The following is a 56,768-nucleotide window of genomic DNA, read 5'->3' as shown; positions in this document are numbered from 1 at the left end:
GCTATCGTTTCTGGCAGATCCAGATTGTACCAGGTGATTTTACCATTATCCATGCGATAAAATCTCGTATCCAGACCACAGGCAATATTAACCACCGTACAATCAGGATTTTTCTCTATAAAATTCTTTACTAATTCATCAAAAACTATCGTTCTAGCAATTACCCCTTTCCCCATCGTAGAATCCCTAGCCGCTGTAGAAAAATCATAATCAATTCTGTCGACTAATTCTACCGCCTTTGCATCATAGAATTTATTATGCTTACTTTTGGAATATTGGGCTCTGGCATAAAAGCTCTGGAGCATTGTCTCAGCACTGCCACTGATAGTAGGTTTTATTCTTTCACTCATACATTTACCTTTTTTGCAATATAATTAGTTTCGACTAACTTGATTGTAACACATTTTATGAAAATAAACAATTCAATTTGACGTGTCTTGGAGACAGTCCCCATAAACTTCTTAAACTGGAATTTATATAATTATCTCTCTAACTTTCCCCATTTTATAGGCTTTCCCGCCTGTCCATTAGTGAAATGATATGTAGTTTCCCTTATTTTTGCCCTTATGAGATAATCACAAGGGAAATAAGGGAAATTTTTTAGTCATTGCCTACCACTTTATCAAGAAGCCGAACCGATTTTCGTTTCGCATCTCTTGTGGAGTGAGCATAGACGTTCATTGTGGTACTGACATCTGAGTGTCCTAACAATTCCTGCACATCTTTTGGGGCAGCTCCATTTGCTAAAAGGTTGCTTGCATAGGTGTGACGTAACTGGTGGAAATGAAAGCCTTCAAATCCCTCTAATGTTTTTGCTACCTTTCTGCATACCGTTCCCAAAGTAGTCGGAAGTTCCAGACAGCCATCAGGTCTTAAGCAGACGAAAGAAATTTCTTTATAATCTGCCGGGACTTCCTCTGTTCTGTCTAAGCAATAATACTCGTAGTACACTCTGTTTTTCTCTTTGACCTCTTTGTAGTAGTTCGTGTGATAAAGTTCTCCATACTGCATTCGATTTTTTAACTGCTCTTTCCGGGCATTACGGAAAATCTCTACCAGCGTATCTCCAAAATCAACAATCCTCACTTTTTTCCGCTTGGTTGGTCCGATGATATATTTGCGTTTTGAGCCATCATATCGGATGCTGCGTCTTATGGTAAGGCATTGTTCTTCCAGATTTACGTCCTGCCATGCCAAACCACAGGCTTCTCCAATACGAAGCCCGGCATAATAGGCTATCTGGATTGGAAGTATTGCGGCTGGGTTCTTTTTTTGAAGATACGTAAGCAGTCTTTCATAATCTTCTCGTGAAATTGGTTGGATATTTCCGTCCATGTCCTCATCCGAAAACAAATCAACTTCGTCCGTCTGATACCGCAGTTTAATATACTGCATGGGATTGAACGTAATATACTGTTTTGGAAATACTGCAAAGCGGAAGGACTGCTGCATGACTGCGGAAAAAGAATGGATGTAATCTTTGCTGTAACCCTTTTTCTCTTTTCCATCGGGATGAACTCCCCCAAAGGAAAGCAAATCAAAGAAGGATTGCAAATGCTCAGAGGTTACATTTTTTAATTTCCGTTCTGCCAATGGGTGTTTCTTGATATTTCGGATTGTTCCGAGGTAATTCTCCACAGTACCATTGCTGAGCGTACCTGTTTTTAATTCCTCCTCTGCCCACACATCCAGAAGTTGTCCGACTGTGAGATTTTCCGCTTTGGCAACAAATTTCTTTTTTTCATAATCATCCATTGCCTGACGGAGCAGCTTTTCAGTTTCACTTTTGCTTTCTGTTCCAACGCATTCTTTTTGAACAAGATTGCCGCTTGCGTCCTCTACATAGAAGCGGTAGTACCATTTCTTTCCTTTTTTTCTTACAGATCCTTTTGCCATAATCGTATATCTCCTTTCGATATTAGACAATCGGAACTGATGAAATGCTTCGTGCGTGTAAGTATATCATAACTCCGGTTGTCTTACTATACCGATTCGGAATCTTCGTATAAGACTTCTGATAAAAGATTTGCAAGCCTTTGTTCTGCTGTTTTTGGTTTCTTGGAATAGAGCCTTACAACGTCTGCCATCTCATTAAGAGCATTGATGGTAGGAGTGATTTCCCTTAAGAACATAATCTCATTATATTCCTCATTCGATTCAAACCCTATTGTTTTGGCAATATCCGTCTGACCAGCATTCCCCTTGAAATTTTTGCAGGCGAACTGGAAGGAATCCAAAAACAGACCATATTGTTTTAACATCAGCAGTAATAAATCTTTTGAAAAAGCATCTTCTTCTTTGGTAAGGGCAAGCGGTAACTGTTCCAGAATATCTCCCATCGCATCACGAATCTGTAACTCTCTCTTATCCGTAATGTCGGTTTCATATTCATCTGTTTCCCCTTTGAGCCATTCCACAGATACATGGAGTGCTTCCGAAAGACCTTCCAGCACCATTTTTTTCGTATTGTCAATCGAACCATTCTCATAACGCAGGATTGTAGAAGCGGTAACCCCCATCTTTTCTGCGACATAAGGCTGTGTCAGATTCAATTCCAGACGGCGCTGTTTTACTCTGCTGCCTATCAGCTTGCGTAGTTCTTTATCTTTCATGCTGACTGCCTCCTTTTTCGGTATGTATGAATTATAGCATTGTTTTTCCAAAATTGCAATATGCAACATAAAGTTTGTTTTTGATATTTCGTAACGCTTGACAAAAAGATATGAAAAGGATATACTTACATCACAAGAATTGCATAATGCAATTTATAAGGAGGTGATTATATGACGCAAAGAAAAATTGCATTATCCATCGAAGAAGCTGCTGACTATACGGGAATCGGCAGAAATACCTTAAGACAGCTTGTAGAATGGAAGAAACTTCCAGTATTAAAGGTTGGTCGCAAAGTCCTGATTAAAACCGATATTCTGGAAATGTTTATGGAAGCTAATGAAGGTCGTGATTTGAGGGATAGAGGAAATGTAAAAGCCGTAACAAGAACTGCGGCAAATTAAAAAGGCGGCTTCCGAAGAAACCGCCAAAGGTTCTATCAGACCGAAGCCATGATATACCTACACGCAAGAAGATTATACCATGTGCTTCTTCTGATACGCAACCGAGAACTTATGTTTGTGAAGGAAAGGAGAATGTAAGAATGGCAAAATCAACAAAAAGTTATGAAGAACGAATGCTTGAAATGGAAAAGAAGGAACAGGAAAGCCTTGAAAAAGCAAAACGATATGCAGCACAGAAGAAAGAACTTCTAAAACGAAAGAAAGCCGAAGAAAGTAAAAAACGAACCCATAGGCTCTGTCAGGTTGGCGGTGCGGTGGAATCCGTTCTTGGTGCGACTATTGAGGAGGAAGACATCCCAAAGCTGATTGGTTTTCTGAAAAAGCAGGAAGCCAATGGGAAATTTTTCTCAAAGGCAATGCAGAAAGAAACAAATACCGATATGGAGGAAGTGTAATGGCGGATGGGATGAGTTTTTCATTCCCTTCATTGCTTTTTCATGAAGGGCGCACTTATGGACAACCAGAGGTCGTCCCAATAAGTTTGCCACAAGTGGCAACCGGTCTGCGCTCACGCTTGCCGGGCTCGTTCCGTCGGCGGGGCTTTCAGCCAGACCTGCTCATGCCACAGGAGGCACTCTTCGCCAGAGAGGCGCATTCCATGCAGGCTGCTATGCGCAGGGCACTCTTACGCAGAGGGCGTTCTGGCAATGCTGCTTTTTCTAAAATCGAAAGCAATGTTGCCGGAAATCTATACCGGATGTGCAGAAAGGAGGAATCCAGATATGGCGATTTTTCATTACACAATCAAAATAGTCGGACGAAGTAAAGGGAAATCTGTTATCTCCGCTTCCGCATATCTCAATGGGGATGTGATGAAAAACGAGGAAACCGGGAGAATCAGTTATTACACTTCTAAAAAAGAAGTGGTCTACACCAGTCTGATGATGTGTGAAAACGCACCTCCTGAATGGCAGATAGTACCAGAAGAAAATATAAAACGCTTTCAAAAATCTGTCCGCTACAAAAGGTCAGAAGATAAAGAAGCTGCTTTAGAAAAATTCAAAATCACATTTCAGAAACAAAGATTATGGAATGAGGTATTGAAGATTGAAAAAAGTGCGGATGCCCAACTTGGCAGGTCATTTGAATTTGCCCTCCCAAAAGAATGGAGCAGACAGGAACAGATTCAATATACATCCGACTATATCCAAAAAACATTTGTGGATAAGGGAATGTGTGCTGATTGGAGTATCCACGACAAAGGGGATGGCAACCCCCATGTCCACCTGCTTCTGACGATGCGACCTTTTAACCCGGACCATTCTTGGGGAAAGAAAGAAGTCAAGGATTGGGATTTTGTCAGAGATAAAAGCGGAAATATCGTGATTGACGAATCCCACCCGGACTGGTGGCAGGATAAGAAAAACCCTGACCGTCATGGAATCCGTATCCCTGTATTAGACGAAAACGGAATCCAGAAGATTGGTGCAAGAAACCGCCTGCAATGGAAACGGGTGCTGACCGATGCTACTGGATGGAACAATCCCAAAAATTGTGAGCTGTGGCGGAGTGAGTGGGCAAAGGTGTGTAATGAACATCTTCCTTTGCATAATCAGGTTGATCACCGTTCTTATGAAAAACAGGGAAAACTCCAGATTCCTACCATCCATGAAGGCGCTGACGCAAGAAAGATTGAACAAAAGTTTCTTGCCGGGCAGGAAATAAAAGGTTCGTGGAAAGTAGCGGAAAATCAAATCATAAAACAACAAAACACGTTATTGCAAAAGATACTGGACACCTTTGGAAAAGTATCGGGTGCATTATCATTATGGAAGGAGCGATTAAATGACATTAGAAGAAAGCCGGGAAATTATACCCTTAATGGAATCCATGATTGGGCAAATCGAAGAACAGCAGACCTTAATGGCAGAAATGATTCTGGAAATGCAGAATCGGGACACCCAACTCTCTCTTATGCAGGAACAGAATCAGAAATTGCAAAAATTAAACAGCGAGTTATCCGAGCTGCTCAACATTTTGCCAAATACCGAGGAACTGCTTTCCAAGATGGAAGAACAGAAAACGAAGATAGAACTTTTGGAAAACGAAAATCAGCAATGGCAGAAATTGGTACAGAAGCTGAACAGCGAAAACAGTTTATTACTGAAACAGAACACCGAATTGCTGAACTGGAACAGCAGATAGAGAAAGGACGTGATATAGATGAACGAATCCAGAGAATCAAAGAACGCCGAACAGTTGGAAGAACTTCTCCTCTTGACCGAGGAGATACAAGAAGAACTGGAACAGAAAGACCAGCTTATCGTGGAACTAAAGACGCAGCTCAACGAATCTCTGACCTTGAACGAGAAATTAAACAAAGAGAACAGAGCCGGGAATATTCAAGCATTAAAGAACGACTTGAAGCTAGCAGACAGAGCATTGCGGAACGAGAAAGAGAAGCTGCGAAGCGCAAACGTCACGATAGGGGAATGTCAAGATAAAATACGATGCTTAACACAACAACGGGATTATGCCCGGACACATCAGAAAATCGTAGAGATACCGGTAGAAAAGCCGGTACCCTATGAAAAATGTGAAGCCTGTGACCGGACAGCCTATCAGAATGAAAAAGCGAAATACGAAACACAAAAAGAGCGACTTGCAGGACAGTATAAAGCAAAAACGGTAATGTTCCAAACAACCTTGTTCCTTCTTGCATGGTATTCGCTGACAACCACTCTTTTTCAGGCAGTACAGTCAGATGTGTTTCTTTCCGATTGCAAATCATTCTTCCATGATGCAGCGTCATTCATACAAACTTTTATCGGTTGGACGATTGAGGTCGGGCAATCTGTGGCACAGATTAGCACAAAAATTCCAAATCCTTTTATAGCCGGAATGGTATATTGGATATTGCTAATATTGATTGTAGGAATATGTGTGGCAGGAACAGGGATACTGGCGATACTGATAGAAATAAAGGTTATAGAATTATATAGGGAAAAGTGTTGGGATGTCATTACTCTACTGATGATACTGACAAGTGCTGCTGTCATCATTTATTTTGGAGAAGCAATCAAAAAAGCACTGTCAGTAAATCTTCTATTGCTTTTTGTACTTTTGCAGGGCGCATATGTTGGACTTAGGTGTTATTTAGAATCGTACCTTGAGAAAAGAAACTATTAAGCATTTTTTACAAAGCTATGTACAAAATCATTCTAAAATTCCCATTCAATAATACGATTGAGAAAACCTCTCTGATACAGTATAATAAAGTGTTAGGGAGGTATCTCTATGAAGGAAAAAATACTAATCATTGAAGATGATTTTACGATACAAACACAGCTTAAAACTCTTTTGTATGGGAATGGATATGAAGTATTTGCAGTTACGGATTTTTCCCAAACAATAGAGCAGTTAAAAGAAGCTGCACCACATCTGGTTATTCTGGATATAAAACTTCCGGGGAATAACGGTTTTGAAATATGTTCTCAAATTCGCACTTTTTCAGATATTCCGATTGTATTTGTAACAAGCAGCAATACAGATATGGACGAACTAAACAGCATTATGCTGGGTGGAGATGCGTTTATCACAAAGCCTTATAATCCTGCTATTCTTCTTGCTAAAATTGCTGCATTGTTAAAGAAAGCCTACCGTTCCTCTCAAACAGAAATTTATATGTGGAAAGAAGCTACCCTGCATTTGGAGAGTAGTATGATAGAGTACAAAGGACAGAAAGCAGAATTGACAAAGAATGAATTGAAAATCCTCTACTACCTTTTTAAGAACGCTGGAAAAATCTGTTCCAGAAATGATATTGTGGATTTTCTTTGGGATAATCAGCTTTATGTTGATGATAATGCCCTAAGTGTCAATATTACCCGTATTCGTGACAAACTGGCAACAATCGGACTTGTAGATTTCATTAAAACAAAACACAGGCAAGGATATACATTATGAATGGAAAACAATATTTGAAAAATCAACTCCCCGTTATTTTAATCAATCTGCTGGGTATGCTTGCCTTTGCCTTGTTCCTGATTGCAAGCGATAATCCTATCCAAACAGTCCTGTTTATTCTTGCGGTCTGGTCGATTGTCCTTGTTTTATCTTTGCTGACTTTTTATTTCTCACGAAAAAAGTATCTGAATAAATTGCTCAATATGACGGAGCAATTAGAAGAACGATATTTATTGCCGGAAATCATGCAAGTGCCGGAAAGGGCTGATGAACAGGTTTTTTACCAGATTATGAAAATGGCTGAAAAATCCATGTTGGAACGGATTGGCGAAGTACAGAGGGAACGCAGGGAATATAAAGAATACATTGAACAATGGATACACGAAGTAAAAACACCAATTACAGCTATGAAGCTGCTGTGTGAGAATAACCGTTCTCCCTTTTCCAGAGAGGTATTGGCAGAGTTAGAGAATATCAATCAATATACAGAACAGGCACTTTACTATGCCAGAAGTGAACACGCTGAAAAAGACTATTCTGTCCGTGAAGTCAATTTATGCGATGTTGTGAATAGTGCAATCGCAGATAATAAGTATCTTTTGCGTCAAAGTAATATGTCAATTCAGATAGACGATATAGAAACAATGGTTTACACTGATGAAAAATGGGTGCGGTTCATCTTAAATCAGATTATCGGTAATGCAATCAAATACCATGCAGAGCAGCCTATTTTGCACTTTGGGGCAACAAAAACGAATGACAAGATTGTGCTATCTATCAGCGATAATGGGATAGGTATTCCTAAAAGTGATTTACCCCGTATTTTTGAAAAAGGATTTACAGGTCAGAATGGGCGAACCGGGAAAAATTCTACTGGAATTGGCTTATATCTTTGCAAGCGTCTATGTGATAAACTGGGAATAGGACTTACTGCTTATTCCGAAAACAGAGGAACAACGATTTCACTTATCTTTCAAATGAATGATTTTATTATCGGAGTGCAGGGCTGACAGGTTCTGCACTTCTTACATTTTTGTAAGAACTGTGTAAGAAAACTTGATACAAAAAATGAGATACTCCATTTACAATATGGGTATGGAACAGTTAAGGAGGTTTATCCGATGAATACAATTTTGAAGCTGGAGCATATCCAGAAATATTATGGCAATGAGGGGAATATTACCAAAGCCATTAAAGATATTAGTTTTTCTGTGGAAGCCGGAGAATTTCTCGGAATTATGGGTGCGTCCGGTTCTGGAAAGACAACGCTGCTAAACTGTATTTCTACGATTGATACCGTAAGTGCAGGGCATATTTTTTTAGAGGGAACAGATATAACGGAAATCAAACCAAAATTCCTTGCCCGCTTTCGCAGAGAGAATTTAGGTTTTGTATTTCAAGACTTCAATTTGCTGGATACATTGACAATTTCAGAAAACATTGCACTGGCATTAGCAATCAATAAAGTCCCTGCAGGGATTGTAGAACCCCGCATTTTGGATATAGCCGGAAAGCTGAATATCAGCGATATTCTAAACAAATATCCTTATCAGGTATCGGGCGGTCAAAAACAGCGTTGTGCCTGTGCAAGAGCAATTATCAACAATCCGAAACTCTTATTGGCAGATGAACCGACAGGAGCATTAGACAGCCATTCCTCACAAATGCTGCTGTCTACCATTCAAAGTATCAATGAACAGCTTAGGGCGACAATTCTTATGGTAACTCATGACGCTTTTACCGCCAGCTATGCCAACCGTATTCTTTTTTTGAAAGACGGAGAAATCTTTATGGAACTGCGCAAGGGCAACGACAGCAGAAGTGCTTTTTTTGATAAAATTCTGAATGTCCTTACCATGATTGGAGGGGGACAGAGCCATGTATGCTAAACTTGTTTTCAGAAATGCAAAACGGTCTGTAAAAGACTATCTGGTCTACATTGTCACAATGACAATCTGTGTTACCTTGTTTTATGCGTTCTTGTCTATTTCCAGTAGTTATTATAGCCCGGATATAGGCAGCGAGTATGATTTTACTCTGTTAAGTGACGGAATGAAAATTGCAATCTGCATGATAACATTGCTGTTGTTATTTTTGATACGGTTCGTCAATCATTATATGCTAAGACGGAAGCAAAAAGAGTTTGCTGTCCAGTCCATTATGGGAATGGAACAAAAAACTATTGGCAGGATTTTCTTTGCAGAAACACTGATTATGGGTATGTTTTCCATTTTGATTGGTATTTTTTGCGGTGTATTTTGTTCTCAATTCATTACCGCAATGCTCCTTACTGCTTATGGAAAGCCTTATGAAATCTCATGGACATTATTCCCGGATACCGTTTTGTTGACAGTGGTATTTTTTGTGGCAAGTTTTTTTGTGGTAGGAATTTTCAATACCCGTACCATTCAGAAAACAAAAATTATTGATATGCTTTCCGCAGAGAAAGAGAACGAACCAGAGCTAAAAAAGAGCCGCTTCATTTCTGTTGTAGTAGTCCTCTTTGAAGTATTTACCGTATGGGGATTGATTGCAGGAATACAAAAGGTCTGGTTTTATTATGACACCCGCTTTGCGTTTCCGGTGCAGCTTATGTTTTGGGGAAATATTCTTTTTCCGCTGCTTACTTTGCTGTGGTCGATATTTTGCATAATCAGAAAGAAAAAAAGAGAATGTTTCATTGCTGGTTTGCTGATATGTTCTGTATTGAATGCTTTTACAGCAGCCAGCGTTGCAGCATTAACAAATAAATATTATCTGCCTTTAGGTGGTGGAACGCTCAATCAATATCTGCTTTTTGTTGTGATTGACTTACTTTTCTTCATTTGTGCCTTCATTTATCTTACCAGTGGTTTGATTGTAGCATGGAAAGAAAAATCGCCAGAACACCGATACCATGAGGAAGCACTTTTCTTTTTCGGACAGATTACCTCAAAGCTGAATACGACCAGCAAGACTATGGCAGTCATTTGTATCACTTTGGTATTAGCAATTTTCATGTTCGTTGCAGCCCCTATTTTGACGGGCTGGTCGTCTGGTTATTTGGATATACGCTCTATGTATGATGTGCAGGTATATTCGAGATACAATGATGTTTATGAAGAAGAAAATCTGCCACAGGACAGTTATGAAATCATTACTGATTTTCTGGCAGAACATAAAATAGATACAGACTATGATTGCACTTTCAATCTATATCTGCCAGAGAAAGACGATTTTCACAACAGACAGAAATATGATTTTCCGATTGTGGCAATTTCTTTAAGTGATTATAACACCATAAGGAAAATGTTGGGTTATGAACAGATTTCTCTGGGGGAAGATGAATTTACGACACAATGGGCGGCAATCGCCACCGAGGAAGAACGGGATAGCTTTTTGAAAGAGCATACCAGTATTTTGACAGACGCAGGAGAATTGACTCTTTCCGAGCAGTCCTATTATGAGGAAGCAATCGGAGAAACAGCGTACAATTCCTATACAGATATACTCTATGTACTTCCAGACAGTATTTGTGAAAAGCTGTTGCCGGTAATAAAAAACCGCTATATCACAACAGAAGAAAACATCTCCTATGAAAATGCAAGGGAACTGGAAAAATTTTTTACAGAGGAATACCCAGAGCAAGCAGAAAGCGGTGTTATGTATGGAATACGGTTCAGTACATTACAGAGGAACAGTACAATAGCAAATAATTTTGTTTTACAGGCTGCAATGCTTTATGGTGCTGTTGTATTGATGATTATATGTCTTACCGTACTTTCCTTGCAACAACTCTTAGACGCAGGACAATATAAATATCGCTTCTCTGTACTCCGAAAATTGGGGGTGGAAGAAAAGCATATCGGAAAACTTATCTTGCAACAATTAAGTGTTTGGTTTGGGCTTCCAATTATCACAGCAATCATTGTAGCTGCTGTTGTAATAGCTTACTTTATCCAAACCATATCAGCAGAAATTTCAGCCTATATCGGGTTTGGTGCATTGATGTTACAAATAGGGGCAACAATGGGCATTTTGGCAATTTTATTGATTTGTTATTTCATAAGTACATGGATTATTTTTAGGCATTCTGTTAATCCATAGAAAATATGTAATTATTGCATTTCGCACATTCTTTAAAGAGGGATAGCACTCTTAATGAACACTATCCCTCTTTCACTTAATAAAATTCTAATGAATCTTCTGCATCCACCCACATCTGTAAATTGCCCTCAAGATATAATCTTGCATATTCCAAAGGCTCATCCACAGCTAATGAAGTAAGTGCACATTCTGATCCATATGTGGTTTTTAAATCTTTTTCAGCTTCCCAGCAGTCAATGCGAAGCATATATCCAGCACTTGTGTAAACATCAATACTATCGTGATTTATGTTGTATTCTGCATAAATTGTTCTCATCGTATCTTATCTCCATTTTCTTTTGATAATCAGTAATAGAGTTAAATATCGAAAACATTTCAATCAGTTCACCATGTCGTTATTGTTATATGTTATACTGTGTTATGAAATTTTCTTTCCCTTAATTTTTCCCATATTAAGGTTCATGAAAGCTAATGGGAGAATGTAACACAAGGGAAAGAGTAAGGGAAAGTACACTTGCTACAAACTTAGTATTTTCAAGGGTTTGCGAAGAATTTGATAATCAAATATAACAGTTATTAAATTTCCTAAAATATGTGAAATATCAACTGGGATTTATCAGCCTGTATAAGCATCATTTGCCGTGTTCTCAAAATTCTGCTTTTTCAACCATTGCTTTTCTTCTTCGCTTTCCGGAATATCAATCCGCTCTATTTTGAAGATAACAGGGCGTGTGCCGTCATTGCAGCAGGCGATCATCATTCTGTCGTCATTTGTCCACTTACGCATAATGGAGCCACCCTGCAGCGCCGCATAGACATATCGGCTGATGGCATCCCATGCCTCGCCGCAGAATTTGCCGTTCATTAGATGGTAAAAGTCATCCTGCTCCGGCGTTCTTTTCAGAAGGAATGTATCTCCCGCCTTGAAGCAGGGACACGGACCTGATTTCGGATCAGCTAAATACTTTTCCTGCAATTCCGGAAATACCTTTGTCTCCAATACCGTTATTTTGCATTCATGTTGCATTCGTCAACACCTCCAGATTTCGATTGTTCGGGCTTTTCAAATACTAACGTACTTAATTCTGTTCAATAAGTGATTTATAGTAGTTACCAAAGTCAGCAAGTGAATTAACAATTGGAAGCATTTTTGTTCCGAGTTCCGTTAATCCGTATTCGACTCTCGGTGGCTGCTCATGGTAATCGTGGCGATATGCCAGTCCATCACTCATCATTTGTCTTAAACTATCTGTCAAAACCTTTTGTGAAATACCATCTATACTTCGTTGTAGCTCATTGAATCTCCATGGGCGCTCTTTCAAGTTACGCAAAATCAGCAGTTTCCATTTTCCTCCGATGAGAGATACCGCTGTTGCAACTGGGCATTCCGGTAATTCTTCTTTTGCTCGCATAATTCTCACCTCCGAGTCTATTGTAACACATTCAATTTTGAGTGTACAGTTACAAAAAGGTGCGTACTTGTTTTTGTATGTGTCTCACACTATACTAATACCAAGCAACCAGAAACTACAAATCAACTATGGAGGTATTATTATGACAAATTACACAAAAACAACTATTGGAAAGGAAAACCGAATTGAACTGCATGAAAAGTTGTCTTTAACAGGTGCAGAAATCAGTTTAAACGAACTACCTGCAGGAGCAAATGTCCCATTTGTTCATTCTCATAAAGAAAATGAAGAAATCTATGGAATTCTTTCAGGTAACGGCAAAGCCGTAATTGATGGAGAAGAAATCAGCCTTTCAACTGGAGACTGGCTAAAAATCGCACCTGCTGCAAAGCGTCAGTTTTTTGCATCCGATATTTCCGGAATTACTTATATCTGCATACAGGTAAAAGAAAATTCTCTGGAACATTTTACAGCAGAGGATGCCGTAATCGGCTAATTAAAAGTATTTATTTAATCGAGTAGGAGGGAAATCTGAGTGATTTCCCGACCTCTCACACCACCGTGCGTACCGTTCGGTACACGGCGGTTCAGTCAACTTAACAAGTAACACACCTTTCGGTGTAGTAATCTAACATTGAGATTAATCCAAAACGGGTTAGTCTTTCTTTTGTAACGGCTACATTCATGGCACCGCCTTGACAGCAGTGTGCGATTCTCGCACCATTATAAGCCGTTGAGTACGCTAGTTTCTTATATACCCCTAGCTTTATTAAGTTCTTCGCGCGATTCTGTGGAGTTTTCCAATGTTTCCATATACACATGCGCAATCGAAATCTTATGCTTTGGTCGAGCGTGGCACATAACACCTTCATACTACCTATTTTAAAGTAGTTAATCCACCCTCTGATAAGCTGATTAAGTTTCTCAACCTTATAGCTGTTACTAACGCCCCAGCTACGACAAGTGAGTTCTTTCATTCGCCTCTTGAACTTTGCTACTGATTTTGCATGTGGTTTTGCCTTAAATTGGTGTGCTCTTGAATCAAAGTAGAATCCGAAACCCAGATATTTCAATCCTCTTGGTCTATCTACTTTGCTCTTGGTCATGTTAACTTTGAGTCCTAGTTTCTCTTCAATAAAACGAGATATGTTTCTCATTACACGATTGGCAGACATTTCGCTTCCGACCATAATAATACAGTCATCCGCGTATCGTACAAAGTTAAGCCCTCTCTTTTCCATTTCCTTATCAAGTTCATTCAGCATGATATTTGCCAGTAATGGTGAAAGATTTCCTCCTTGTGGTGTTCCCACAATAGAATCCTCATACTCATCATCAATCATGATTCCACTGACAAGATATTTCCTAATGATAGAGATAACATCTCCATCTTTTATAGTTCTGCCTATGATGGTCATAAGCTTGTCATGGTTTACTGTGTCAAAGAACTTTTCCAAGTCAATGTCTACAATCCAGTCGTTGCCCTCGTTCATCATATCAAGTGCTGTCAGGATTGCCTGTTGTGCACATCTGTTCGGTCTGAATCCATAACTATGATCATGGAACTGCTCCTCATAGATTGGTGTTAAGACCTGTGCAATAGCTTGTTGTATAAATCTGTCTGTTACTGTTGGCACTCCCAGGTTTCTGAAACCGCCATCGGGTTTTGGTATCTCCACTCTCCGTACTGGCTGAGGTTTATACTTTCTTGTCCTCAGCTGCTCCTTAATGATTTCGCCGTTCTTTGCAAGATGTTCCTTAAGTTCTGTGCACTTCATTCCGTCCACTCCCTCTGCACCTTTGTTTCGTACGACCTGCAGATATGCTCTGTTGAGGTTATCGCTAGATAATATCTGCTCCATTAGACTACTTGTGTCCATGCGTTCTTTCCTTTCCGTCTCGCTTGATTTGACCATCTTTTACCCGATTGGTTACGGCAGATGTTATCTCTTCTGCAATACGAGACATACTCAAACTTATTGATTGTTCGCCCCTTTGCTCCATCTCTATTACAGAGACTTCTTCACTACTATGGGCTCGGCTGACTTCTCACAGTTCGTTGTTACTAGGCTAATGAAACCCCTGTGAGACCTCCACGCTTAAGGTGCACGCTCTTTCCTCTCATCTATCCGCCACATTTACTCGTACTTCCAGCAACTTTAGGACTTCATCTCTTTTGGCAGACTTATCCGTATTTCCGAGCCTTATATGTGATTTCTGTCCGTCGGACCAAGAGTTTGCTTACAGCTTCCTTCAGATTCCACCTCACGATGGACACCCTTGCTGTTCTGCTATACACTTCCTCGTTGCCTAGGCGTGTTCGGGACTTTCACCCATTAGAGCGCGCCCATGGCGCGCAAACCAAAAATGCACAGTTCCCGATAAGCTAAGAACTGTGCATCTTTTTTCTTCAATTTTACAATTTCTCTATTTTTCAAACAAGAACTTCTCGATTTCAAATGGCGATAAATAAATCTCTCCACCATCATCAGTTTAATTTTCGTTTAGATTAACGATTTCTTATTCCTGTATTCTCTGTCCCTCGGATTTCCTCATGATAGAAATAATCTACGATCACCGGATGTCCCTGCGGGACTCTGCCATAAGGCATTTCATTATCCACAAAGGGACAATCATACTTCTTAGCCATTTCCTCAACTTTTACTTCAAGTGCTTCAAAGTAGCTGCGGTTATGCTTGTTATAGATCTCGTCGTAAAGTGGTACAAGATCAGGATATTTTCCGGCGATATAATCCATAATTGTCTTTTTGAAACCGCCTCGAAGATTGAGATTTTCGAGCCAGAACAGATCGCACTGATCCTTTACCCGCTCAAAGATTGCTTCAAAATCCGTGATACCGGGGAATACCGGGGATACGAAACAGACTGTACGGATATCTGCTTCATATACCTGCTTCATAGCAGCGATACGGCGCTCAATGCTAGAAGCAGAGTCCATATCGTTCTTGAAATTTTCATCTAGTGTGTTGATCGACCATGAAACGGTTACTCGTCCAAGCTTCTTCAGCAGATCAATATCTCGTACCACAAGATCCGACTTTGTGCAGATCAGAATATCTGCGTCACTGCCGATCAGCTGCTCCAGAAGTTTTCTGGTATTCCCGAATTGCTCCTCCTGTGGATTGTAGCCATCTGTCACAGAACCGATGACCACCCGCTGTCCGGCATATTTCTTCGGATTCTTAATTTCCGGCCAATGCTTCACATCAAGGAAAGTGCCCCATTCCTCCTTGTGTCCGGTAAAGCGCTTCATAAAAGAAGCATAGCAATACTTGCAGGCGTGTGTACAGCCTACATATGGATTGACCGAGTAACCGCCTACAGGCAGACTGGACTTGGTCATGATGTTCTTTGTTTCCGCCTCATTAATGAGGATTCCATTTATTACTTCTGCCATGATTTCTGTACCTCCAACACTTTATTGAATTCATCTGGCATTTCCTGAATCATATTTTCATTCCCTATGATAGGGACAAGATCTTCCTTCATAAATACCGGAATGTCAAGCACATGCGCCTGATCTGTCAGAGACCATGCCCACTCCGGCTCCGTATGAACCTTCCTGCTCTGAACTCCAGTCATGGTGCCGACAACGATCCAGTTGATCCCGGAAAGATCAACTGAACCTGGATTGTCGAATAGCGGCTCAAAGGTAACATGATAGTGTTTTGCTCTGACATTTTCCCGTAGTGCGTCAATACGCCACAGTTCTGCTTTTCTCGTCACCGTAACACCAAACCATGCGTTTTCCAAATCTGTATCAAAATCCAGCAGATCTGGTCGCTTTGTAAGGAACAGGAACTGATGCTGTGGATTTTCACGGATTTTTTCAAATACCTCGTCTCTCCATTCTGACTTCCAGCCGGAAAGATCGCTCATGCCGGTAAGAAGAAAGTTCTGCGGACGTTTCTTTTCCATCATCTTGAGTTTACCCGGAAAGAATTCAGGGTCAGCAAAGTCATCAATCATATGCCAGCGTTTCACATTATTGCGGGCATAGCAATATGCACACCCCACTGTACATCCGATGACGATATTCATGTTTTGAATCTGATCTTTGATACAAATACTCATGATTTCTGCCACTCCTCAAGATTCTTTCTGATACGGTCGAGGCATTCCTCAAACTGGGTAATTTCTTCCTCCGAAAAACCTTTGTAGTAAATACTGCCCATTTTATCAGATACAGAATCGTATTCGTCCTTTAAGGCATGTGCTTTTTCAGTCAGAAACAGGAGTGTTTTCCTTTTGTCCGTTTCAGACTGAACACGTCTTATCAGCCCTTGATTTTCCATTCTTTCCAGCATCGTAGTAAGAGAAGTTATCGCTAATCCACACTTAATCGAGAGTGACCTGATTGAGATTCCATCCTCCTGCCACAGTACATAAAGAATACGCCCTTGGGCTCCGTTAAACGCATCAATATTCTTTTCGCTGAGAATCTTCTCAAAGATTCGATCTCCAAGTTGTTTTATTTTGGTAACAAGAAATCCTCCATTCATTTTTACACAAAAACTCCTATATAGTATTTTATCAAATAATACTATATAGGAGTTTTACTGTCAACAGTTTGTATGTCTAAGTAGAAGTAAATTCCGATTTCTCAGTTTCAAAAACTGGAAGTTATAAATATCTTTGCAAATATACCATATCTATTAACTGTACACCACACTCATAAATTGGGTGGTCATAATTGTCCGTAAAGAAATTCGGAATATTGTGAGATCGGACAAATCCGCATTTTTCATAAAACGGTACGGTCAACGGGCTGTCACCTGTTCCAACCTGCAAAATAGAATATTCATCTGCATATTTACTTACAAGGAAGTCAATCAATGCTTTCCCATAGCCCTGTCCTTGATTCTGAGGATCAACTGCAATATTTTTAATTTCAAGTATTCCATTATCTTCATCAGTAACGACACATTCAGCTTTTACATTACCATCTTCAAGTACATACATAGTACCTTTTTCAAGATAGTGATCAATCATATTTTCCTGCTCATCAGCTAATAACAATAATGCTATAAATTGCTTTTTATTCTCATTCACTTCTCGGATTTTCATATCTATTACTCCGTCAAACTAGAATTTGTTTATTTCTTCTTTTTCGGTTTTGGAGCTGGCAGTTCGTCATACATAGCACCAAACAAACCTGCCAAAAATTCCTTATTATCAACTTCATCTACCAACAACATCTCTTTTGCTCCCTCATAGGGGAATTCATATGAAGCTGTCGGCATATAACTAATTGCTGATTTTACTGGTTTAACAAGTAATCTATCATCATAGATACCACCTACCACCTACCATCTTTCCTCGATAATAAACAATAAATTCTCCCATCATAGCTCGATAAGTAATTTCTTCTAACTCAGATAGCTGCCCTAAAATAAACTCTAAATATTCTTTGCTTGACGCCATAATTTCACCTCAACTTATAATTTACTTAATAATATGTGCTGTAATAATTGTATAACTATATGAATTGATAGTGATTTTGACATTTCCAATTTCGCAATACCAATTTTTACCTTGTTTGTATATATGGCAATTTTCATCCAACACCTTATTTTTGCAATACTCAACAACATCTACTATATCTATTTTTAGATTTCTTTTAATTCTATCAACTCCCAGTTCAGTTGTATGAATTTTGTTAATATTATCGAGTAATATTTTTTTATCTTCCATTCTTCTTTTCCTCAAATTCCGATTGAGAAAACGATAACGACGGAATGTAAACGTATGGAGCGTTTACGAACTTTAAACAATAATATTTAAATATATTATAATAAAAATCCATGTTCCTTAAATTGGAACATGGATTTTGTGGTAATGGGGTAATTAATAATTTATATTTCACATGCCACATCATATGCTGATTTAATAGCATGATCAATATTACTTGGACGTTCTCCAGCACAATCACCAATATAGTGAAGTGGAAGAGGACAATCAGAAAGCTCTGGAAGGTTCTTTCTTGCACCAACAGCCATTACAACAAAGTCTGAAGCAATTTCTTCTGTTGATGTATTGTCGTCTATTGTTTTTTCAACAACTACAGAATCATCTTTGATTTCTGATAATTTTGCAGATGTTACTATTTGAACATTATAATGCTCTAATTCACTCATTAGAGTAGGTAGAACAGTGTTGCTTTCTTCTTTTGCAATCTGGTCCATCATTTCAATAATTGTAACCTTACATCCACGTGAAGCCAGATATTCAGCTGTCTCAACACCTACAAGACCACCACCGATTACAGAAACATTACCGAATACGATTTCTTTCTTGGCAAGCACATCCCATGCACTTGTAACAGTTGGAAGATCTTTGCCAGGAACAGGGATTATTGCGTTGTTTGCACCTGTTGCCACAATTACTTCATCGAATGAATTATAATCCTGTGATGTGAATTCCTGACCAAGTCTGAAAGTAACATCTAATTCAGGAAGTACATTTGTATAATAATTAATGCTTCTCATCATTTCTTCTTTTCTTGGAGGTACACTAGCAATAAGTAACTGACCACCAATCTGAAGTGATTTCTCAAAAATGGTTACACTATGACCTCTTAATGCAGCAACACGTGCAGCTTCAAGTCCAGCAATACCAGCACCAATAATAGCTATTTTCTTTGATGATGCTGCAGGAGTTATATGTCGTGTTGCTTCGTAACCGTTTTCAGCATTAAGTACACAACTTAAGAAAGCACGATTCTGAATATTATCTGTACATCCCTTATTGCACATCATACATGTTCTGACATTACAGCAATGTCCATCTGCGCATTTGTTTGCAAAGTCAGGGTCTGTGAGAAGAGAACGACCTAATCCAATGATATCAGCAGAACCATTTGCAATAACTGCTTCGGCAGCTTCTGGTGTAACGATACGGCCTACTACAGATACAGGAATAGATACAAGCTCTTTTATTTTTTTAGAATAAGAAACCATAAATCCGTATGGCTGTGTTCCCATGGCAGGGATTGTATCACCCATATTTCCTGTATGGTTAGCCTGTGCAACATGTAATGTGTCAACACCGCAAGCTTCTAATTCTTTTGCAAAAATGCAAGCCTCATCTAATGGAAGACCACCTTTTCCTCTAAAACTATTTTCTCCAAGAGGAGTAACTATAGGAAGCTTGTAGTCGATAACCATGTCAGGTACGATTGTTTTTAATCTTTTTACAAGTGTTAATGCAAAACGTGTACGATTAGCCAGGTCACCGCCATATTCATCAGTTCTATGATTTAAAATAGGAGAGCAGAGAGAACCAACAAGACGGTCTCCATGTACTTCAATACAATCAACACCAACTTCGTGTGCTAAGATAGCACAGTTTTCCATATGCTTTATTATTTCATCAAGTTCTTCTGCAGTTACTTCATTTACAAAGTGCTGCATATCATGGTGAAGTTTAGCTCTTGCTTCCTGCATTTTGCCCTGATGGAACATATCGTTTAAAGCTTTAACATTGTAGTCAGGATGGAATAACTGAATTCCAAGCTTTGCACCATTTTCATGACATGCGTCAGCAAGTTTTTTGAAGCTTTGAACCTGCTCAGGTGAATAAAGCTTTGGTGTAGGAGAGAATGTTGGAAGTGGTGCAACATCTCCAATTACTATATATCCGACACCGCCTTTTGCGAGACGCTCGTAAAAACGAAAACTTTGTTCTCCAATAGAACCATCTTTTTCCTCATATCCTGTTGTAAGTGGTGGGAACATAATACGGTTTTTAAACTCAATATTTCCAACTTTTATAGGCTCTAATAATTTCATTGTTCATACTTCCTTTCAAAGTGAATATACTATTTAAGTGGTGTTAAAAACTCTAACATTAATTTGTCTAATTCTGCTCTTGCAAAAGCACTGGCAAAATTGTGGTTAGCGCCTTCAATCGTTTTATAATTGCATTTTCCATTGTAAAGTGACTCATATCTATGGCATGTTGCATCATCTACCAAATCATCTGCAGTTCCTCTTATAAGGAGGACTGGTCCGTTGTATCCTTCTGCTGACGAGAATGGCTCATAATTAAATAAATCATGATTAAAGGATGTTGGGAAAGTGAGTCCTTCAATATCGGCTTTGGTGATTCCCTGAGCTTCCATGGCTTCAGCACGATCCTTACATCCAAACCACATTCCAGCACCTGGACACATAAGCATGAGAGCATAAGGATTAACAATAGGAGCTGCAGTAGCAGCTGCGTATCCTCCCATACTCTGACCAGATAAGATAATCTTATCTGGATTGGCAAAATCTTGTGTTTTAGTCCAGTTTATAATATCCTCGATATCGTGTAGGATACCTGTAAAGGTCATGTTCTCGAATTCACCATCACTTTCACCATTTCCGTATAAATCAAAACGGACACTGGCAAATCCATGTTCAGCTAAGAATCTGGCTGTGTGAGTATAAATACTTTTGTAACCGCTTTTATTTCCTGTAAAGCCATGTACATTTACAATAGCAGGAAATCTTGTGCCATCTTCTGGAATGTTAACTATTCCACGTAAGATGTGTCCATCACGGTTTGTAATTTCTACTTGTTTTGTCAATTTAAAATACCTCTGTTTCTAATTTTATTCTGCAGTAGCAGCTTTTCTCTTGTCTGATAAATCCTGTAACATTTTAGCTGTTTTCTCTTTTGTTAGAGGGTATACAAATTTTAATACCAGAACAGCTAATAAATATCCTACAACGTATAAACCTGTATATGTTTTCCAAAGACGTCCTGAGAATGCTTCACTCTGGACAGCTTCATTAACCTGGAATCCAGCAATTGCAAGTGCAAAACTACTCATACTTCCTGATACAGCATTAGCAAGTTTACGGAAGAATGTATATGCTGAGTATACAATTCCTTCATTACGTTTTCCTGTCTGAAGTTCCTGATAATCAATTGCATCATTTACAAGTGCCCAAACTAATACCTGGAAACCACTTACTCCAAGATAGCAGATTCCGTTGATGATAATAAAGAGCATAGGATTTTCAAGTGGGAAGAAGAATAAAATAGCATAAACAACAACTGAGAAAGATGCACTGTACATAATCCATTCTTTCTTTCCAAATTTCTTAGCAACAAATTTTGTGCCTACGAATGCAATAAGTGACCAGAGTACACTTAACATACCTGAAACTGCCATGATGGCAACATTTCCAAAATAATCGCGGAATAAATAAGTATTTAATCCGTTAATCATACCGGCTCCAACAATACCGATAAAGCTTGATAACATAACTCCGAGTAATGCTTTGTTTTTAGTAATATCCTTAATTACCTTGAAGTAGTTAAGCTTTTCTTTTTTCTCAACAACTGGCTCTGTAATAATACGCTCTTTACACCAATGAGATGTAAACATAAGACAGATTAATCCAATAACTGCACAGATTGCTGACATAATAAGGAAATGGCTAGGTACTGGCTGGTTATCTTTATATAAGAATAATGGTCCAGCAATAACGATAACTGTCATAAAAATTGTACCGCCAAGACTTCTGAAACGAGAAAGGTCAGTACGTTGGTTAACATCATCAGTCATTACACTTGAAAGACTACCAAATGGAACGCTGACACATGTGTACATAATTTCGTAAACAATATATGTAATGAACATATAAGCAATACGTGCACCATAAGCGAAATTGCTTACGTTAACAAATCCTAATATACAGAGTACTGCAGTTGGAAAAGCAAAGAATTTAATCCAAGGAATGAATTTTCCTTTTCCTTTGTTTTTGTGGCTATCAACAAGTGCACCAATTAAAGGGTCATTTATAGCATCCCAAAGCTTTGTAATAAGCATAAGGATTCCTACGTGTACTGGATTAACTTTTAATACCAGTGTATAAAAAATAGCAAGATACATGGCACGGAACTGCTCAGTACAGCAACATCCCAAATCGCCAAGAGTGTAACCAATTTTGTCCTTCATGGAAAAAGGTCTTGTTTCTTTCATGATCATTTACCTCTCAAATTTATATTGTTTTGGTAGCTACAATCTTATTATATTGTGGTTATGCTGATATCCATATACAAATATTGCTTGCAAACTACGAAAAATTGATATATTGTATATTTTGACAAAATAAACAAAAAATATAATAGGAAAGTGTGCAAAATAGACATATGAAAAAGCAAGGCTACAAAATGGAATATTTGAAAATATTGGATAGTACCCAGCGAAGCTTTGGGCAAAAGAAGAGCTATACAATTGTATTTATAACTGGTGGGATAGGGTATATGCACCAGGAGGATGATAATATTGTATGTACTATGGAGGATTTGATATTTATTAAGCCAGGTAATAAAGTAAAGCTTGAATATCGTAAAAATAAGTATCCTCTTGAAGTTTATGTTCTTTATATAGGTGGAGAACTTTTAAGGAAATTGTCAGATGAAGAAACAAGACTTGATGAAGCGTTTGATTTTGTTCCGTATCAAGTTAAGATTGTTCATTCTGAGAGTGAATCGGCTATGCTTATAAAGAATATATCCAAAAAGCTCTATTCGATGAATAATGAGCCGCCTAAATTTGCCCGCTCATTATACGAGAAAAGCCTATTAACTATGATTCTTGTACTTGCACTTCGCTCATCTGTTCAGGAGGATGTACAGATTAAGACGAATAAGAAAAAACACGTTGTAATGGATGATATTTTTATTTATATCAGAGAACATTTGACAGAAGATATCTCGTTGGAGCGCTTGGAAAATGAATTTTATGTAAGCCGTTATCATATAGTAAGAGAGTTTAAAAAAATGACAGGTGAGACACCTCATTCATACATTGTAAAGAGCAGACTTGATTTATGCCGCCATTATATAGAGCAGGGGAAAAGTATTCGTGAGGTATATGCGCTTGGTGGATTTGGAGGGTATAATCATTTTTTTAGAGCATTTAAGAAAGAATATGGTGTTACTCCAATGCAATATTACAATAATTTACAGATTGACAGGAATGAAAAGTAATGATTGTGTTTGTAGAATAAAGCAAATAAGCCCGCAATTAAGCGGGCTTAAAATATGAACGAACACATAGGTGGTTTCTAGTATTTCATCCTTTAATTAACTCGACTTTTTGACAGGCAGTGTATCAACAATGATTTCTTCCGATACATCAATATCATCGAGATTATATTTTCAATGGAACACAATCGGCTCTTCGTTTATTTCTGCAAAATATCTGTAGATACGATTAGTAAGTTCCTCCTTAGATTTAACACGGATACCTCTGAGCATCTGACGAGTCATCTTGCTAAAGAAACCTTCAACCATATTGAGCCATGATCCATGTTTGGGAGTGAATACAAATTCGAATCTTCCCGGTACAGTTGCCAGGTATTTTCTGGTCGCCTCTGATGTATGAACTTTAAGATTATCGAGTACGATGCGAAGCTTGTCTCCCTTTGGGTACTTATCATCTAACAGCTTCAAAAATTCAATGTATTCCGTGCTGCTGTGCTTGTCTCTTACAAGAGGAATCGCTTCTCCTGTTTGAAGATCAATTGCAGCTAATAATGAAAGAGTCCCCAAACGTTTATATTCGTAATCTCTATTGATGGTCGGATGCTTTTCGTTCGGCATTAAATCATCTGATGTTGTTGCAATAGCCTGTATGCCTTATACGTTATCCTTTATTTGGTTCGCTTCGTTCTATTAGCCAAAATCAATATTTTTTCATTTTTGGCTAATAGTTGTAGTGGTATTGACGAGAACTTTTCTTTCAGACTTTTTACTAATAGGAATACTCCGTTTAATCCGCAGGATGTCATCTCTGTTTGAGAAATAAAGCCGTCTGGCAGTATTGTCAGCGGCTGGGCGCATCTGCCAGGAATAGTCACAGCAGAAATTTCGTTCCATTGATGCCGGTAGTGCGATGTTCCAGGTAATGTTACTACCTGACAAATTACAACCTAATACGCGAATAATTTGACTTTTAGCAGTGTAAATTGATTAAAAACTGGTGAAAAGATTTCGTCTCCATTCAAACGGCGCCCTCTTTTCCACTCTCCATCTTGAAAACTTCCCTCCTCCATATATAAAAAATCACAATTGCCCTTTTGATCGTTTCTGGAAAAAGGATTTATCTTACATCCGTTTATAATGAGGAAAAAGGTATCTTTTTCTTCTTCCAAGACTAAACAAACTCCATCTTCTCTCGTGACTTCATCACAAAACATATCTATTTCAAATCCATATTCCTCAAAACTAAGTTTTATTGGTCCGTTCATGTTTTCGGAAATCACCGCCTGAAGTCTGTTTGTGCCGTATCTTTCTACCAAAAGTTCCATCATGCTTTTAAGCGTTTTTGCACAAAACCGATACTCATCAATGTTCTGCGGTTTGAATCGTCAACCTTCAATTCGATTATGTTTTCATCTCCAAACACATTTTTTCATCCAATGCAATGTTATATTAAATGAAAAAATCATTTGATATCATAACAAAAGTTATATTATTCTCTTCTTATATGTGCATTTAATCCCAACTATAATGATAGTTATGTAATAAAGAATAGTACGAGCATTTTTAATTTTATCAGCCATCATAATTCTGTATGCCTCCTTCTTCCATGAGATTACAGCAAATGTAGTAGTAATGTCTATCAATTGCGGTCTATTTAGCTTGTTTCCTGACTACTCAGGAAAAATATTTCTACCCTCGCCCCACCTGTATTTTCAGAATTTGAAAGTTTAATACCTCCACCATATTTTTCAGCCACAGTTTTTGCAAAAAATAGTCCCATCCCATAATGGGCTTCGCCATTTCTACTTGTGTCATCCATAAAAAACTGCTCTGTGCCATGCAATAATGCTTCTTTTGTAAATCCTGATCCGCTATCCTCCACAATGAATGTCAGCCGGCCATCCTGCTCCTTTGCGTCAATATAAATGATTCCATTTTCTTTTGTATGCTCCACTGCATTCTGAATCATATTCATTACGGCCCGGAACATTGGATCATAAGCAATCGTTACCTTTTTATCACTTTGTCCCGCCTTCCAATCTATTTTCTGGTGATAGATTTCTACTAGTCCGAGTGCCTGTTCCTTTATATCTGCGAAAAAATCTTCTAACCTCACCGTTGTATAGGTAACATCACTGCAATTCCATGATTTTGTGACATCTATCAACTGTTTTACATAACTTTGTATCTGTGTTGTGCCGTTCAAAACATAAGTGATATTATTCTTCTGTTCTGTGGTCAGTTCAGTCTCTGAAAGTAGTTCTGCATTTCCCCGTACAATCGTAAGAGGTGTTTTAATATCATGCGCCAAAGCAGACATCTGTTGTTTCTTTTCCTGCTCTGTTTTCCACTGCTTTTCTAAAGATTCTCGCAATGCATCTCGCATATCATCGATTGCCGATAAACAGTCATCAAACTCTTTGATACCGGAACAGGATGTCTCATATTCCAGATTTTGATCCTTTATTTGTCTGATTGCGTCTAATACAGGCTGCATCTGCTTTTTGATTCTTTTTCCAAAACGTATGGACGGAATGATGATAATCGCTACCGCTCCAATCACTGACATAATACTCATCACATTCTGTGGTCCTATAAAATGCTCCCTCAAAAAAGCTGAATGATATTGAGGTGTCAGGCGATATTGCAATACAACATATTCATTTTCCCTTACAATTACTTTATAAAAATATTTCCCGGATGCGTTTCCGTACTTTGCAACATTCCATGCTATCTGTTCGTATTGTTCTGACAGATCTCCACCTATTTTCTCTCCATTCTCTGAAAATATTACATAATCACAAAGTGCAGGAATCATCTCAGCAGTTACTTTATCCGCACGTAAAATCGTATCATATGCTTCATTAATCTTTTGCTCTGCATAATTCGCCGGATAGATACAGCCCACACTAATCAAAAGGTACAGCAGCAACCAAGCAACAATCACCAAACCTACTAATGATCCAAGCATGACCAGTACATATCTCATAAAAATCCAGCTGAGTGCATTGCTTCTCTTTACTCTTCCCATTTATATCCAATCCCCCAGACTGTTTTTATCGGTGTATAATCATAATCCGCAAATTTTGCTCTTATATTTTTGATATGCGTGATAATGGTACTGTCATTACTCTCACTGTCAAAACCAAAGACCTCTTCTAAAATCTGTTCTTTCGAGAAAACCTGTCCCCTGTTTTTAGCCAGGAATTCACAAATTTCGTACTCCGCTTTCGTAAGAGGAAGTTCCTTATCATCAACCAATAGTTTCTTTTGAGATATTTGAATACAGACCCTCCCTAAAACCATCCGGACAGAATGTTCCCTGTGCTCTCTTCTAAGATGTGCATTGATCCTTGCCCGAAGTTCCATCACTCCAAATGGCTTTGAAATATAATCATCTGCTCCCAACGAAAGTCCGTTTACCAGACTGTTTTCCTCCGTTTTTGCCGTAAGAAACAAAATCGGACAATCCACAAGTATCCTAATTCTTTTGCATAATTCGAAGCCATCAATTCCAGGCATCATAATGTCCAGTAAAATCAGGTCATAACGATGTAATTCTTCCATATTAATTTTTAGTGGATTACTTACTTTGGTAACCAGATGTCCATCCTTATTCAAAATGCTTTCTATCATTTCCAAAATTGCCGGTTCATCATCAACTGCCAGTATTTTTGCCATAGTTTCCCTCGATTCTATTCCGATATTCTGTTTCCTTCCCAGTGGTTTACCCACCAAAAATAGTATACCATACTAATCCCTGTAAATATTAAGCAACCTGGTATGAATGACAACCATTCACCTACACTAGTTTCTCCCAATATAGATTGCAGATAAGTATATGGTACTCTACCCGTCCAGCAGACAAATACATATTTCCACACATAATCTCCAAGTCCGGTAAGCATCAATGCACTAATTAGTCCTGATATAATCCCTGCTCCAATGGATACCCCTTTTCCAAACTGAAAAGCCAGAATCAGCTGCCACAGATAAAGTGGAACACTGCTTCCCCACAGCAGCAATGCTGCAAATATACATCCTTTCATGATTTCGATATCGCTTGATGCGATTCTTCCAAATCCAATTCCGAATATGATTGCTGTCAATAGGATAGAGCACAGACACAAAACCAGTAGCATCAACAGTTTCGATAAAAATGCTGCAGGTTTATCCGGTAAAGACAACAGATTTTGAAAATCACCTGCATTTTGTTCCTGTTCCATCACACTTGCTGTAAAAATTCCAATAAGTACCGGAAGTCCTGCTCCTATTGCCTGATAAAATGCAATCACTTTCATATTTTCATTCCATGGTGAAAAAAAGTAATATATTAAAAATATAACGCTGGTTATAATCGGAATCAGTAAGTGTGCCAGAATCACAGATGTTCCTTTCATCTTTCGCAAGTCTGCATTAAGAGATCTTCCAATCATCTTATTTCACCTCTCTTCTCTCAAACCATTTCAAAAACAGAACCGTTACAAAAACAAACCAGATGATTGAGAGACACATTCCCGGAACAATGACTCCCGTATCCAAAAGAGGATTCCCTGCTTCTGCGGCAAGTCCATTTGGTAAAACATGAAGCAACGGGCACATCATTCGCATAGGGATTGCAGAAACAAGTACATACCAGATTCTGGTTTGTGATATTACCACACCGCTGACGGTAATAAACAAGCAGACGAACAGGTTTACAATCATTCCAAATCGTTCACTTAAAAATAAAGCTACCGGAATCTCCCATAACTCAGAAACCGTCAGAAACAATACTGCAATCAACGCTCCTCCAACTGGAACATGTGTCGTTAGAAGAAAGCCTCCAAGCGTTGCTCCTGCAAACACAATCACATTAGAAAACAAAATCATGTACCCAATATAAATAATTTTCCCCAGTAACAATTTTCTTCTGTCTGTGGGAATAGTCATTAAATGATAGTATTTTATCTTTTTCTCCTGCGCCACAGAAAGATAACAAAATAGAGCAATCATCCCCGGCAGCAAAAGTGTATACCACCAGTTCCAAACACTTTCTGCATAAGCATTTGTCATCCCAAGAGTAAATATAAATGCCATGACAAATGTAAGAAGAGGAAATCCCCAGATAAACTTTTTTCGCATGGTTCTTTTGGCTTTTTGATGTTCTGCTTTTATAATATTAACCATGGATTTCACCTGCTTTCTGGTTTTTTCTTACCACATTCATAAACAAATCTTCAAGATTATCTCCCTGCTTTAATGCTCCTTCGTATCCTAAGATTCCACCTGAAATAATCCCGACTTTATCTGCAAGTAACTGTACCTCTGAGAGAATATGACTGGAGAGAATTACAGTGATTCCCTGTTCCGGAAAAGACCGGATCAGCTCTCGTAATTCCTCGATGCCTATTGGATCTAATCCATTCGTAGGTTCATCCAATATCAAAAGTTCCGGTTCTCCAAGCAATGCCATTGCAATGCCTAGTCTTTGCTTCATTCCCAAAGAAAACTGTCCTGCTTTCTTCTTTCCGGTGTTTGTAAGTGATACAATCTGCAAGACCTCATCAATTCTGTTTTCATCTGTACCAAGCAATAATTGTCTTACCTTCAAATTCTCTCTGGCGGAAAGATTTTCATAAATAGGCGGATTTTCAATTAACGCTCCTATTTTTGATAAATCTTTCCTATCCAAAAGTTTTCCATCAAAGTAAATCTTTCCTGCAGTTGGTTTCATCATACCAGTCAACATTTTCAATGTGGTAGATTTTCCCGCACCATTCGGTCCAAGCAGTCCATAAATCTGTTTCTTTTCTATATTAAGTGAAACATTATTTACCGCTTTCTGCTTTCTAAAATATTTACACAAATTTTGTGTCTGCAACATCATTTCCATCTTTACTATCCTTCCTTCCATATTTCATTTCTTACTGAAATATAACCTAACAGAAAAAAATAAAGATTTGATGAAGATTGCTAAATAATTCGTCTACTCTATTTTTAACAACATAATCCCAACCATCTCCATCACACTTATCACATCTGTCTTTTCGCTTTGCAAATGGGTCGAGTCGCCTTACGGTATAGTCTGGATTGTGAATGTAATCATTCAGGCACTTCGGACATAGACAGCGAATATTTTCTTTCCCCTCCGGCTTGTAAACCCAAAGTCCAAAAGTCTTTTTCAAAGTTGCATTTATTTGTCTGAAAAGTTTATCGTCATCTACCGTACCTATGTAGTCACGCAAATCCTCTCTATTGACTGTCCGTATCTGTTCCAGAAGAACCATTGACGGTTTCTTCAGTCCAAACTCCTCGCCGAGAATAATGTGCGATGGTAAATATCTTTTCTTGATTACACTTGTAACCGCTGCAACAATAATCGTCGGAGCATTCTGGTTATAATCGTCCGCCTGAACAACAAGCACTGGACGCTCTCCGCTTTGTACTGAACCACTGTTATCTCCAAAGTCATAGTAGAATAAATCCCCACGACAAATCATTTTTTCTTTCATATACATAACCTCACAAGAATCTAATTTTTAAAGTGTCATTCGTATCCGGAATGAAATAACCCCTTCACTCATTTGGACAAAGGGTGCTGAAATGCACACCCAAAATCAGAGATTTTCATAAAATTTGATAAAGTTTTTCTTTGCCGCAGCAATAGACTTATCCACGGAGCTATAATATACGCCCTCCTGCTTTGCAATTGCTCTGGAACTCAGACCGCAGCACACATTCTTCATAAGGCGTTCCCTTTGAAGTGGCTGCAACATTGAAAAGAAGGGATTTTTATGGCGGTTACCAATAATATCAGAGAAATCCGGGAACAGCGTGGCATTTACCAGGATGACCTTGCCGCTGCTATCGGATACAGCACTAAAACTGTCGGCAGGATAGAGCGTGGGGACAGTACCCCATCTGCCGAATTTATGCTGCGGATATCAAAGTACTTTAATATGCTGGTGGAAGATGTATTCCATGTGGAAGATTGAGCTGGGTATTTTATCCAGCTCAATCTTCCGCTTCCTGTAAATGAGAATTTGTCCGCTCCTTTATATAAAATAATTCCATTTTTCAGAACTACTAACTATTTTTCTTCAGCCCATAAAATTAAATGATCAGAACACTCTGTTTGTTGCGACACTGTACATGTATTTTTTATAAATCCTTTAGTAAAGATGTGATCAATAGGTGATGCTGGAAAACGCCACTATACTATTGAAGAGTTGTCAAAACAGTACCTGATGAACACCACTACTTTGAAATCCGTTTTCAAAGCAGTCTATGGAATGCCCATCGCTTCTTACATGAAAGATTACCGTATGAAGTTGGCATCAAAAATGCTGTTGCATGAAGATAAATCTATTTCGGAAATTGTCGCCGCTGTGGGATATAAAAGCCAAAGTAAATTTATATCGGCTTTCCGAGATACATTTCAGATATTACCTACTGCATATCAGAAACTGTATCGTAATCAATAATTTTAATGCAAAACTGCACCCACAATATCCCTGAGTGCAGTTTTGTATCAATCAATATTCTAATGTTTCTCCATCAAGTGGAATATCAGGAACAAGTATCCTATACAAATGCACTTTCCTCTTTTGCTTTCAGCAAATCTTTTAACACTGTTCCTATATCTCCCAAAATAGCAATCCCCTTATCTTCAATGAATTCCGGCAAAAACTGATATTCTGAATTTACGGAGATATAATATGCACCTTTCAAGCTGTTTGTCAGTTCCCAAAACGGTTCCTGTATAAACATCGGTGTCATGCGCCCTACTCCAAGTTCTATAAAGAGAATTTTTCTATCTTTGTTCTTTTGAATGTATTTTGAGATTTTCTCATATTCTTCTTCGTATTTTTTCCCTTGCAGAAAATTCCCATATCCTCTTACCCACGGAAACATTTCCGCACCACAATGAGGGCAGCGAGGAATCAGTTCATCCGGCACCATTGTCCCCTCTCCCATAGCCGCAATCATGTCTGCCACAGGTTGTACGGCATCCCATGTTTCATCCTGACAACACTGGGAACACTGGAAGAAACGATGATCTCCCTGAATCTCACTGACCTTTTCTTCCGAATAAACCTTTACAAACTGTGTATCCTGATTAGTCGTTAAGATATGAAAATCTTTTCCCTGCAAAATTTTATCCAAATCCAGATATGGCTCTCTGATAGGAGCATTTTGTGTAGTATTTAAAAAGGTTGCCACATATCCCCAGTGTTCATTTCTTGTAGAAAACCGATGCATCATTCCGCTAAAAGCACCTTTGAATCCATACTTATCTGCAAATTTTCCAAAATGCTCACGAAAAGAAGGGGTATCACTATAATAAAAGTCACCACCTCCAGCCGCTGATAAACCGGATGCTCCGCCTACTATGATACACTCTGCCTCCTGCACTCTGCGAACAAATTCCTGAATCTGTTCCTCATAAGGAAGTGGTTTTTGTTTGCTCAACACTATAGCAGTACCGCCGGATGCATAGGTACTATAGTGTCTTGAATAGTTCATTTGTGTTTTCATTACCAAATTTTCGTAACAGCTCATTTTTTTCATTCTCCTGTCTCACAACTGTAATATCTTTAACTACCTTACTTAGTCTATCCTTCACTTTCTAATTCCATCGGCAACACCTCGTCAAAAGCCCGTATTGCATTGCGAATGCAATCATCGCATTCACAGAGTACAACACCTGTATCCTTTCCCTTTAGGTCTTTACATATGGTTGCACCTGAATATTCCTGAAATTTGTTTAATATCTCGCGTGCCGTCATCGCACTTTTCTTCCCTAGCTTTACAATTCCCGCCATCATGGTTGCTCCAATCAAGGCACCACAAGTTGCTTCCATACCTCCCATACCTACCGCAAATCCGGATGCAGCATTCGTCAGTATTTCCTTATCAGAATCTGCTAAATCGATCATTGCCTTGATAACCGACTGACAGCAATTAAATCCATTATGTTTGTAATATACTGCTTTTTCTTCTCTTGTCATTTTCCTTAGAATTCCTTTCTGATTTCCTTTAACGCTACCGTAAGATTACCATCCACACCGATTGATTTTTCTTTGATTTCCTCTGGAATGTAAATTTCGCCCTTGTTAAATGTGATATATCTTGCCTGTGGTTCTACTGCTGCAAGCTGCATCAAAGGAGCTTTAACCATCTGATTTCTCCAACCAATGCCAAATTCCAGAATTACCAGCTTCTTTCCATGTAACTTCTGAATAAATTCTTGATAGCGGGCAGCCTTTTCCTTCCAATTTTTCGTTTCTGTAAACGAGGACATCTCACTCCAATTTACTTCCATATCTCCACCGCATTTTGGACATTTCGGCAGTAACTCTTTGGGTACTCTTCCGTTTACTTCCTCTTCGGTCATGGCGAGAACTGCTTTTTGATTAGGATAGACCTCGTCATGACATCTGTTCTTGCACCGCATCTGGGTTAATTTCCCTTCCATTTCAAAAACACGGTCTGCCTCAAAACCTGCCGGCACAAAATGATCCTCCGCATTGGAAGTTACTACGAAATATTCTTTATCCTTTACTAGTGCATAGATGTTTTTCATAATCTCACTCGGCTCATCCTGCATAGCTTTTGCCCTAACAAGTCTGCTTACAAACGCCCACTTTTCTTCTACCTTCATTGGCACTGAAAATCCGTGTAAAACACTGCGCAGTCCGTATTTTTCTCTGAAATCTCCCATATTTTCCTGAAACCATGCGTCATCTGCAAAAATATTATATCCCTCTGCGATAGACAAACCATTACTGGCTCCAATCAAAATACCATCTGCTTCTTTGATGATTTGACTTATCTCTTGATATACATTCATCTTCATCACATTTCCTTTCCCACTATGTTTTCTTTTAAATCCCGCAGGGTTTCTGCCAAATCTCCTGCTATATAAATGCCTTTGTCTCTTATATGCTCTGGAACTGAGGATTTCTTCTGATTCAGACAGGCATAAAACACTTTTTCATTTTTGTATGTCATTTCCCAAAAAGGAAGTTTAATAATACTGGGTGTCATCTCACCAACCCCCAGCTCCAGCAGTACAACATTCTTATCTGTTTCATTCATGAGATATTTTTTTAGGAAATTCTCATATCGCCTTACGCCTTTCCTCCAGTCTTTCCCCTCCAAAAATGTATCATCCCTTACCCAGGGAACCATGATTCTCCCGCACTCATTACATCTTGGCAGAAGCTCGGAAGTAACACGCAGCCCCCGGATATTTTCGTTCATCCTGCGAATCATTTCTACATTGGAATAAATTTGGTCATGGCAAGGCTGACTGCATTGAAGATAGCCAATGTTACCTTGATAATCGCAAATCCTTTCTTTCTGAAAAATCCGTTCAAACTGCATATCTATATTGGTTGTTAAAACAAAGATTTCTTTTTCCGCCACAATATCACGCAGGTCATAGTATGGCTGTCCTGTAGGTGCATCCCACATACTTTGTATGTAACGTGCATAATATGCCCACTGTTGTTCCGGCGATGAATAACAGTAGTAAAAACCGTCAAAGGGAGATTTCAGTCCATACCACTCCTTGAAATCTTGTAAACATTCCTCCATATAGGGTAGCCAATGATAATGGTTATATCCCGCCGCACTGGAAAGACCAGAACCACCGCCTATCAAAACGGCATCTGCCTGACGGATTTTTTCTGCCAGAAAACTGACTTGTTCCTCCTTTTGCATACACCACTTTATCTCCTTTTTTATATCAGATTCCACACTTTTTATTTCGCTTGACTTTTATTTTTTTACTTGTTAAAATTAAAATTACATCAAGCATTAAAATTATATTATCATGTAAGTTTAAAAATTGCAAGAAAAAATTCGAGGTGACAAATGAAATATTCCACAAAGCTTAGTGACACCATTCATATTCTTATATTTATTGCGCTTGGAGATGCCGAACAACTCTCCAGCACAAAAATTGCAGAAAGTATCAAGACAAACCCGGCTTATGTCAGACAGCTTATGGCAACCATGAAAAATGCAGGCATTGTTGTCAACACACAAGGTCATGCGAATGCCGCCCTTGCAAAATCGGCAGATAAAATCAACATGTATGACATCTACCGAGCCGTAGAGGGCGATAAGCCGCTGCTTCACCTGGACACAGATACCAATCCGGATTGTGGAATCGGTATCAACATTCAATTCGCTATTGGGGACTTCTATCATGAAATTCAAAATATGGTAGATGAAAAAATGAAATCCATTACATTGCAGGATATTATTGACCGGTATTATTTTAAAATCGGGAAAGTTAAAAAACTTTAACTAATCAAGAATTCAGGCCGCCCTTGAAACCAGACCTGAAAAAGCAATAAAACTGGAAAAAGATGCACTTGCCCAGATAGAAACTATCACTGCCTCCATATCCATTCTGTTTCCTCCATTCTGTAAGTGGGGCAGCCTTGGCCGCCCCTGTACCCTGATTACTAATTATCGAAAGGGTGTTGCCTCTTTGTCCTTCTCTTTATCTGGATTGCCATGATGTTTCTCGGCACTCTCCCTCGCCTTTTCGTTGCTCTTATCCTTTGCTTTCTCATATTCTGAAATAATCTCATTATAGAGTCTTTCCCTGAAATCCTTTGTAACCGGATAGCAGACATCCTGATAGATTGGCTTGCCCTGCTCATCCACCTGCTTTGTCTTATAAGAAGGCATTGATACAAAGATTTTCTCTTTGCCCTGCACAATATTGATGTTATTTACGATAAAACTGTTTTCAAAATAAATGCGTGCAAGTCCCTTGATGTTACCGCCTTCCCTCTCATAAGGTGTCACAGTTATGGAAAACTCCGGCATTTCCTGCGTCCTATCCTGCTTCTGTGTCTCCTCTTTCTCCGGTTCTTTGATTCTTGCATAGGCATCAAGGATATTGGTATAGAGTTCCTCTCGAAACTCTGCTGTGATAGGATTGCACACATCCTTATAGATCACACCATTGCTTTCATCACGCTTATTGGAGCGGTATCTTGGCATTGATACAAAAAACTCACCCTTATCCTTATTCTCAAGGATTGCGATATTGGTGATCTTAAATGAATCACCAAATACTACTGTTGCAAATCCTTTGATGTTGCTGCCCTCTTTTGCCCTTACTTCGTTTACCTTAATTGAATACTTCATATGCTATTCCTCGCTTTCTTTTTGTTCTTTGTTTTGCTCCGGTATGATAAGCTCACACCAAAGCTGTTCTATCTGTTCACAAGACAATCTGCCATTTAACCAGTTGCCAAGTGTAACGACCATTCCGTCCTGCTCGTAGTAGAGCCACTCCTGTGTTTCAATGTTCCCCTCATACACGATAGTCACATCAAAATCAGGCATAAATAATCCTTCCTCTGCATCCCATACACAGGCTATTCCCTGTCTGAGTGTCAGATTCAGGCTTTCGACATACACAGACCAGCCGCTTACAACTATCTGAAAGTCATCATCAATCTCAACAATATCATCCTCAAGCCCGATTAGCTCTTCCATTTCTGATACTGCCTCTTCTATCTCACCTAACCGGTATCTCTTATTCATCCATCACCGCCTCCTTATAAATGCACCTGACCACAAAACGCATGGTTCCTTTCTGGGAACAGGTAAAAAGAGTTAATTCTTTTTCTGTACCCTGTGTCTTGATGCTGTTATCATACGGATTTATTACCTCTGTCTCTGTTACCTCATAGATATGCTTCAGCCCATTTTTGTCGGTTATCATTACTTCATCACCTATGGATATCTGACTTAGTGGTGTAAAAAATGTACCATATCTGCTGCCATTGTGACCGCACAATACACAGTTTCCACTCTCCCCAATCCCTGCTGTTTCTTCTATATGACCGATCCCGGCATTAAGCACTTTACTTGTGGTTCCTTCCATTACCGGATACCGGATATCTATGCCCGGTATCTCAATGATACCGATAACACCGCCTTCTTTAAAAATGGCTTCATCCTCTTCACTAATGGAGGTTTGCTCTTCCTCCACATCTGTTTCTTCATCGTAATCATCCTCCAATGTCTGCTCAAATTCACTTATGAGCTGTTCTGTCTGTTTTTCTCCTGTTGCCCGCCAGAAAAAAGGGACTGCCATAATGGCAATCCCTGCTGTAATCAGTAGTCCTGCGACCACTTTTCTTATGCTCATATTATTCACTCTCCTATCGTGTTCTGCCCTCTCTGTCCGCTTGATAAGCACCTTTATCCTCTGCTACAATTGCTGCAGATTCCATTCTGTCATCAGCTTCTCTTTCTTCCTCCGGTCCGCTCAGGTCTGCATCAATAGCCTTTGCTGCCGCTTCATTCTGTGACCTCCAAGAAGTCGAGATTGTTCCACGATAAGCGGTAAGTTCTTCTCCGACCACTCTGAAACAAGCTCCGGGTGTACTTCTGCTAAACTGTTGTTCATAGCCAAACCTCAACCTCCTTGTGCTTAGAGTATATGAAGTTTTGGCTTTATCTTGTAGTTTGCGAATATCTGTATAAATAGAAAAAGCCCTTTGAGAAAAGGATTTCTCCTCTCTCAAAGGGCAGGTTGGCAAACTGGAAGTTGTAAATATCATTTTACATTTTTATATGAAATCACAATATGACTTGGTGCAAATAATACTGATGCAATAATCAATAGCACTGACCTACTCATAATCCCACTAAACAAGAACAACATTGAAGGAATAATAGAAAGTGCTAATGCTCTGAAAACGCTGTTTTTCTTAAAACATATAATCCAAATAGCACAATAAAGCATTACCAATATGGTATCTACAATCAAATATAGTACAAATGCTTCGTCAGACCACCACCCGAACCAAGTTCCCGGAATATTGATTATCATGAATCCGAAACAACCCAATCTCCCTACTTGTTCTGTGACCTCAACATATTTATTGTTCCACTTATTATCAAATCCATCTTTGCACTTAATCGCAAATACAACATTGGGTATCATAATGACTGCAATAAAAATCAGCCCAAAAACATTAAACCATTCCATATTATCTACCATCACAATCTTCGATTTTCTCAATTCTCCAAACTTGAATTTAAGGTTCTCTTTTATTTTCAAAATAAGCTTCAATCTTTTTATCTACAACAATTCCTACAGGTGTCAAAACCAATAAAATAATTACCATTATTATCAATGTAAAAACCATCGCCCCATCAAAACATTTATCAGCAATAAGTTATTTTTCTTCTATAGATTCTGTTACATTAGTTCTATATTTCTCTTCACATGCTTTTAAGTAATCAAAGCATAATCCTCCATCACATCTATAGAAAAATGGATCTTTACAAATTGTATTATCACTATTGAGAATAAATACAGGTATGATATCTTTATCGTTGCTGTTTATATAACTAATTTTAAAACTGTATCCCGTTCTTCCAAGTGAAATGCCATCTCTTTTCATTGAAATACCTTGAATATTCGCCACTATATATTCGATATCTTCTGAATCGGTGATAGTAAAACCAGTTCCTGTATTTCCATCGAACACATTTATATGGTCTACCTCAGAAGGATTTACATTCTTACCGAATTTCTTTGGCATGAAATAGTAACCTACTGTTCCTACCAATAACACAGCAATTAAAATAACCAGAATACGCAGTTCCTTTTTCATACACTCTTTACCTCCACAAATATCGATTTGTATTTCTGTTTGTTTTAAAAATGGGCAACTCCGATTGGAATTGCCCACTCATTGCACTAATTATGCGATTTTTTCTTGCTTGCACCGATTTCTGCATCAATTGATGTAAGTTTGATGTAAATCGCTGTTTTTTTAGTTTTTTATCAAATGAAGTACGTCCCGTCTATTTGGTGAAACGGTACATCTTTACATCATCTTAATAGAGCTTTGCACCTGCCGGAATGTGGTCATCTACCATCAGAAGATGAAGCTTTTCTTCGCCTTCTTCTTCATGAATAGCACTGAGGAGCATACCGCAAGAGTCAATGCCCATCATAGCTCTCGGTGGAAGATTTGTGATAGCAATAAGAGTCTTTCCAACCAGTTCTTCCGGCTCATAGTAAGCATGAATACCGCTTAAAATGGTTCTGTCTGTGCCTGTTCCGTCATCAAGAGTAAACTGTAACAGTTTCTTTGACTTCGGTACTGCAACACACTCTTTAACCTTTACTGCACGGAAATCTGACTTGCTGAATGTATCAAAATCAACAAATTCCTCAAATAAAGGCTCTACCTTTACCTTAGAAAAATCAATCTTTTCAGACTCAGTTTTTACATTTTTTTCAGGTGCTTCAGAAGCTGTATTATTTACATCATTTTTCTTATTTACACCATCTAAAGACTTCATCGTCGGGAACAGTAAAACGTCACGGATTGCTGCGCTGTCTGTAAGCAGCATCACAAGACGGTCGATTCCGTATCCGATACCACCTGTTGGCGGCATACCGATCTCTAATGCATTTAAGAAATCTTCGTCTGTATGCTCTGCCTCATCATCACCGGCTGCAGCATTTGCATCCTGTGCTGCAAAACGCTCACGCTGGTCGACCGGATCGTTAAGCTCAGAATATGCATTACACATTTCCCATGTATTGATGAAAAGCTCGAAGCGCTCTACCTTGGTAGGATCGCTCGGTTTCTTCTTTGTAAGCGGAGAGATCTCGATCGGATGATCCATGATGAAGGTCGGCTGGATCAGCTCTTTCTCGCAGAACTCCTCGAAGAAAAGGTTGATGATATCACCCTTCTTATGACGCTCCTCATATGCAATATGATGCTCATCTGCAAGTTTTTTCGCTGCAGCATCATCTTCTACAGTATCGAAATCAATTCCGGTATATTTCTTAATCGCATCGTTCATGGTCATGCGTGTAAATGGCTTGCCAAGATCGATCTCGATGCCATTGTAACTGATCTTTGTACTTCCGCAGACTTTCTCTGCAAGATAACGGAACATGGACTCTGTCAGTTCCATCATTCCCTCATAGTCTGTGTATGCCTGATACAGTTCCATCAGCGTGAATTCCGGGTTATGACGGGTATCAACACCCTCATTACGGAATACACGGCCGATCTCGTATACACGTTCAAGTCCGCCGACGATCAGTCTCTTTAAGTATAACTCCAGAGAGATACGCAGTTTTACATCCTCATTTAAGGCATTATAATGTGTCTCAAACGGTCTTGCTGCTGCTCCACCTGCATTAGATACAAGCATCGGAGTCTCAACTTCCATGAAATCACGGTCAGCTAAGAAGTTACGGATCTCTTTTAAGATCTTGGAACGTTTGATGAATACTTCCTTGCTCTCCTGATTCATGATCAGGTCGATATATCTCTGACGGTAACGCATGTCTGTATCAGTCAGTCCGTGGAACTTCTCTGGAAGGATCTGTAATGATTTTGACAGCAGTGTCATCTCCTCAGCATGGATAGAAATCTCACCTGTTTTGGTACGGAAAGCATATCCCTTTACGCCCCAGATATCGCCGATATCAGATTTCTTGAAATCTTTGTAGATTTCCTCTCCGATATTGTCTCTTGCAACATATACCTGAATACGTCCCTTTAAGTCCTGAATATTGCAGAATGATGCTTTTCCCATCACACGTTTAAACATCATACGGCCGGCGATCGATACCGGTTTGCCTTCCATTGTCTCAAAATTGTCGATGATATCGGTTGAGTGATTTGTCACATCATATTTTGTGATGACAAACGGATCTTTTCCGTTCTCCTGCAGTTCATGCAGCTTGTCATAACGTACCTGAAGCAGCTGGTTTAAATCCTGCTGGTTATTGTTCTGCTCTGCCATGTTTATCCTCCACTTGTTTTATTCCCCGGACAGTCTTTCTGCCCGACTATCATATCTCTTAGTTTGCTCTGTGAATTGAAAGCACTTTGTATGAAAACTCTCCTGCCGGTGTCTCAACAGTAACGGTATCACCTACCTGTTTGCCAAGCAGTGCCTTACCAACCGGTGATTCGTTGGAAATCTTGCCTTTTAAGCTGTTAGCCTCGGTAGAACCAACAATCTTATACTCTAATTCCTCATCAAATTCGCAGTCAAGGATCTTTACGCTGCATCCGATGCTTACTTTATCAAGATCAGCCTCTTCCTCGACAACTACTTCTGCATTCTTTAAGATTTTCTCAAGTTCTTCAATACGTGCTTCGATGTCTCTCTGCTCGTCCTTTGCAGCGTCGTACTCAGCGTTCTCAGATAAGTCTCCCTGCTCTCTTGCCTCTTTGATCTTCTGTGAAACTTCTTTTCTTCTTACAACCTTTAAGTTCTCTAATTCGTCTTCCAGTTTCTTGAGTCCCTCGTAAGTCAGAATGTTTTTCTTGTCCATTGCATTTACCCTTCTTTATAATAATTATTGTTCGGTTCATGTATACGGCGGCACAAAGCCTTGCGCCAGACGCTATGAACGATAAAAAGCCTTCTCAAATCTGTCCTGCCACGGCGCCCCCGTTTTCTTTTTTGGTCTCTTAACAATCACAGTATTATAACCGATAGGTACTGCTATGTCAAGATTTTCGGCTGTTCGCCAGGTTTTTTTATGGATTGGAATATAATGTTTTCCCAACGCGATCTGTTTTTCATACAAAGCACTGTTCCATTCAAAATCAAGCAGAAAAATACTGCTGTTTTTTTCCTTATTCTTTGCTAATCCAAGACGCTTTTTCGATACGATAAGTGAAACCAGTCCGGTCTTCTCATACATTGTCTCTGCAAACTCATGAAAATATGCAGGCCGGTCTGTATAAATTGTAAGCGCATTAAGCTCATCCCCGATCTGCTCCAGCACATCGAGCGTCCCTGCCGGCTCAAACATCCCTGCTCCATCCGGTTCCTCATCGATCACCTCGACAATCGCGCACTCCGGCTTCACACTTTTTGCCGCAAGAATGCCTTCGTACACTGGTTTAAAATCATATAAAAATTCATTGGAAAAGTACATCGCGCTTCTCCGTCATATTCCTTTTTCCATCTTTATGACAGCATTTTCTGATTCAGTACTTTTTCCGGAATTTTACTTATGTCTTTTTTGTTTCCTTCATTTTAACTTTACCGGATTGAATTTTTCTGCCAGTCGCTAAGTCACGAATCGCCTTTTGGCACTCGGATCATGCCATAAAACCGCAAACCTCCTGAAACAATGCCTCAAGCTGCTCATATGTCTCCACCTCGTTGATCCTGCCCCGCAGCTTAGAAGAGTTACGGTAGCCGGCTGTATACCAGGCGGCATGTTTCCTGATCTCACGGATACCAGTATATTCGCCTTTAAATTCAAGCTGCATACGGGCATGCCGAAGGAGCATCTGTGTCACTTCCTCAAAAGTCGGTTTCGGGAGTTCTTCCCCCGTCTTAAAATAATGAAGAATCTGTGCAAAGATCCACGGATTGCCCTCGGCGCCGCGTGCGATCATAAAGCCGTCGCAGCCGGTCTGTTTCTGCATCGCGATCACATCTTTTGCTGTTAAGATATCACCGTTTCCGATGACCGGTATCGAGACCGCTTCTTTTACCTGTCTTATGATATCCCAGTCGGCTTTTCCGGAGTAAAACTGCGATCTCGTCCTGCCATGGACCGCCACTGCCGCTGCACCGGATTCCTGTGCAATGTGTGCCATCTCAACCGCATTGACATGCTCCTCATCAAAACCTTTCCTGATTTTCACTGTAACCGGTTTTTTGATTGCCCGCGCTGTCTTTTCAATAATCTCTCCGGCAAGTTTTGGATTTTTCATCAGTGCAGAACCATCACCGTTGTTGACTACTTTCGGCACCGGGCAGCCCATGTTGATATCTAAAATATCAAACGGTCTGTCCTCAATCTGTTTCGCGATCTCACTCATGATATCCGGATCAGAACCAAACAGCTGAAGCGACACCGGATTTTCCCGCTTATCGATCGTTAACAGCTCTTCGGTATTTCTGTTTTTATAGAGAATCGCTTTTGCACTCACCATCTCCATGCAAAGCAGCCCTGCTCCCTGTTCCTTGCAAAGCAAACGAAATGGCAGGTCTGTTACGCCTGCCATCGGTGCTAGTATCAGGTTATTTTCTAACGTTACATTTCCAATCTTAAGTCGTCTGATCTCTCCCATACCACCATTTTCCTAAATAATTTACTCTCTCATATCCAATTCAGGTATCCTGAATCTCCCGATCAAATATCTCTTATTTCCTGATCTTACCGGATTTACGATTCTGTTTCTTATAAATAAGGTTCATTCCTTTTAAAGTCAGGTTCGGATCGTATACATCGATCACATCTGTCTCATTTGCAATGATACGTCCAAGACCGCCGGTTGCGACCACCTTGACCTCTCCCATGTCAGCCTCTCTGATCATATTTTTTACAATATATTCTGTCTGTCCGATCTGTCCATATACCAGTCCTGCCTGCATACTTGAGATCGTTTCTTTTGCAAGAATGCTCTCCGGTTTGCGGATCTCGATCTCCGGCAGTTTTGCCGCATCTTCCCACAACGCTTTTGCAGAAATGCGGATTCCCGGTGCAGTTACCCCGGAAACAAATGCTCCGTTTTTATCGACCAGATCATACGTAGTGGCAGTGCCAAAATCAAGTACCAGTACCGGTCCGCCATACAGCTCATATGCTGCTGCCGCATCCACGATACGGTCTGCACCGATCTGCCGCGGGTTCTCGGTTACCACGCGGATTCCTGTTTTGGTACCCGGCTCCACAATGATCGGATTGATACCAAAATATTTGATGATCGCACCCTCTAAGGAATGCATAACATTTGGAACAACAGAAGCTATGATTGCATCCTCGATGTCATCATGTCTGATCTTATTCTGCTCTAACAGATTTGACAAAAGCATTCCATACTCGTCCGATGTACGCGGCATCTTCGTCGTGATACGAAAACTTGCCATTACCTCATCCCCACGGAATACACCCACTGTGATATTTGTATTTCCTACGTCAATCGTGATTACCATCGTATTTTCCTACCTTTTTCTTTACATTTCTGATTCGTCCATGCCAATATATAGCACTTTATAATACATTTCCAAAGCACGAAGCAGTTCTTCTTTTGTACGCTGCAGTTCACGTATCTTTAACCCACAGCCGATCTCATCATATAAAAGATCATTCTCATCACTGGAAGTACGAAACTCCAGATTGCCCTCCTCATCAAAGACTACCTGAAAAATACCACCAATATCTTCCGTAAAAAGAACACACATGATCTTTAATTCATCTTTGATCGAATCCGGAAGTCCCTTGAAATCCTGATTCAGATAAAATTTTTTATTGTAAGCGCTCGCTCCGCAGAGCACCACTTCTTCTCTCTCAGACATATCCGTATACTCCTCTCACGGAAACTTCGCCGGAGGATACCAGTTTTCTGCCTTCCCAAGTATCCACGATCAGTTCGCCATGCGGCGTGATTCCCATTGCTTTCGCCTCATAAGGCTCTTTTGGATCTAACACTCTGACCTGTTTTTGCATATTGATCAGGTGCGCATTGTATTCTTTTACCAGGCCGCTTAAATCTTCCGTCTCTAAGAATATCTCATAATATCGTTCGAACTGCTCTAATACTGCCTCGATCAGTTCTGCGCGGTTCACACGTAAACCGGTCTCCATCAGGATCGAGGTTGCTATCTGTTCAATCTCTTTTGGAAATGATTGATTCCGGACATTGATACCGATTCCAATGACAACATGATTGATGTAATCTAACTGTGCACTCATCTCCGTTAAGATTCCGCAGACTTTTCTGCCGTTCATCACAATGTCATTCGGCCACTTAATACCTGCGTCTACGCCTGTTTTCTCCGATATCGCTTTCGATACCGCAAGTGCTGCGATCAGTGTCAGCATGGAAGCACGGTCAGGGGCAAAATCCGGTTTGAGCACCAGCGTCATAAATATTCCGACTCCTGCCGGAGATTCAAATCCTCTTCCACGGCGGCCGCGTCCGGCTTCCTGCTTCTCCGCAACGACCAGTGTACCGGTCGGATGACCTTCCTCTGCAAGCTGTTTTGCTTTTGTATTGGTAGAATCTATCGTATCAAAATAAAAGATCTCACGTCCTGCCCATTTTGTTTTCCGGATGCTTTCCAATTCTGCCTTATTCAGACAATCCGGTGTCGACACGATCTTGTATCCTTTATTCTGCACCGCCTCGATCACATATCCCGCTTCTTTTAACTGTTTTACCGCTTTCCAGATTGCAGTGCGCGATACGCCGAAACGCTCACACAGTTCCTGTCCGGAAATATAATCATCAGCTTCCTTTAATGCCGCTAGTAGCTGCGTCCTCATCTAGTGTCCTCCATTTTTGTCTGATACACTTATTTTTCACACTGTTCTCCACCAAGTGTTGCAAACATGACTGCTTTGATCGTATGCATACGGTTTTCTGCCTCATCAAATACGACAGACTGTTTACTCTCAAATACTTCATCCGTTACTTCTAATTCACTGTAACCAAACTTCTCATAAACTTCTTTGCCGATCTTGGTCTTTAAGTCATGGAATGCAGGCAGACAGTGCATGAAAATGGCATCCGGTTTTGCATTTGCCATAGCTTTCGCATTTACCTGATATGGCATCAGATCATGAAGACGTTCCTCCCAGATCTCATCCGGTTCACCCATGGATACCCATACATCCGTATAAATAACATCTGCGTCTTTTGTGCCCTCTTTGACATCTTCTGTCAGTGTAATGGTTGCTCCTGTCTCTTTTGCAACACCTTCACAGTACTCTACCAGTTTTGCATCCGGGAAATACTTTTTGCTTGTGCATGCAACAAAATCCATACCAAGTTTTGCACAGGTCACCATCAGGGAATTACCCATATTATAGCGGGCATCACCCATGTAAACCAGTCTCACACCTTTTAATCTGCCAAGATGCTCACGGATCGTCAGCATATCGGCAAGCATCTGAGTCGGATGAAATTCATTGGTCAGACCATTCCATACCGGCACACCGGCATATTCTGCGAGCTCTTCCACGATATCCTGTCCATATCCACGATATTCAATACCATCAAACATATGTCCCAACACACGAGCGGTATCCGGAATGCTCTCTTTTTTGCCGATCTGGGAACCCGAAGGATCTAAGTAAGTTACATGCATGCCAAGATCATGGGCTGCCACCTCAAAAGAACAACGTGTCCTGGTGCTTGTCTTTTCAAAAATAAGTGCGATATTTTTTCCTGTCAGACAATCATGCGCAATACCCTGTTTTTTCTTTGCTTTCAGATCCGCTGCAAGGTCGATCATATATGTAATCTCTTCTGGTGTAAAATCCATTAATTTTAAAAAATTACGTCCTTTTAAATTCATGTCTTTCTCTCTCCTTTACATGGCTGTGTATATTATCTTTTTATGCCACAACGGATGGTACAACATGCGCACCATCCGTTCTGATAACCTTTTTTGATTTTATTTATGATCTGCTGCAATTTCCGTAACAGATTTTGCAAGACCGGCGATTCCCTGAATCTCAGATGGAATGATGATCTTGGTTGCTTTTCCGTCTGCTGCTTTTGCAAACGCCTCTAAGCTCTTTAACTGGATCACGTTCTGATCCGGTGCTGCTTCTTTGATCATACGAAGTCCATCTGCGTTTGCCTGCTGGATCTTAAGAATAGCTTCTGCCTGACCTTCTGCCTCGCGGATCGTTGCCTCTTTCTTTGCCTCTGCACGTAAAATTGCTGCCTGTTTCTCTGCCTCTGCGTCAAGAATTGCAGATTCTTTCTTACCTTCTGCAACGAGGACTGTTGATTTCTTTTCACCCTCTGCACGCAGGATCGCTTCACGTCGCTCACGCTCTGCCTTCATCTGTTTCTCCATCGCATCCTGGATCGCTGCAGGCGGGATGATATTCTTTAACTCAACACGGTTGACTTTGATTCCCCATGGATCAGTCGCAACATCTAAAGAAGATCTCATCTTCGTGTTGATTGTCTCTCTCGATGTCAGTGTCTCATCAAGTTCAAGATCACCAATGATGTTACGCAGTGTTGTTGCTGTCAGATTCTCGATCGCCATGATCGGATTTTCCACTCCATATGCATAAAGCTTCGGGTCTGTGATCTGGAAATATACAACAGTATCGATCTGCATCGTTACGTTATCTTTTGTGATAACCGGCTGCGGCGGGAAATCCACCACCTGTTCTTTCAATACAACTCTTTTTGCCACACGGTCGATAAACGGTGCTTTAAAATGAATACCTACAGACCATGTTGCAAGATAACCTCCCAGACGCTCTACCACGCATGCAGTTGCCTGTGGAACGATCTTTACACAGGATACAGCGATAAGCAGTGCCACAATGATTAAAATAATAAGTGCTACAATTACTCCCGGCATACGAAACTCCTCCCTCATTCAGTTTTAAATACAGTATACTATCTGTTTTGTGCCTTTATTCATATTACTATATTTACTTTGAGATTACAACTAATCTTTTCAGATGAGATCTTTAGAAGCTCTCTTCCTGCGGATATGCCTTACAATCACAACAACTGTACCCACTAAAAATGGAAATACAAATGTGCCAAAACGGTACAGAAGTGACGCTGATCCCGCCATACCTGTCCCGACGATCCCTGCAAACAGGCTGGTAAAAACAAATTCTGTCGATCCGATTCCTGCCGGTGATGGAATCACTGCCGCAAGCATGACAGACAGTGACGTGATCGCAAGCACCTGCGCCAGAGTCAGTGCAGGATTTTCCTGAAACCGGACACCTTTAAAAAGAAGATACGGTATTCCGTACCAGAAACAGCATTTCAACAGGCAAAGAAAGATCACCTCTGTGGTAACTTTTTTGTTTTTCATCAGATGGTTCGAAGCATCCTCAAGCATCATGCACTGCCTTTTGATCTCTTCTGCCATTATTTCAAATTTTCCATGAAATTTCTGATTTGCGAAGTCAAGCAGCCGGCAGATCAGATGATGAAACCGGTTCGAACAGCAGAATAAAAACAACCCAAGTGTTATCACCAGTGTAAGCACATATCCGGCAGCTAAAAGTCCCGCATAATCACCAAACCAGTTTCTCATAAATTCCCAGTTCATCACAAAAAAGATTGCAGAAAACAATGCAATGCTTATTTTGTGGAGCGCATACTGTATCATATACAGTCCAAATCCCCCGCCATATTCAATTCCATGCTCACCCAGATAAATGATCGCTGCAACTCCGGAACCGCTTCCTAACGTTGCCACCCGGTAAAAAGAACAAAGGAACGCATTCGTAATACCATTTTTATATGCAAAAGACGACCGATACTGCTTTGCGAGCACGGTCGTGATAATGCCTTCTATGATCTGATATACCGCTGCCATCAGACAAATGCCAATGACAACGGCCGGTGATGTTTTTTTTAACTGTTCTAAAATTGGTCCTGCCGAATCACGGAAAGTATACACGATAATACCAATGACTGCCAGAACCAGTCCCCATTTTAAAAGCTGCTTTTGTATTTTACTGATAACAATCGCCCCTTATTATTGCTGCTCACACTGCAACTGTGAACAAAACTTATTTCTTTTTGAAATTGGTGTAGCCTTTTTGTTTGTATGGATGCTCCTTCCAGAGTCTGTCTGCAGTCTCTTTCCATTCACATGCATATGCCTCACATTTTCCACATAAATGTTCTACCGGCTCTGCCTCCTCAACATCTGTGGAGTGTGCACCTGTTTCATGTACCATACGCTGTAAGATCTCAGGATTCTCAAGCATCGGGCATGGACGAAGCATATTCTCATTGAACGGCTGGTTATCTCTGTATGCCATGAATAACGGCTGTTTTAAGCACTCTAACAGTGATTTCTCACGGATATTTGCACCGGAGTAATGAATAAATACACAAGGCTCCACGTCACCCTTCGGGTTGATGTGGCAGTAGTTTCTTCCTCCTGCGATACATCCGCCTACGAACTCTCCATCATTCTGGAAGTCCATAACAAAGATCTCTTTTCCACCTTCCATCGCACGAACCTCACGGATTCTGTGATAGATGTATTCACGCTGTTCTTTGGTCGGCATCAGATCCGGAGCTGCCTTCATACCTACCGGCATCAGATGGAAATACCATGCGAAACGGCTTCCATGCTCGATCAAAAGATCAAAGAACTCGTCAGATGTAACAGCATCCATGTTTTTGCTAGTATAGCATACACTGTTTCCGAAAATCAATCCGTTCTCATGTAAAAGATCCATTGCATGAAGAACTTTATCATATACGCCCTCTCCACGGCGGAAATCGTTCGCATCCTCAAATCCCTCAAGGCTGATGGATAAGGAAAGGTTGCCGACACGTTTCATATCATCGCAGAGTTTCTGGTCTACGAGCGTACCGTTTGTATAGCAGTGGAATGCACAGTCATTGTGTTTCTCACAAAGTTTGATGATATCTGCTTTACGAACCAGCGGCTCTCCACCAGTCATCATGTAAAAATAAATACCAAGTTCTTTTCCCTGTGTTACGATGCTGTCAAGTTCATCAAAGGAAAGATTTAATTTATTACCGTACTCAGCTGCCCAGCATCCGGTACAGTGAAGGTTACATGCACTAGTTGGATCCATTAAGATCAGCCATGGAATATTGCAGCCATGAACCTCTCTCATTTTACGAATGGTCTTTGTTCCATAAAATGCAGCCTGAAATCCAAGGTTTAATGCCGTCATCTTCGCAACATGCGGATCTGTCTCATCTAACAGACGGTTTACATAACGCATCCATTTGTGATCCGGATTCTGAATCATTTTTCTTACACCGTCATAAGCCTCTTTACGGAAGTTATCTCCCATAAATTTCTCTGTAAGATCTACGATCTGTAATAATCCTTTCTCACGATCCTTGTTCAAACTTTTTAATGCAGCATCGATTGCGACGCTGAATGCTTTTCTCTCTACTGTCAGTGCTAAATTCGCCATAACTCCGACCTCCGTTATCTTTTTCACATTCTCTTACTAGATGCAAGTATAAAAAAAATACACTCTTTTTTAAATATGCAATGACTTTTCAATGTAGCCATCTAATATACAAATTTGCAATTTTGTCTATTTTCCGACTACATCAGATAATATTTGCATAGTATTGATACTACATTACATAGTATTAATAACTACGTAACATTATATTATTTTAAATGAATTTGTCAATCAACGATTATTACTTTTTTCTTAAATCTTTCCGGCTATGCTTAACAGTTCTTTCCAAACTGGTTATAATAACGGTGGTTTATTTCATGGAAAGGAGATTTTTGATCATGCCTGGATATGTTACCCATTATATATTCGGAAGAGAGGTTTATCATAACCTGAAAAATAATTCTTTAAAAAAGAATCTTTATTATAATCGTGCTGCTTATGGTCTTGGACTTCAGGGACCTGATATTTTCTTTTATTACCTTCCTTCTTATGTACTGGAAGGTCATAATATCGGTGCACTTGCCCATGTCCTCGAAACCGGTGCTTTTTTCCAGGGTCTGATTGAAAGTCGCAGCCAGTTTTCGTCCTGCACAGATCTTAATATCGCAGAAGCCTACCTGATGGGTTTTCTCGGACACTATACCTTAGATACGATATGTCATCCATATATTTATGCTATGACGCATTTTAAAGATAAAAAGGAAAAAGCATATTTTTCAAGGCATGCCTATCTGGAAACGGATATTGATACTGCACTGCTCGACATGAAACTGCACCGTCAGCCATGTAATTTCCATCCGGAGGACACGATCCGGCTGACACACCGCCAGAAGTATGTTATTGCAAGTATGCTCTATTACGCTTACCGTTATGCTTTCCCGGATGTCAAATTCCGCAAATACACCATGTATCTTGCCATTTTTTCTATGCAGTTTGGTCTGTGGCTCATGCACGACGACTCCGGTAAGAAAAAAGCCATTGTCCGGCTGACCGAACGGATCTGTCTCGGATATCCTTTATTTTCACCGCTGATTCCAAGCGACACTTTATTTTTCCGCACAGATCCGTTCAATCTGAGACATGCGAAATGGACAAACCCATGGGATTCTTCCCTTATTTCCCATGAGAGCTTCTTTGATTTATATAACCGATCCAAAAAACTGTATCTGTCCCGCATCCTCTCACTGCACACTGCACTTCATGCCGGTGCCGATTCAGCAAAGCAGGATGCCGTCATACAGAAATTCTTAGAAGGATATGGAAATCTTTCTTTCCACAGCGGATTAAGTTCAACGATTCCAAGCTGAATGCCAGAAGTAGTGACCGTGCAATTTTCCAGTTCAATTTTTAAAAGTCTTTCGGAGCTGACAAAATCTTTGAATAAAAATACCGCGCAGATCTGCGCGGTATTTTTATTCATGACGACTGATGGTTCACAAATCGTACCTTTTCTTTTATTTATTATCTTCACCGAAGAAATCACGGATCTGACCTTCAATGATCTTCATCAGTCTGGTACGTGCCTCAAGGCTTGCCCATGCAATATGAGGTGTGATGATCAGGCGGTTACTGTCTTTGATCCGTTTTAATGGATTTTCTGCACTCATCGGCTCTACGGTAAGCACGTCAAGTCCTGCTCCTGCGATCGTTTTATTTTCCAGTGCATCTGCTAGATCTTTCTCAACCACGATCGGTCCCCTTCCAAGATTTAAGAAGATGGCAGATGGTTTCATTTTTGAAAATGCCGCTGCATTCATTAATTCCTCTGTCTGTTCCGTCAGCGGTGCATGTACCGATATAATATCTGATTTTGCAAGCAGTTCCTCAAACTCTACACGCTCATACCCCGGCTGGTTATTCTTTCCGGTCGTGGAATAATAGATCACATGACAGCCAAACATTTTTGCAATATCAGCAACTCTGCGTCCGATCGCGCCAAGTCCGATGATTCCCCAGGTCTTGCCATTCAAGTCATGGAATACGTTGTCAAAATGAGTAAATGTGATATCTCCGGCATATTTTTCTGATTTGACATAATCATCATAGTATCTTAATTTTTCCCAGAGATAAAATAACAGGGCAAATGTGTGCTGCGCTACAGTTTCCGTGGAATATCCGGCAACATTTCTCCATGCAATGCCATGTTCATCCAGATATGTCTTATCCAGATTGTTTGTTCCGGTTGCGGTGACACAGACCAGTTTTAAATGTTCTGCCTCACCGATCGACGCCTCATTGATCTGCACTTTATTCACAATTACCACATCCGCATCTTTTGTGCGCTCTCTTGCCTCCTCGGCTGTGGAAAATCCATATTTTACAACAGTTCCAAGTCTGTCATATCCAGAGAGATCAATGTCTTCCCCGATCGTCTTTGCGTCCAGAAATACAATGTTCATCTTTTTTCTCCTTTGCATTATTTATTCAGATAGGCGTAAAGGGAGTCTGTCTGTTCCGTAGCAATACGGTATCCTTCATCATAAAGTCTGCGTAACTTTACGGTATCTGTCTCCGTCCTGCCGACTCCATAAGTCGATTCCGGAGCGATCACAAATACTTTTCCCTCTTTTTCCAGCTGCATCAGTTTCTCCATGGAGGCGTTATAACGCTCCGCACGCAGTTTCATATCTTCCACAATTTTCGGATAACGCTGATACAGACGGTTCATGACTCCCGCAGCTTTTTCTTTTTTCTTTACATATCCGCGTTCTCTCGTAAGAACCACAACGATTTTCTCACATCCTTTTTCTAAGGCATGCTCATACGGAATGGAATCTGCAAGTCCACCGTCTAAATAATAATGTCTGCCGAGTTTTACCGGCTGGAACAGGATCGGCAGTGAACAGGTCGCAACCAGAAGATCTCTCATATCTTTTCCACGCGGCACTTCCATATATTCTGCTTTGCCTGTATGAATATTTGTGACTGCTGCCTCAATCTCTCCCGGAAAACGTGCCAGCGCATCATAATCAAAAGGAAGCAGTTCATTTGGTACTTCCTCAAATACAAATTTTGTATTGTAATACGCATGTTCCTTGCGGTTTAACAGATGGCGCATTCCCATATAGCGCTTATCTGCCATATATTTTTCCATCAGTTCAAGATTGCGCCCTTTCTGCCCTGAAAGATATGACAATCCATACGCCATTCCTGCGGAAACACCGATATAATAATCCGGCATAATATCTTCTTCTAAAAATTTATCCATTACTCCGCAGGAAAAAACGGTGCGGTTTGCACCACCTTCAAATACCATTCCAAGCTTCATTTCTGTCTCCATTCTATGTCCCAGGCAACAGGTCTTTATCATCCTGTCCATTTTCTATTTCTATGTTTATAATTCCTCTTTTTTTTCACTTTTCTGCATTTTAGGCATCTCATTACTCTCCGTCACATAGAGAGTGACACCTTTGATTTCTTTTACCGTAACGATCTCTCCCGGTTCAAAGATTTTGTCATCATCCACCGAACGGGCAGTCCATTCCAGTCCATTCATAACAGCCGTTCCGGTTCCTTTTACATTATTGATCTGTTCCGTAACACAGACATTTTTCCCGACTGCCTCCTCATAATTTGTCCTGACCAGATGCGGTTTCAAATATTTCAGTGCCCATGGTCTTGTAAAATAAAGCAGTACAAATGATACCACTGCAAATACGATGATCTGTCCCACAATCCCCATTCCAAATGCTGCACAGATTAATCCTGCAAGGCTTCCTCCTGCCAGCCAGATTGAAGTCAGTCCAACGGTAGCGATCTCTAATACCACAAAAAATACGATCAATGCCAGCCAAACCATTATCTCCATAATTTTCTTCCTCCTGTCATAAAATTTCTGCTGTTTCTATAGTAGTATATCGCAAATAATTTTTCAATGCCACGGTTAATTATCTACGCTTTTCGACCGAAACATATATCAGATGATTTTTAAGGAGGGCTGTCCTATGTCCAATACCGCTTATGTCGGAGCCGGAACAACACTTGGTACGTCTTATTATATGCGCCGTTTTTATGCTTCAAATGCTGATGCACGTACCACTACTTCACGCAGCAACCTGTCCAACTCCACACTGACAGGTGCCGATGCACATGCACTGCGCCGTGCAGTACGTTCCCTTGGCTCATTTACATATGATGACGATAACGCTGCAAATATAAGAAACAATGTTTCCGCATTTATCAGCACTTATAATAATATTCTTAATTCTTCCGGTAATTCAGACGACCGTACCATCAAAAACACACAGAAAAGTCTGAAAAATATTACCGCTGAATACGCTGACCAGCTCGATAAGATCGGTATTACCGTAAAAGATAACGGAACACTTGAATCCCGCAGCTCCCTTTTTGGCTCTGCCGATATTTCAAAGTTTGAATCTCTGTTTTCCTCAGATTCCGAATATATGCAGCGTGTTAATTCCTATGCCAGACGCCTTGAAAACAGAAGCAATATCCTAACACAGATCGAATACAATGATGCACTTGCAAAGCGCAATGCCAGAAATCAGGCATCATCTTCTGTTTCCACAGATAACACTAGCTCCGCAGATACCGGTACGACTGCCACAAATGCTCTGAATATTGCATCTGTCACATCGGTAACTGCTGATCTGAATACATTACTGAACACAGGCATAGGCAAAAATGTAAATGTCATATTATAACGATTCTTTTTATTTCCACGTCATATTTACATTTAACTGATTTCCAATGATGCTGACATCTGCATAACTGCCGCAGACAAGCGGCATCATTGGTGGAATATGTCCGATATCTGCATCCATAATGATCGGTACCTGATATTCCGCAAGCAGATCTGTAACTGCATGATACTGGTCTAATCCCATCATTTCCTGTCCAAATACCGCCGGTCTTCCGATCAGAAATCCCTTTACATGCGAAAACCATCCGGCATGTTTCATCTGCCAGACCGCTCTGCGGATAGACATCACGTTCAGATCACAGGATTCCAAAAACCAGATGATCCCATCATCCTGATATTTCTCTGTAAATTCCTTTACCTTATCAAATTCTGTTCCGAGCAGATTGACCAGACAGTCCATACAGCCACCAAGCAGTCTTCCCTGCATGTTTATCTTCTTCTGCAGATTTTCTGCAGGATGCACCTCGATTTTTGATTTGCCGCCCGTCTGTGCAGCATTATGTTCCAAATTCTGTTCCTGTGGCAGATATACCATAAGTCTCTTCTCTTCTGTCACATTATACGCTTCAAGCGGATGCTCCTCGTCTTTTTTGCTGTCTTTTTCCCACAATGCGTAACCATGTACACTGTTTTGCTGTCCGCGCAGAAGATGATAAGCATCCCACAGATTTTCATGCCATGGCTCCATGCCAAAAGCTGCCGCACACGGTCCGTACACCGATGCAGTATCACACAATGTCGTAAGCAGGAATGTCATATTGGTATTGTCTGAAAATCCCATATACCACTTTGGTTTTGCCTTCCTGATCTTGTCAAAATCAACCTTATCTAAAATCTCACACATCAGCTCTCCACCGCCGCAGGAGATTAAAATATCATTTTTATCACTGCAGTAATATTCGGTCAACTCCGCCCCGCATGCCTCCGGTGTATTGCTGATACCGATTCCATCTGATGCATAACAGTTTGGTCCAAGATCTGATTTATGCCCCATTTCGGCAAATTTTTTCTGCGCATTCAAAAATGCTGTATAATACGGCTCTATGCTGCATCCAAAAGACGGTGCCACAAAGCCAATCGTTCCGTTTTCCGGTAAAAATTCTGGATATTTCATATTGTTATCGTATCCTCCAATTTCTTTTTTCTCAGTTTACACCGCCGAAAAAACGGTTGCAATCTTTTTTCGTTTTGCTATAATAATTAGTAGTTATTTCATTATGGGCAGACATAGTACATCGGTAGTATATCAGCTTCCCAAGCTGAGGAGGCGGGTTCGATTCCCGTTGTCTGCTTAATAAAAGCTGTGAAGTGCTTATTTTGTGCATTTCACAGCTTTTTTGATACTAAAAGATCTCACATCCCTGTACTATTTTTTCCAGATCCTCCACAAGTCCCTCTTTTGACAACACCCGCTTTGCCTGCATACCGTAGTTTACTGCTGCCTGCACATTTTCCAGACGGTCATCAAAAAACAGACATTCTGATGGTTCTAATCTGTATTTTTCACAGAGTGCCTCATAAATTGCACGGTCCGGTTTTGCCTTGTGAATCATATAGGAAACGATCAGTCCATCAATATCATTCATGAAATCTGCATATTCTGTGTGTTTTTTAAATAATTCCTCTGAATAATTCGATAACAGATACACTTTATATCCCTGTTCTTTAAGTTTGTGCACAAGTTCCCAGACTTTCGGCCTTGCCACAGGCATATACTCTCCATGTCCGATAAACCAGCGGATCACTTTTTCATCCTTTGGATATTTTTTACAATAACGTTCAATGATCTCCTGCTGTGAAACTGTCCCAAGATCAAGCAGTCCCCACAATCCTTCCGGATCATCAAACATTTCCGTTCCAATACGCACTGCCTCTTCCTCTGTGAATCCGTAATCCATCAGCATATATTTCCACCGGTAAGAAAGCAGGACATCTCCCACATCAAATATGATATTTTTTACCTGTTTCATGATCATCCTCATTTTCTGTAATTTTCTCTTACTTATAAGTTATACCTGATTTCCCACAATTTTGTAATAACTTTTTGATGTAATTATAAAAACTGCCAGATAGATCAGACCAAATACCAGCACCGTACCGGCTAAGCACCATGCAAATAAAGTTCCATTATACAATGACACCAGAGCAAGCAGTTTTTTCAGCATCGGATATGCGGCTGCAAGATGGCATGCCGCCGTAGCAAGTGGCAGGAAAAATACCATACGCACCTGGGAACGGATCGTCGCTTTTACCTCTTCGTTGCTCATTCCGACTTTTTCCATAATGGCAAACCGTTCTTTATCCTCATAGCCCTCTGATATCTGTTTATAGTAAATAATAAGTACTGTGATCATTAAAAACATGCTTCCTAAAAACAGCCCCAGGAAAAGTAATCCGCCATTGCTCGTCTCATAATCAATATGTCCCTCTGCTCTCGATATTACATTGCAGTCCAATCGCATGGTCTTAGGATTCGTCTCATCATTCTGCCATTCACTGACACGCTCCCGCACAGCATTGGCGCAGGCGATTTTTTCTTCTCCTGTTCCGCTCATGTCAAAGTTCATCACATAAGTAAGATCCACAGTCCGCTCTTCCCCATATGCTTCTGTCTCCATAGCCGCAAGCTGCTTTCGCATATTCTCCAACGCGTTTTCGTCTTTTACGATAAGGAT

The 56,768-nt window shown here is 40.0% G+C and carries 65 protein-coding genes, 1 tRNA gene and 2 pseudogenes (2 of these 68 running past the window's edge); 17 read left to right on the top strand and 51 right to left on the bottom strand.

Annotated features, from left to right (window positions below; genetic code table 11):
- The 3 genes from H8S51_RS01925 to H8S51_RS01915 form a co-directional block, all read right to left on the bottom strand.
- Positions 1-350, bottom strand: partial view of a class I SAM-dependent methyltransferase gene (locus tag H8S51_RS01925; RefSeq protein ID WP_186899917.1) — the start only. Its footprint begins 466 nt before the window's first position; 350 of the gene's 816 nt are visible here — the first part of the coding sequence; the start codon lies at positions 348-350; the stop codon falls past the left edge of the window.
- Positions 351-600: 250 nt separating this feature from the next.
- Positions 601-1,896, bottom strand: coding sequence for a tyrosine-type recombinase/integrase (locus H8S51_RS01920; protein WP_008394179.1), 1,296 nt, complete (start codon positions 1,894-1,896; stop codon positions 601-603).
- An 86-nt stretch (positions 1,897-1,982) separates the two neighbouring features.
- Positions 1,983-2,612: a helix-turn-helix domain-containing protein gene (locus tag H8S51_RS01915; RefSeq protein WP_015530715.1), complete on the bottom strand. Its 630-nt coding sequence runs from the start codon at positions 2,610-2,612 to the stop codon at positions 1,983-1,985.
- 171 nt (positions 2,613-2,783) lie between these two features.
- On the opposite strand from H8S51_RS01915, the gene H8S51_RS01910 reads away from it, so the two are divergent.
- The 9 genes from H8S51_RS01910 (at position 2,784) to H8S51_RS01870 (ending at position 11,066) form a co-directional block, all read left to right on the top strand.
- Positions 2,784-3,014: a helix-turn-helix domain-containing protein gene (locus tag H8S51_RS01910; protein WP_004843519.1), complete on the top strand. Its 231-nt coding sequence runs from the start codon at positions 2,784-2,786 to the stop codon at positions 3,012-3,014.
- Between the two features lie 140 nt (positions 3,015-3,154).
- Complete coding sequence (locus H8S51_RS01905; protein ID WP_008394181.1) at positions 3,155-3,469, top strand: hypothetical protein; 315 nt, start codon at positions 3,155-3,157, stop codon at positions 3,467-3,469.
- Positions 3,469-3,840, top strand: a complete 372-nt coding sequence (locus tag H8S51_RS01900) for a hypothetical protein (protein ID WP_015561462.1) — start codon at positions 3,469-3,471, stop codon at positions 3,838-3,840. The genes H8S51_RS01905 and H8S51_RS01900 overlap by 1 nt, the downstream gene beginning before the upstream one ends.
- Entirely contained in the window at positions 3,797-5,518 is a 1,722-nt protein-coding gene (locus tag H8S51_RS01895) for a MobA/MobL family protein (RefSeq protein ID WP_241070850.1), read from the top strand. The genes H8S51_RS01900 and H8S51_RS01895 overlap by 44 nt, the downstream gene beginning before the upstream one ends.
- Entirely contained in the window at positions 5,457-6,203 is a 747-nt protein-coding gene (locus H8S51_RS01890) for a DUF6040 family protein (RefSeq protein ID WP_055156250.1), read from the top strand. Before H8S51_RS01895 ends, H8S51_RS01890 begins: the two co-directional genes overlap by 62 nt.
- Positions 6,204-6,311: 108 nt before the next feature.
- A complete protein-coding gene (locus H8S51_RS01885; RefSeq protein WP_015520152.1) occupies positions 6,312-6,980 on the top strand; it encodes a response regulator transcription factor in 669 nt (222 codons plus the stop codon).
- Positions 6,977-7,990, top strand: coding sequence for a sensor histidine kinase (locus tag H8S51_RS01880; RefSeq protein ID WP_055156115.1), 1,014 nt, complete (start codon positions 6,977-6,979; stop codon positions 7,988-7,990). Before H8S51_RS01885 ends, H8S51_RS01880 begins: the two co-directional genes overlap by 4 nt.
- A 111-nt stretch (positions 7,991-8,101) precedes the next feature.
- A complete protein-coding gene (locus H8S51_RS01875; protein WP_055156116.1) occupies positions 8,102-8,869 on the top strand; it encodes an ABC transporter ATP-binding protein in 768 nt (255 codons plus the stop codon).
- Complete coding sequence (locus tag H8S51_RS01870; RefSeq protein ID WP_055156117.1) at positions 8,859-11,066, top strand: FtsX-like permease family protein; 2,208 nt, start codon at positions 8,859-8,861, stop codon at positions 11,064-11,066. Before H8S51_RS01875 ends, H8S51_RS01870 begins: the two co-directional genes overlap by 11 nt.
- 76 nt (positions 11,067-11,142) lie before the next feature.
- Here the strand turns inward: H8S51_RS01870 and H8S51_RS01865 are convergent, their stop codons facing one another.
- The 3 genes from H8S51_RS01865 to H8S51_RS01855 form a co-directional block, all read right to left on the bottom strand.
- Entirely contained in the window at positions 11,143-11,382 is a 240-nt protein-coding gene (locus H8S51_RS01865; RefSeq protein ID WP_055156118.1) for a DUF6061 family protein, read from the bottom strand.
- A 300-nt stretch (positions 11,383-11,682) separates the two neighbouring features.
- On the bottom strand, positions 11,683-12,093 hold the full coding sequence (locus H8S51_RS01860; RefSeq protein WP_186900626.1) for a TIGR04076 family protein: 411 nt from the start codon (positions 12,091-12,093) through the stop codon (positions 11,683-11,685).
- 52 nt (positions 12,094-12,145) lie between these two features.
- Positions 12,146-12,478, bottom strand: coding sequence for a winged helix-turn-helix transcriptional regulator (locus H8S51_RS01855; protein WP_072522465.1), 333 nt, complete (start codon positions 12,476-12,478; stop codon positions 12,146-12,148).
- A 142-nt stretch (positions 12,479-12,620) separates the two neighbouring features.
- On the opposite strand from H8S51_RS01855, the gene H8S51_RS01850 reads away from it, so the two are divergent.
- Entirely contained in the window at positions 12,621-12,974 is a 354-nt protein-coding gene (locus tag H8S51_RS01850; protein WP_118210241.1) for a cupin domain-containing protein, read from the top strand.
- Positions 12,975-13,074: 100 nt separating this feature from the next.
- Here the strand turns inward: H8S51_RS01850 and ltrA are convergent, their stop codons facing one another.
- From ltrA to H8S51_RS01800, 10 genes and pseudogenes are all read right to left on the bottom strand, one after another.
- Entirely contained in the window at positions 13,075-14,358 is a 1,284-nt protein-coding gene (gene ltrA / locus H8S51_RS01845; protein ID WP_241070849.1) for a group II intron reverse transcriptase/maturase, read from the bottom strand.
- A 629-nt stretch (positions 14,359-14,987) separates the two neighbouring features.
- A complete protein-coding gene (locus H8S51_RS01840) occupies positions 14,988-15,896 on the bottom strand; it encodes a radical SAM mobile pair protein B (protein ID WP_186900596.1) in 909 nt (302 codons plus the stop codon).
- Positions 15,884-16,573 carry a radical SAM mobile pair protein A gene (locus H8S51_RS01835; RefSeq protein ID WP_117920234.1) on the bottom strand — a complete coding sequence of 230 codons (690 nt, stop codon included), beginning with the start codon at positions 16,571-16,573 and terminating at the stop codon, positions 15,884-15,886. Before H8S51_RS01835 ends, H8S51_RS01840 begins: the two co-directional genes overlap by 13 nt.
- The gene (locus H8S51_RS01830) at positions 16,570-17,001 is read right to left on the bottom strand and encodes a radical SAM mobile pair system MarR family transcriptional regulator (protein WP_117920236.1); all 432 of its coding nucleotides are present in this window, start codon (positions 16,999-17,001) and stop codon (positions 16,570-16,572) included. The genes H8S51_RS01835 and H8S51_RS01830 overlap by 4 nt, the downstream gene beginning before the upstream one ends.
- A gap of 121 nt (positions 17,002-17,122) precedes the next feature.
- Positions 17,123-17,566 (bottom strand): GNAT family N-acetyltransferase, encoded by a 444-nt coding sequence (locus H8S51_RS01825; protein WP_117920238.1) that lies wholly within the window; start codon positions 17,564-17,566, stop codon positions 17,123-17,125.
- A 29-nt stretch (positions 17,567-17,595) separates the two neighbouring features.
- Positions 17,596-17,923, bottom strand: a pseudogene (locus H8S51_RS01820) (TfoX/Sxy family protein).
- A gap of 21 nt (positions 17,924-17,944) precedes the next feature.
- A complete protein-coding gene (locus H8S51_RS01815) occupies positions 17,945-18,193 on the bottom strand; it encodes a DUF3781 domain-containing protein (RefSeq protein ID WP_118592421.1) in 249 nt (82 codons plus the stop codon).
- Positions 18,194-18,354: 161 nt separating this feature from the next.
- A complete protein-coding gene (gene bilR, locus H8S51_RS01810; protein WP_186900595.1) occupies positions 18,355-20,289 on the bottom strand; it encodes a bilirubin reductase, long form in 1,935 nt (644 codons plus the stop codon).
- Positions 20,290-20,318: 29 nt separating this feature from the next.
- Positions 20,319-21,071, bottom strand: coding sequence for an alpha/beta hydrolase (locus H8S51_RS01805; protein ID WP_186900594.1), 753 nt, complete (start codon positions 21,069-21,071; stop codon positions 20,319-20,321).
- A 24-nt stretch (positions 21,072-21,095) separates the two neighbouring features.
- The gene (locus H8S51_RS01800) at positions 21,096-22,475 is read right to left on the bottom strand and encodes an MFS transporter (protein WP_186900593.1); all 1,380 of its coding nucleotides are present in this window, start codon (positions 22,473-22,475) and stop codon (positions 21,096-21,098) included.
- 170 nt (positions 22,476-22,645) lie between these two features.
- Here H8S51_RS01800 and H8S51_RS01795 point away from each other — a divergent pair, with 170 nt between their 5' ends.
- A complete protein-coding gene (locus H8S51_RS01795) occupies positions 22,646-23,488 on the top strand; it encodes a helix-turn-helix domain-containing protein (RefSeq protein WP_117920242.1) in 843 nt (280 codons plus the stop codon).
- Positions 23,489-23,584: 96 nt separating this feature from the next.
- Here H8S51_RS01795 and H8S51_RS01790 read toward each other — a convergent pair.
- The 8 genes and pseudogenes from H8S51_RS01790 to H8S51_RS01755 all read right to left on the bottom strand — a co-directional run.
- Positions 23,585-24,139 (bottom strand): annotated as a pseudogene (locus H8S51_RS01790) (IS630 family transposase); the annotation flags it as partial.
- 293 nt (positions 24,140-24,432) lie between these two features.
- A complete protein-coding gene (locus tag H8S51_RS01785; RefSeq protein ID WP_241070996.1) occupies positions 24,433-24,810 on the bottom strand; it encodes a DUF5597 domain-containing protein in 378 nt (125 codons plus the stop codon).
- A gap of 329 nt (positions 24,811-25,139) precedes the next feature.
- Positions 25,140-26,516 (bottom strand): sensor histidine kinase, encoded by a 1,377-nt coding sequence (locus H8S51_RS01780; protein ID WP_005330846.1) that lies wholly within the window; start codon positions 26,514-26,516, stop codon positions 25,140-25,142.
- Positions 26,504-27,166 (bottom strand): response regulator transcription factor, encoded by a 663-nt coding sequence (locus H8S51_RS01775; RefSeq protein ID WP_055156884.1) that lies wholly within the window; start codon positions 27,164-27,166, stop codon positions 26,504-26,506. The genes H8S51_RS01780 and H8S51_RS01775 overlap by 13 nt, the downstream gene beginning before the upstream one ends.
- Positions 27,167-27,180: 14 nt before the next feature.
- Complete coding sequence (locus H8S51_RS01770; RefSeq protein ID WP_117510124.1) at positions 27,181-27,921, bottom strand: lantibiotic immunity ABC transporter MutG family permease subunit; 741 nt, start codon at positions 27,919-27,921, stop codon at positions 27,181-27,183.
- 1 nt (position 27,922) lies between these two features.
- Positions 27,923-28,654: a lantibiotic immunity ABC transporter MutE/EpiE family permease subunit gene (locus tag H8S51_RS01765; protein ID WP_004853398.1), complete on the bottom strand. Its 732-nt coding sequence runs from the start codon at positions 28,652-28,654 to the stop codon at positions 27,923-27,925.
- Positions 28,647-29,360, bottom strand: coding sequence for a lantibiotic protection ABC transporter ATP-binding protein (locus tag H8S51_RS01760; RefSeq protein ID WP_044999424.1), 714 nt, complete (start codon positions 29,358-29,360; stop codon positions 28,647-28,649). The genes H8S51_RS01765 and H8S51_RS01760 overlap by 8 nt, the downstream gene beginning before the upstream one ends.
- 46 nt (positions 29,361-29,406) lie before the next feature.
- A complete protein-coding gene (locus tag H8S51_RS01755; protein WP_186900592.1) occupies positions 29,407-29,979 on the bottom strand; it encodes a type II toxin-antitoxin system PemK/MazF family toxin in 573 nt (190 codons plus the stop codon).
- Positions 29,980-30,261: 282 nt separating this feature from the next.
- On the opposite strand from H8S51_RS01755, the gene H8S51_RS01750 reads away from it, so the two are divergent.
- Positions 30,262-30,462, top strand: coding sequence for a helix-turn-helix transcriptional regulator (locus H8S51_RS01750; RefSeq protein ID WP_004611564.1), 201 nt, complete (start codon positions 30,262-30,264; stop codon positions 30,460-30,462).
- 234 nt (positions 30,463-30,696) lie between these two features.
- Positions 30,697-30,951: a helix-turn-helix domain-containing protein gene (locus tag H8S51_RS18345; protein WP_334302672.1), complete on the top strand. Its 255-nt coding sequence runs from the start codon at positions 30,697-30,699 to the stop codon at positions 30,949-30,951.
- A 100-nt stretch (positions 30,952-31,051) separates the two neighbouring features.
- Here the strand turns inward: H8S51_RS18345 and H8S51_RS01740 are convergent, their stop codons facing one another.
- From H8S51_RS01740 to H8S51_RS01725, 4 genes are read right to left on the bottom strand one after another with little or no spacing between them, the layout of a single operon-like run.
- Positions 31,052-32,029 carry an SIR2 family NAD-dependent protein deacylase gene (locus tag H8S51_RS01740; protein WP_241070848.1) on the bottom strand — a complete coding sequence of 326 codons (978 nt, stop codon included), beginning with the start codon at positions 32,027-32,029 and terminating at the stop codon, positions 31,052-31,054.
- Positions 32,030-32,082: 53 nt separating this feature from the next.
- Entirely contained in the window at positions 32,083-32,478 is a 396-nt protein-coding gene (locus H8S51_RS01735) for a C-GCAxxG-C-C family protein (RefSeq protein WP_186900589.1), read from the bottom strand.
- A gap of 5 nt (positions 32,479-32,483) precedes the next feature.
- Positions 32,484-33,320, bottom strand: a complete 837-nt coding sequence (locus tag H8S51_RS01730) for an SIR2 family NAD-dependent protein deacylase (RefSeq protein ID WP_241070847.1) — start codon at positions 33,318-33,320, stop codon at positions 32,484-32,486.
- Between the two features lie 5 nt (positions 33,321-33,325).
- Positions 33,326-34,195: an SIR2 family NAD-dependent protein deacylase gene (locus H8S51_RS01725; RefSeq protein WP_186900587.1), complete on the bottom strand. Its 870-nt coding sequence runs from the start codon at positions 34,193-34,195 to the stop codon at positions 33,326-33,328.
- A 153-nt stretch (positions 34,196-34,348) separates the two neighbouring features.
- Between H8S51_RS01725 and H8S51_RS01720 the strand changes: the two genes are divergently transcribed.
- On the top strand, positions 34,349-34,786 hold the full coding sequence (locus tag H8S51_RS01720) for an Rrf2 family transcriptional regulator (protein ID WP_186900586.1): 438 nt from the start codon (positions 34,349-34,351) through the stop codon (positions 34,784-34,786).
- A 165-nt stretch (positions 34,787-34,951) separates the two neighbouring features.
- Here H8S51_RS01720 and H8S51_RS01715 read toward each other — a convergent pair whose 3' ends face one another.
- The 17 genes from H8S51_RS01715 to H8S51_RS01635 form a co-directional block, all read right to left on the bottom strand.
- Entirely contained in the window at positions 34,952-35,641 is a 690-nt protein-coding gene (locus H8S51_RS01715; RefSeq protein ID WP_186900585.1) for a SpoVG family protein, read from the bottom strand.
- Between the two features lie 3 nt (positions 35,642-35,644).
- Positions 35,645-36,043, bottom strand: coding sequence for a hypothetical protein (locus tag H8S51_RS01710; RefSeq protein ID WP_186900584.1), 399 nt, complete (start codon positions 36,041-36,043; stop codon positions 35,645-35,647).
- Positions 36,036-36,653, bottom strand: coding sequence for a class D sortase (locus H8S51_RS01705; protein WP_241070846.1), 618 nt, complete (start codon positions 36,651-36,653; stop codon positions 36,036-36,038). The genes H8S51_RS01710 and H8S51_RS01705 overlap by 8 nt, the downstream gene beginning before the upstream one ends.
- A gap of 13 nt (positions 36,654-36,666) precedes the next feature.
- Positions 36,667-36,870 (bottom strand): hypothetical protein, encoded by a 204-nt coding sequence (locus tag H8S51_RS01700; RefSeq protein ID WP_186900066.1) that lies wholly within the window; start codon positions 36,868-36,870, stop codon positions 36,667-36,669.
- Positions 36,871-37,064: 194 nt separating this feature from the next.
- Positions 37,065-37,571, bottom strand: coding sequence for a hypothetical protein (locus tag H8S51_RS01695; RefSeq protein ID WP_241070845.1), 507 nt, complete (start codon positions 37,569-37,571; stop codon positions 37,065-37,067).
- Between the two features lie 118 nt (positions 37,572-37,689).
- The gene (locus H8S51_RS01690; protein WP_022461061.1) at positions 37,690-38,130 is read right to left on the bottom strand and encodes a hypothetical protein; all 441 of its coding nucleotides are present in this window, start codon (positions 38,128-38,130) and stop codon (positions 37,690-37,692) included.
- A 226-nt stretch (positions 38,131-38,356) separates the two neighbouring features.
- Complete coding sequence (gene lysS / locus H8S51_RS01685; protein ID WP_186900067.1) at positions 38,357-40,294, bottom strand: lysine--tRNA ligase; 1,938 nt, start codon at positions 40,292-40,294, stop codon at positions 38,357-38,359.
- 58 nt (positions 40,295-40,352) lie between these two features.
- Entirely contained in the window at positions 40,353-40,832 is a 480-nt protein-coding gene (gene greA, locus H8S51_RS01680; protein ID WP_015521908.1) for a transcription elongation factor GreA, read from the bottom strand.
- A gap of 72 nt (positions 40,833-40,904) precedes the next feature.
- The gene (locus H8S51_RS01675) at positions 40,905-41,444 is read right to left on the bottom strand and encodes a hypothetical protein (RefSeq protein ID WP_117920273.1); all 540 of its coding nucleotides are present in this window, start codon (positions 41,442-41,444) and stop codon (positions 40,905-40,907) included.
- Positions 41,445-41,610: 166 nt separating this feature from the next.
- Positions 41,611-42,594 carry a tRNA dihydrouridine synthase DusB gene (gene dusB, locus H8S51_RS01670; protein ID WP_186900068.1) on the bottom strand — a complete coding sequence of 328 codons (984 nt, stop codon included), beginning with the start codon at positions 42,592-42,594 and terminating at the stop codon, positions 41,611-41,613.
- Positions 42,595-42,667: 73 nt separating this feature from the next.
- Positions 42,668-43,459, bottom strand: a complete 792-nt coding sequence (locus H8S51_RS01665; RefSeq protein WP_118209949.1) for a type III pantothenate kinase — start codon at positions 43,457-43,459, stop codon at positions 42,668-42,670.
- A gap of 21 nt (positions 43,460-43,480) precedes the next feature.
- Positions 43,481-43,822: a DUF6145 family protein gene (locus tag H8S51_RS01660; RefSeq protein ID WP_118209948.1), complete on the bottom strand. Its 342-nt coding sequence runs from the start codon at positions 43,820-43,822 to the stop codon at positions 43,481-43,483.
- Entirely contained in the window at positions 43,815-44,792 is a 978-nt protein-coding gene (locus H8S51_RS01655; RefSeq protein WP_118209947.1) for a biotin--[acetyl-CoA-carboxylase] ligase, read from the bottom strand. The genes H8S51_RS01660 and H8S51_RS01655 overlap by 8 nt, the downstream gene beginning before the upstream one ends.
- A 29-nt stretch (positions 44,793-44,821) precedes the next feature.
- Entirely contained in the window at positions 44,822-45,826 is a 1,005-nt protein-coding gene (gene argF, locus H8S51_RS01650; RefSeq protein ID WP_186900069.1) for an ornithine carbamoyltransferase, read from the bottom strand.
- Positions 45,827-45,925: 99 nt separating this feature from the next.
- Complete coding sequence (locus H8S51_RS01645; RefSeq protein WP_006855342.1) at positions 45,926-46,858, bottom strand: SPFH domain-containing protein; 933 nt, start codon at positions 46,856-46,858, stop codon at positions 45,926-45,928.
- Positions 46,859-46,957: 99 nt separating this feature from the next.
- Positions 46,958-47,944: a lysylphosphatidylglycerol synthase transmembrane domain-containing protein gene (locus H8S51_RS01640; protein ID WP_256451917.1), complete on the bottom strand. Its 987-nt coding sequence runs from the start codon at positions 47,942-47,944 to the stop codon at positions 46,958-46,960.
- 91 nt (positions 47,945-48,035) lie between these two features.
- The gene (locus H8S51_RS01635) at positions 48,036-49,433 is read right to left on the bottom strand and encodes a radical SAM protein (RefSeq protein ID WP_117920285.1); all 1,398 of its coding nucleotides are present in this window, start codon (positions 49,431-49,433) and stop codon (positions 48,036-48,038) included.
- A 335-nt stretch (positions 49,434-49,768) separates the two neighbouring features.
- On the opposite strand from H8S51_RS01635, the gene H8S51_RS01630 reads away from it, so the two are divergent.
- Positions 49,769-50,737, top strand: a complete 969-nt coding sequence (locus H8S51_RS01630; protein WP_186900070.1) for a zinc dependent phospholipase C family protein — start codon at positions 49,769-49,771, stop codon at positions 50,735-50,737.
- 147 nt (positions 50,738-50,884) lie between these two features.
- Here the strand turns inward: H8S51_RS01630 and H8S51_RS01625 are convergent, their stop codons facing one another.
- The 3 genes from H8S51_RS01625 to H8S51_RS01615 all read right to left on the bottom strand — a co-directional run bounded on the left by H8S51_RS01625 (position 50,885) and on the right by H8S51_RS01615 (position 53,238).
- On the bottom strand, positions 50,885-51,829 hold the full coding sequence (locus H8S51_RS01625; protein WP_186900071.1) for a D-2-hydroxyacid dehydrogenase: 945 nt from the start codon (positions 51,827-51,829) through the stop codon (positions 50,885-50,887).
- Between the two features lie 17 nt (positions 51,830-51,846).
- Positions 51,847-52,698, bottom strand: a complete 852-nt coding sequence (locus H8S51_RS01620) for a patatin-like phospholipase family protein (RefSeq protein WP_186900072.1) — start codon at positions 52,696-52,698, stop codon at positions 51,847-51,849.
- A 66-nt stretch (positions 52,699-52,764) separates the two neighbouring features.
- The gene (locus tag H8S51_RS01615) at positions 52,765-53,238 is read right to left on the bottom strand and encodes an NfeD family protein (RefSeq protein WP_117920293.1); all 474 of its coding nucleotides are present in this window, start codon (positions 53,236-53,238) and stop codon (positions 52,765-52,767) included.
- Positions 53,239-53,374: 136 nt separating this feature from the next.
- Between H8S51_RS01615 and H8S51_RS01610 the strand changes: the two genes are divergently transcribed.
- Positions 53,375-54,094 (top strand): hypothetical protein, encoded by a 720-nt coding sequence (locus tag H8S51_RS01610; protein ID WP_241070843.1) that lies wholly within the window; start codon positions 53,375-53,377, stop codon positions 54,092-54,094.
- Between the two features lie 9 nt (positions 54,095-54,103).
- Here H8S51_RS01610 and H8S51_RS01605 read toward each other — a convergent pair whose 3' ends face one another.
- Complete coding sequence (locus H8S51_RS01605) at positions 54,104-55,207, bottom strand: S66 family peptidase (protein ID WP_186900074.1); 1,104 nt, start codon at positions 55,205-55,207, stop codon at positions 54,104-54,106.
- 107 nt (positions 55,208-55,314) lie between these two features.
- Here H8S51_RS01605 and H8S51_RS01600 point away from each other — a divergent pair.
- Positions 55,315-55,385: transfer RNA gene (locus H8S51_RS01600), tRNA-Gly, on the top strand.
- 51 nt (positions 55,386-55,436) lie between these two features.
- On the opposite strand, the gene H8S51_RS01595 is transcribed toward H8S51_RS01600, so the two are convergent.
- Together H8S51_RS01595 and H8S51_RS01590 are read right to left on the bottom strand one after the other, a co-directional pair.
- Positions 55,437-56,063, bottom strand: coding sequence for an HAD family hydrolase (locus H8S51_RS01595; protein WP_186900075.1), 627 nt, complete (start codon positions 56,061-56,063; stop codon positions 55,437-55,439).
- Between the two features lie 39 nt (positions 56,064-56,102).
- Positions 56,103-56,768 carry the end of an ABC transporter permease gene (locus H8S51_RS01590; protein ID WP_186900076.1) on the bottom strand. It continues 1,374 nt past the right edge of the window, so only the last 666 of its 2,040 coding nucleotides appear in the window; its start codon lies off the right edge, out of view; the stop codon is at positions 56,103-56,105.

This window comes from Roseburia rectibacter (assembly GCF_014287515.2).
Taxonomy (GTDB): Bacteria; Bacillota; Clostridia; order Lachnospirales; family Lachnospiraceae; genus Roseburia; species Roseburia rectibacter.
The sequence above is the reverse complement of the archived record's forward strand: the minus strand, read 5'-3'. Positions and strand labels throughout refer to the sequence as shown.

Bases quoted from the DNA above. Each gene is read 5' to 3' on its own strand.
- H8S51_RS01675 (WP_117920273.1), bottom strand. From the start codon at position 41,444: ATGTACTTTTCCAATGAATTTTTATATGATTTTAAACCAGTGTACGAA.
- H8S51_RS01905 (WP_008394181.1), top strand. From the start codon at position 3,155: ATGGCAAAATCAACAAAAAGTTATGAAGAACGAATGCTTGAAATGGAA.
- H8S51_RS01860 (WP_186900626.1), bottom strand. From the start codon at position 12,093: ATGCAACATGAATGCAAAATAACGGTATTGGAGACAAAGGTATTTCCG.
- H8S51_RS01620 (WP_186900072.1), bottom strand. From the start codon at position 52,698: ATGAAGCTTGGAATGGTATTTGAAGGTGGTGCAAACCGCACCGTTTTT.
- H8S51_RS01645 (WP_006855342.1), bottom strand. From the start codon at position 46,858: ATGCCGGGAGTAATTGTAGCACTTATTATTTTAATCATTGTGGCACTG.
- H8S51_RS01715 (WP_186900585.1), bottom strand. From the start codon at position 35,641: ATGAAGTATTCAATTAAGGTAAACGAAGTAAGGGCAAAAGAGGGCAGC.
- H8S51_RS01895 (WP_241070850.1), top strand. From the start codon at position 3,797: ATGGCGATTTTTCATTACACAATCAAAATAGTCGGACGAAGTAAAGGG.
- H8S51_RS01625 (WP_186900071.1), bottom strand. From the start codon at position 51,829: ATGAACATTGTATTTCTGGACGCAAAGACGATCGGGGAAGACATTGAT.
- ltrA (WP_241070849.1), bottom strand. From the start codon at position 14,358: ATGGACACAAGTAGTCTAATGGAGCAGATATTATCTAGCGATAACCTC.
- H8S51_RS01630 (WP_186900070.1), top strand. From the start codon at position 49,769: ATGCCTGGATATGTTACCCATTATATATTCGGAAGAGAGGTTTATCAT.
- H8S51_RS01775 (WP_055156884.1), bottom strand. From the start codon at position 27,166: ATGGCAAAAATACTGGCAGTTGATGATGAACCGGCAATTTTGGAAATG.
- H8S51_RS01765 (WP_004853398.1), bottom strand. From the start codon at position 28,654: ATGGTTAATATTATAAAAGCAGAACATCAAAAAGCCAAAAGAACCATG.
- H8S51_RS01725 (WP_186900587.1), bottom strand. From the start codon at position 34,195: ATGCAAAAGGAGGAACAAGTCAGTTTTCTGGCAGAAAAAATCCGTCAG.
- H8S51_RS01635 (WP_117920285.1), bottom strand. From the start codon at position 49,433: ATGGCGAATTTAGCACTGACAGTAGAGAGAAAAGCATTCAGCGTCGCA.
- H8S51_RS01780 (WP_005330846.1), bottom strand. From the start codon at position 26,516: ATGGGAAGAGTAAAGAGAAGCAATGCACTCAGCTGGATTTTTATGAGA.
- H8S51_RS01710 (WP_186900584.1), bottom strand. From the start codon at position 36,043: ATGAATAAGAGATACCGGTTAGGTGAGATAGAAGAGGCAGTATCAGAA.
- H8S51_RS01785 (WP_241070996.1), bottom strand. From the start codon at position 24,810: ATGGAACTTTTGGTAGAAAGATACGGCACAAACAGACTTCAGGCGGTG.
- H8S51_RS01885 (WP_015520152.1), top strand. From the start codon at position 6,312: ATGAAGGAAAAAATACTAATCATTGAAGATGATTTTACGATACAAACA.
- H8S51_RS01690 (WP_022461061.1), bottom strand. From the start codon at position 38,130: ATGAAAAAGGAACTGCGTATTCTGGTTATTTTAATTGCTGTGTTATTG.
- H8S51_RS01760 (WP_044999424.1), bottom strand. From the start codon at position 29,360: ATGGAAATGATGTTGCAGACACAAAATTTGTGTAAATATTTTAGAAAG.
- H8S51_RS01750 (WP_004611564.1), top strand. From the start codon at position 30,262: ATGGCGGTTACCAATAATATCAGAGAAATCCGGGAACAGCGTGGCATT.
- dusB (WP_186900068.1), bottom strand. From the start codon at position 42,594: ATGGGAGAGATCAGACGACTTAAGATTGGAAATGTAACGTTAGAAAAT.
- argF (WP_186900069.1), bottom strand. From the start codon at position 45,826: ATGAATTTAAAAGGACGTAATTTTTTAAAATTAATGGATTTTACACCA.
- H8S51_RS01910 (WP_004843519.1), top strand. From the start codon at position 2,784: ATGACGCAAAGAAAAATTGCATTATCCATCGAAGAAGCTGCTGACTAT.
- bilR (WP_186900595.1), bottom strand. From the start codon at position 20,289: ATGAAATTATTAGAGCCTATAAAAGTTGGAAATATTGAGTTTAAAAAC.
- H8S51_RS01720 (WP_186900586.1), top strand. From the start codon at position 34,349: ATGAAATATTCCACAAAGCTTAGTGACACCATTCATATTCTTATATTT.
- greA (WP_015521908.1), bottom strand. From the start codon at position 40,832: ATGGACAAGAAAAACATTCTGACTTACGAGGGACTCAAGAAACTGGAA.
- H8S51_RS01615 (WP_117920293.1), bottom strand. From the start codon at position 53,238: ATGGAGATAATGGTTTGGCTGGCATTGATCGTATTTTTTGTGGTATTA.
- H8S51_RS01705 (WP_241070846.1), bottom strand. From the start codon at position 36,653: ATGAGCATAAGAAAAGTGGTCGCAGGACTACTGATTACAGCAGGGATT.
- H8S51_RS01770 (WP_117510124.1), bottom strand. From the start codon at position 27,921: ATGATTGGAAGATCTCTTAATGCAGACTTGCGAAAGATGAAAGGAACA.
- H8S51_RS01610 (WP_241070843.1), top strand. From the start codon at position 53,375: ATGTCCAATACCGCTTATGTCGGAGCCGGAACAACACTTGGTACGTCT.
- H8S51_RS01815 (WP_118592421.1), bottom strand. From the start codon at position 18,193: ATGGAAGATAAAAAAATATTACTCGATAATATTAACAAAATTCATACA.
- H8S51_RS01855 (WP_072522465.1), bottom strand. From the start codon at position 12,478: ATGCGAGCAAAAGAAGAATTACCGGAATGCCCAGTTGCAACAGCGGTA.
- H8S51_RS01825 (WP_117920238.1), bottom strand. From the start codon at position 17,566: ATGAAAATCCGAGAAGTGAATGAGAATAAAAAGCAATTTATAGCATTA.
- lysS (WP_186900067.1), bottom strand. From the start codon at position 40,294: ATGGCAGAGCAGAACAATAACCAGCAGGATTTAAACCAGCTGCTTCAG.
- H8S51_RS01660 (WP_118209948.1), bottom strand. From the start codon at position 43,822: ATGTCTGAGAGAGAAGAAGTGGTGCTCTGCGGAGCGAGCGCTTACAAT.
- H8S51_RS01870 (WP_055156117.1), top strand. From the start codon at position 8,859: ATGTATGCTAAACTTGTTTTCAGAAATGCAAAACGGTCTGTAAAAGAC.
- H8S51_RS01665 (WP_118209949.1), bottom strand. From the start codon at position 43,459: ATGGTAATCACGATTGACGTAGGAAATACAAATATCACAGTGGGTGTA.
- H8S51_RS01915 (WP_015530715.1), bottom strand. From the start codon at position 2,612: ATGAAAGATAAAGAACTACGCAAGCTGATAGGCAGCAGAGTAAAACAG.
- H8S51_RS01880 (WP_055156115.1), top strand. From the start codon at position 6,977: ATGAATGGAAAACAATATTTGAAAAATCAACTCCCCGTTATTTTAATC.
- H8S51_RS01595 (WP_186900075.1), bottom strand. From the start codon at position 56,063: ATGAAACAGGTAAAAAATATCATATTTGATGTGGGAGATGTCCTGCTT.
- H8S51_RS01850 (WP_118210241.1), top strand. From the start codon at position 12,621: ATGACAAATTACACAAAAACAACTATTGGAAAGGAAAACCGAATTGAA.
- H8S51_RS01795 (WP_117920242.1), top strand. From the start codon at position 22,646: ATGAAAAAGCAAGGCTACAAAATGGAATATTTGAAAATATTGGATAGT.
- H8S51_RS01830 (WP_117920236.1), bottom strand. From the start codon at position 17,001: ATGAATGGAGGATTTCTTGTTACCAAAATAAAACAACTTGGAGATCGA.
- H8S51_RS01730 (WP_241070847.1), bottom strand. From the start codon at position 33,320: ATGAATGTATATCAAGAGATAAGTCAAATCATCAAAGAAGCAGATGGT.
- H8S51_RS01900 (WP_015561462.1), top strand. From the start codon at position 3,469: ATGGCGGATGGGATGAGTTTTTCATTCCCTTCATTGCTTTTTCATGAA.
- H8S51_RS01920 (WP_008394179.1), bottom strand. From the start codon at position 1,896: ATGGCAAAAGGATCTGTAAGAAAAAAAGGAAAGAAATGGTACTACCGC.
- H8S51_RS01840 (WP_186900596.1), bottom strand. From the start codon at position 15,896: ATGGCAGAAGTAATAAATGGAATCCTCATTAATGAGGCGGAAACAAAG.
- H8S51_RS01740 (WP_241070848.1), bottom strand. From the start codon at position 32,029: ATGAGCTGTTACGAAAATTTGGTAATGAAAACACAAATGAACTATTCA.
- H8S51_RS01735 (WP_186900589.1), bottom strand. From the start codon at position 32,478: ATGACAAGAGAAGAAAAAGCAGTATATTACAAACATAATGGATTTAAT.
- H8S51_RS01655 (WP_118209947.1), bottom strand. From the start codon at position 44,792: ATGAGGACGCAGCTACTAGCGGCATTAAAGGAAGCTGATGATTATATT.
- H8S51_RS01875 (WP_055156116.1), top strand. From the start codon at position 8,102: ATGAATACAATTTTGAAGCTGGAGCATATCCAGAAATATTATGGCAAT.
- H8S51_RS01835 (WP_117920234.1), bottom strand. From the start codon at position 16,573: ATGAGTATTTGTATCAAAGATCAGATTCAAAACATGAATATCGTCATC.
- H8S51_RS01800 (WP_186900593.1), bottom strand. From the start codon at position 22,475: ATGAAAGAAACAAGACCTTTTTCCATGAAGGACAAAATTGGTTACACT.
- H8S51_RS01865 (WP_055156118.1), bottom strand. From the start codon at position 11,382: ATGAGAACAATTTATGCAGAATACAACATAAATCACGATAGTATTGAT.
- H8S51_RS01605 (WP_186900074.1), bottom strand. From the start codon at position 55,207: ATGAAATATCCAGAATTTTTACCGGAAAACGGAACGATTGGCTTTGTG.
- H8S51_RS01755 (WP_186900592.1), bottom strand. From the start codon at position 29,979: ATGAAAGAAAAAATGATTTGTCGTGGGGATTTATTCTACTATGACTTT.